Annotated in this window: 44 protein-coding genes (2 of these 44 only partly in view); 19 read left to right on the plus strand and 25 right to left on the minus strand. The window is 66.1% G+C overall.

All coding sequences use genetic code 11. The features are described from left to right. Together CA833_RS24355 and CA833_RS24360 are read right to left on the minus strand one after the other, a co-directional pair. A protein-coding gene (locus CA833_RS24355) for a molybdopterin cofactor-binding domain-containing protein (protein WP_142639005.1) crosses the window boundary here: on the minus strand, positions 1-932 show its start. Its footprint begins 1,336 nt before the window's first position; 932 of the gene's 2,268 nt are visible here — the first part of the coding sequence; the start codon lies at positions 930-932; its stop codon lies beyond the left edge, outside the window. After that, a complete protein-coding gene (locus tag CA833_RS24360) occupies positions 932-1,561 on the minus strand; it encodes a (2Fe-2S)-binding protein (protein WP_142639007.1) in 630 nt (209 codons plus the stop codon). The genes CA833_RS24355 and CA833_RS24360 overlap by 1 nt, the downstream gene beginning before the upstream one ends. A 442-nt stretch (positions 1,562-2,003) precedes the next feature. Here CA833_RS24360 and CA833_RS24365 point away from each other — a divergent pair, with 442 nt between their 5' ends. From CA833_RS24365 to CA833_RS24375, 3 genes are all read left to right on the plus strand, one after another. Continuing rightward, a complete protein-coding gene (locus CA833_RS24365) occupies positions 2,004-2,510 on the plus strand; it encodes a DUF2271 domain-containing protein (RefSeq protein ID WP_207080506.1) in 507 nt (168 codons plus the stop codon). A gap of 13 nt (positions 2,511-2,523) precedes the next feature. After that, a complete protein-coding gene (locus CA833_RS24370; RefSeq protein WP_242526485.1) occupies positions 2,524-3,459 on the plus strand; it encodes a DUF4198 domain-containing protein in 936 nt (311 codons plus the stop codon). Between the two features lie 397 nt (positions 3,460-3,856). Beyond that, the gene (locus CA833_RS24375; protein ID WP_142639011.1) at positions 3,857-4,777 is read left to right on the plus strand and encodes a LysR family transcriptional regulator; all 921 of its coding nucleotides are present in this window, start codon (positions 3,857-3,859) and stop codon (positions 4,775-4,777) included. Between the two features lie 16 nt (positions 4,778-4,793). Here CA833_RS24375 and CA833_RS24380 read toward each other — a convergent pair whose 3' ends face one another. From CA833_RS24380 to CA833_RS24405, 6 genes are all read right to left on the minus strand, one after another. Then, the gene (locus tag CA833_RS24380; RefSeq protein WP_207080507.1) at positions 4,794-8,249 is read right to left on the minus strand and encodes an SbcC/MukB-like Walker B domain-containing protein; all 3,456 of its coding nucleotides are present in this window, start codon (positions 8,247-8,249) and stop codon (positions 4,794-4,796) included. Further along, positions 8,246-8,944, minus strand: coding sequence for a DUF4194 domain-containing protein (locus tag CA833_RS24385; RefSeq protein ID WP_142639015.1), 699 nt, complete (start codon positions 8,942-8,944; stop codon positions 8,246-8,248). The genes CA833_RS24380 and CA833_RS24385 overlap by 4 nt, the downstream gene beginning before the upstream one ends. Then, positions 8,941-10,398: a Wadjet anti-phage system protein JetA family protein gene (locus CA833_RS24390; RefSeq protein WP_142639017.1), complete on the minus strand. Its 1,458-nt coding sequence runs from the start codon at positions 10,396-10,398 to the stop codon at positions 8,941-8,943. Before CA833_RS24390 ends, CA833_RS24385 begins: the two co-directional genes overlap by 4 nt. Positions 10,399-10,566: 168 nt before the next feature. After that, positions 10,567-11,139 carry a cysteine hydrolase family protein gene (locus tag CA833_RS24395; protein WP_142639019.1) on the minus strand — a complete coding sequence of 191 codons (573 nt, stop codon included), beginning with the start codon at positions 11,137-11,139 and terminating at the stop codon, positions 10,567-10,569. A gap of 13 nt (positions 11,140-11,152) precedes the next feature. Next, positions 11,153-12,352 (minus strand): adenylosuccinate synthetase, encoded by a 1,200-nt coding sequence (locus tag CA833_RS24400; protein WP_142639022.1) that lies wholly within the window; start codon positions 12,350-12,352, stop codon positions 11,153-11,155. A gap of 1 nt (position 12,353) precedes the next feature. Then, positions 12,354-13,253 (minus strand): hypothetical protein, encoded by a 900-nt coding sequence (locus tag CA833_RS24405; RefSeq protein ID WP_142639024.1) that lies wholly within the window; start codon positions 13,251-13,253, stop codon positions 12,354-12,356. A gap of 72 nt (positions 13,254-13,325) precedes the next feature. On the opposite strand from CA833_RS24405, the gene CA833_RS24410 reads away from it, so the two are divergent. Both CA833_RS24410 and CA833_RS24415 read left to right on the plus strand, forming a co-directional pair. Further along, positions 13,326-13,994, plus strand: a complete 669-nt coding sequence (locus CA833_RS24410; RefSeq protein WP_142639026.1) for an NUDIX hydrolase — start codon at positions 13,326-13,328, stop codon at positions 13,992-13,994. Between the two features lie 76 nt (positions 13,995-14,070). Continuing rightward, the gene (locus tag CA833_RS24415; RefSeq protein ID WP_142639028.1) at positions 14,071-14,982 is read left to right on the plus strand and encodes a 3'-5' exonuclease; all 912 of its coding nucleotides are present in this window, start codon (positions 14,071-14,073) and stop codon (positions 14,980-14,982) included. 18 nt (positions 14,983-15,000) lie between these two features. Here the strand turns inward: CA833_RS24415 and CA833_RS24420 are convergent, their stop codons facing one another. After that, complete coding sequence (locus CA833_RS24420) at positions 15,001-15,741, minus strand: DJ-1/PfpI family protein (RefSeq protein WP_207080508.1); 741 nt, start codon at positions 15,739-15,741, stop codon at positions 15,001-15,003. A gap of 9 nt (positions 15,742-15,750) precedes the next feature. Beyond that, a complete protein-coding gene (locus CA833_RS24425; RefSeq protein ID WP_242526486.1) occupies positions 15,751-18,192 on the minus strand; it encodes a zinc-dependent metalloprotease in 2,442 nt (813 codons plus the stop codon). A 190-nt stretch (positions 18,193-18,382) separates the two neighbouring features. On the opposite strand from CA833_RS24425, the gene CA833_RS24430 reads away from it, so the two are divergent. The 3 genes from CA833_RS24430 (at position 18,383) to CA833_RS24440 (ending at position 24,028) form a co-directional block, all read left to right on the plus strand. Further along, entirely contained in the window at positions 18,383-18,904 is a 522-nt protein-coding gene (locus tag CA833_RS24430) for an Lrp/AsnC family transcriptional regulator (RefSeq protein ID WP_242526487.1), read from the plus strand. A 412-nt stretch (positions 18,905-19,316) separates the two neighbouring features. Further along, the gene (locus CA833_RS24435; protein ID WP_207080509.1) at positions 19,317-22,253 is read left to right on the plus strand and encodes a TonB-dependent siderophore receptor; all 2,937 of its coding nucleotides are present in this window, start codon (positions 19,317-19,319) and stop codon (positions 22,251-22,253) included. Positions 22,254-22,324: 71 nt separating this feature from the next. Further along, positions 22,325-24,028 carry an amidohydrolase gene (locus CA833_RS24440; protein ID WP_207080510.1) on the plus strand — a complete coding sequence of 568 codons (1,704 nt, stop codon included), beginning with the start codon at positions 22,325-22,327 and terminating at the stop codon, positions 24,026-24,028. A 69-nt stretch (positions 24,029-24,097) separates the two neighbouring features. Here CA833_RS24440 and CA833_RS24445 read toward each other — a convergent pair whose 3' ends face one another. The 3 genes from CA833_RS24445 to pcaF are packed head-to-tail and all read right to left on the minus strand — an operon-like array spanning position 24,098 to position 27,512. Next, complete coding sequence (locus CA833_RS24445) at positions 24,098-24,775, minus strand: M24 family metallopeptidase (RefSeq protein ID WP_142639036.1); 678 nt, start codon at positions 24,773-24,775, stop codon at positions 24,098-24,100. A gap of 59 nt (positions 24,776-24,834) precedes the next feature. Further along, positions 24,835-26,286 (minus strand): NAD-dependent succinate-semialdehyde dehydrogenase, encoded by a 1,452-nt coding sequence (locus CA833_RS24450; RefSeq protein ID WP_207080511.1) that lies wholly within the window; start codon positions 26,284-26,286, stop codon positions 24,835-24,837. Between the two features lie 14 nt (positions 26,287-26,300). Next, positions 26,301-27,512: a 3-oxoadipyl-CoA thiolase gene (gene pcaF / locus CA833_RS24455; RefSeq protein WP_207080512.1), complete on the minus strand. Its 1,212-nt coding sequence runs from the start codon at positions 27,510-27,512 to the stop codon at positions 26,301-26,303. Between the two features lie 208 nt (positions 27,513-27,720). Here pcaF and CA833_RS24460 point away from each other — a divergent pair, with 208 nt between their 5' ends. From CA833_RS24460 to CA833_RS24480, 5 genes are all read left to right on the plus strand, one after another. Further along, positions 27,721-29,700 carry an alkyl/aryl-sulfatase gene (locus CA833_RS24460; RefSeq protein WP_207080513.1) on the plus strand — a complete coding sequence of 660 codons (1,980 nt, stop codon included), beginning with the start codon at positions 27,721-27,723 and terminating at the stop codon, positions 29,698-29,700. Positions 29,701-29,822: 122 nt separating this feature from the next. Beyond that, a complete protein-coding gene (locus tag CA833_RS24465) occupies positions 29,823-30,593 on the plus strand; it encodes an enoyl-CoA hydratase/isomerase family protein (RefSeq protein ID WP_207080514.1) in 771 nt (256 codons plus the stop codon). A gap of 32 nt (positions 30,594-30,625) precedes the next feature. Further along, positions 30,626-32,653, plus strand: a complete 2,028-nt coding sequence (locus CA833_RS24470) for a 3-hydroxyacyl-CoA dehydrogenase NAD-binding domain-containing protein (RefSeq protein ID WP_207080515.1) — start codon at positions 30,626-30,628, stop codon at positions 32,651-32,653. Continuing rightward, positions 32,650-33,798, plus strand: coding sequence for an iron-containing alcohol dehydrogenase (locus CA833_RS24475; protein ID WP_207080516.1), 1,149 nt, complete (start codon positions 32,650-32,652; stop codon positions 33,796-33,798). Before CA833_RS24470 ends, CA833_RS24475 begins: the two co-directional genes overlap by 4 nt. Continuing rightward, positions 33,795-34,226, plus strand: a complete 432-nt coding sequence (locus tag CA833_RS24480; RefSeq protein WP_207080517.1) for a thioesterase family protein — start codon at positions 33,795-33,797, stop codon at positions 34,224-34,226. Before CA833_RS24475 ends, CA833_RS24480 begins: the two co-directional genes overlap by 4 nt. Before the next feature lie 60 nt (positions 34,227-34,286). On the opposite strand, the gene CA833_RS24485 is transcribed toward CA833_RS24480, so the two are convergent. The 3 genes from CA833_RS24485 to CA833_RS24495 form a co-directional block, all read right to left on the minus strand. Further along, the gene (locus CA833_RS24485; RefSeq protein ID WP_207080518.1) at positions 34,287-35,615 is read right to left on the minus strand and encodes an MFS transporter; all 1,329 of its coding nucleotides are present in this window, start codon (positions 35,613-35,615) and stop codon (positions 34,287-34,289) included. Between the two features lie 42 nt (positions 35,616-35,657). Next, positions 35,658-36,416: an enoyl-CoA hydratase/isomerase family protein gene (locus CA833_RS24490; protein ID WP_207080519.1), complete on the minus strand. Its 759-nt coding sequence runs from the start codon at positions 36,414-36,416 to the stop codon at positions 35,658-35,660. Between the two features lie 102 nt (positions 36,417-36,518). Then, positions 36,519-38,069, minus strand: a complete 1,551-nt coding sequence (locus CA833_RS24495; protein WP_207080520.1) for an SDR family oxidoreductase — start codon at positions 38,067-38,069, stop codon at positions 36,519-36,521. 213 nt (positions 38,070-38,282) lie between these two features. On the opposite strand from CA833_RS24495, the gene CA833_RS24500 reads away from it, so the two are divergent. After that, positions 38,283-39,041 (plus strand): SDR family NAD(P)-dependent oxidoreductase, encoded by a 759-nt coding sequence (locus CA833_RS24500; protein ID WP_142639058.1) that lies wholly within the window; start codon positions 38,283-38,285, stop codon positions 39,039-39,041. A 101-nt stretch (positions 39,042-39,142) separates the two neighbouring features. On the opposite strand, the gene CA833_RS24505 is transcribed toward CA833_RS24500, so the two are convergent. After that, the gene (locus CA833_RS24505; protein ID WP_207080521.1) at positions 39,143-40,840 is read right to left on the minus strand and encodes an acyl-CoA dehydrogenase; all 1,698 of its coding nucleotides are present in this window, start codon (positions 40,838-40,840) and stop codon (positions 39,143-39,145) included. Continuing rightward, the gene (locus tag CA833_RS24510; RefSeq protein WP_207080522.1) at positions 40,837-42,999 is read right to left on the minus strand and encodes an acetate--CoA ligase family protein; all 2,163 of its coding nucleotides are present in this window, start codon (positions 42,997-42,999) and stop codon (positions 40,837-40,839) included. The genes CA833_RS24505 and CA833_RS24510 overlap by 4 nt, the downstream gene beginning before the upstream one ends. Positions 43,000-43,351: 352 nt before the next feature. On the opposite strand from CA833_RS24510, the gene CA833_RS24515 reads away from it, so the two are divergent. Together CA833_RS24515 and CA833_RS24520 are read left to right on the plus strand one after the other, a co-directional pair. Beyond that, on the plus strand, positions 43,352-45,517 hold the full coding sequence (locus CA833_RS24515; protein WP_242526488.1) for a TonB-dependent receptor: 2,166 nt from the start codon (positions 43,352-43,354) through the stop codon (positions 45,515-45,517). Positions 45,518-45,888: 371 nt separating this feature from the next. Next, a complete protein-coding gene (locus tag CA833_RS24520; RefSeq protein WP_142639065.1) occupies positions 45,889-46,470 on the plus strand; it encodes an outer membrane protein in 582 nt (193 codons plus the stop codon). Positions 46,471-46,567: 97 nt separating this feature from the next. On the opposite strand, the gene CA833_RS24525 is transcribed toward CA833_RS24520, so the two are convergent. The 6 genes from CA833_RS24525 to CA833_RS24550 form a co-directional block, all read right to left on the minus strand. Next, on the minus strand, positions 46,568-48,211 hold the full coding sequence (locus tag CA833_RS24525) for an NAD(P)/FAD-dependent oxidoreductase (protein WP_207080523.1): 1,644 nt from the start codon (positions 48,209-48,211) through the stop codon (positions 46,568-46,570). A 111-nt stretch (positions 48,212-48,322) separates the two neighbouring features. Continuing rightward, positions 48,323-49,441, minus strand: a complete 1,119-nt coding sequence (locus CA833_RS24530; RefSeq protein WP_207080524.1) for an acyl-CoA dehydrogenase family protein — start codon at positions 49,439-49,441, stop codon at positions 48,323-48,325. A gap of 7 nt (positions 49,442-49,448) precedes the next feature. Further along, a complete protein-coding gene (locus CA833_RS24535) occupies positions 49,449-50,624 on the minus strand; it encodes an acyl-CoA dehydrogenase family protein (RefSeq protein WP_207080525.1) in 1,176 nt (391 codons plus the stop codon). A 66-nt stretch (positions 50,625-50,690) separates the two neighbouring features. After that, positions 50,691-51,563, minus strand: a complete 873-nt coding sequence (locus CA833_RS24540; protein ID WP_242526489.1) for an SMP-30/gluconolactonase/LRE family protein — start codon at positions 51,561-51,563, stop codon at positions 50,691-50,693. Beyond that, the gene (locus tag CA833_RS24545) at positions 51,563-52,315 is read right to left on the minus strand and encodes a carboxymuconolactone decarboxylase family protein (RefSeq protein ID WP_207080527.1); all 753 of its coding nucleotides are present in this window, start codon (positions 52,313-52,315) and stop codon (positions 51,563-51,565) included. The genes CA833_RS24540 and CA833_RS24545 overlap by 1 nt, the downstream gene beginning before the upstream one ends. A 100-nt stretch (positions 52,316-52,415) precedes the next feature. Then, the gene (locus tag CA833_RS24550; RefSeq protein ID WP_312846182.1) at positions 52,416-53,198 is read right to left on the minus strand and encodes a helix-turn-helix domain-containing protein; all 783 of its coding nucleotides are present in this window, start codon (positions 53,196-53,198) and stop codon (positions 52,416-52,418) included. Between the two features lie 288 nt (positions 53,199-53,486). On the opposite strand from CA833_RS24550, the gene CA833_RS24555 reads away from it, so the two are divergent. From CA833_RS24555 to CA833_RS24565, 3 genes are all read left to right on the plus strand, one after another. Further along, the gene (locus CA833_RS24555) at positions 53,487-55,139 is read left to right on the plus strand and encodes a long-chain fatty acid--CoA ligase (RefSeq protein WP_207080528.1); all 1,653 of its coding nucleotides are present in this window, start codon (positions 53,487-53,489) and stop codon (positions 55,137-55,139) included. Positions 55,140-55,155: 16 nt separating this feature from the next. Then, positions 55,156-56,337: a beta-ketothiolase BktB gene (gene bktB / locus CA833_RS24560; protein WP_207080529.1), complete on the plus strand. Its 1,182-nt coding sequence runs from the start codon at positions 55,156-55,158 to the stop codon at positions 56,335-56,337. A gap of 113 nt (positions 56,338-56,450) precedes the next feature. Beyond that, the gene (locus CA833_RS24565; RefSeq protein WP_207080530.1) at positions 56,451-57,527 is read left to right on the plus strand and encodes an aromatic ring-hydroxylating dioxygenase subunit alpha; all 1,077 of its coding nucleotides are present in this window, start codon (positions 56,451-56,453) and stop codon (positions 57,525-57,527) included. Between the two features lie 12 nt (positions 57,528-57,539). Here the strand turns inward: CA833_RS24565 and CA833_RS24570 are convergent, their stop codons facing one another. After that, on the minus strand, positions 57,540-57,671 hold the end of the coding sequence (locus CA833_RS24570) for an ROK family protein (protein ID WP_207080531.1). 756 nt of this gene lie beyond the right edge of the window; 132 of the gene's 888 nt are visible here — the last part of the coding sequence; the start codon falls outside the window, past its right edge; it ends in the stop codon at positions 57,540-57,542.

Consider the following 57,671-nt stretch of genomic DNA (forward strand, 5'->3'; position numbering starts at 1 on the left):
CCCGGATCCTGCCACTCCACCCGCAGCGCCTCGGCCGCACGCTTGGCGTGCCACCAGCGCTCGGCAACGACGGCCACGGCCCCGCCGATACGGTGTACCGAATGGACCCCGCGCATGGCCGCGACTTCCTCCTCGTTGGCGATGCCCGCCACTGTCAGGCCCAGGCGCGGCGCATGCTGGACAGCTGCGTGGAGCATGCCCTCGACCTTGCAGTCGATCGCGTAGATCGCCTTGCCGGTGGCCTTGTCGTGCATATCGAGCCGCGCGACCGGCTTGCCGATCCAGCGGAACGTGGCCGGGTCCTTGAGCTTGACGATCGCGGGATCCGGCACCGCGAGGTCGAGCGCGCCGCCCGCCAGTTCGCCATAGGCCAGCGAACGCCCGGAACCGGCATGGAGCACCCGCCCGGGCTCGGTGGTGAGTTCGGCCGCGGCCACGCCCAGCCGGTGCGCCGCCGCCTCAAGCAGCATCATGCGCGCGCTGGCGCCGAGCCGCCGCATCGTCTCGTAAGTCAGGCGCACCGACATGCTGCCGCCGGTGATGCGCATGCCCCCGTCCATGACCTGGAACACCTTGCCCGCAGGCGCCGCCTCGACCACGAAGCGTGCCGGGTCCATGTCCAGTTCTTCGCCGACGATCTGCGCCATCGCGGTGAAAACGCCTTGCCCGCCTTCCATGAACGGGCTGAGGAATCGCACGGTGTTGTCGGGGCGGATTTCAAGGAACGCGGGGACGCGCACCGGAATCGGCGCAGGGGCTGCGGCCTGCGCGCGGGCAGTGCCCACAGGCAGGCCGAAACCGATCACCAGCGCGCCGCTCGCAGCACCGGCCGTGCCCAGCAGCACGCCCCGGCGCGAGATGTTGACCGGATCCTGCGCCACGAAGCGAGCCTCGCTATCGGTTACGGTATCGCTGTCGAGGAGAGTGGCCATCACGCGTCCTCCTGTCCATCCGCGGCGCCTTGCCCGGTCTCGCCTGCCTTGCCGCGCCGGGTCAGCAGATAGGCCGAGCCCGCGACAACCGCAGCGCCGCCTGCCACGGCGGCAGCCACTGTCGCGGTCGACGGCCCCTCACCGCCTTGCGCCCCGTCTGCAGGCACGGCGGCAGCGGTGTCGGAAAGCCCGGCAAGATCGGTCAGCGCCGCATGGATGGCGTTGTAGGTGCCGCAGCGGCACAAGTTCACCATTGCCGCGCGGACATCCTCCTGGCTGGGCCTTGCCTTTTCCTTGAGCAGCGCCAGGGCGGCCATGACCTGGCCAGACTGGCAATAGCCGCACTGCGGCACCTGGTGCCGGACCCAGGCATCCACCACGCGCTTGCCAAGGCCATCCTGTTCCACCGCCTCGATCGTGGTCACGGCCTTGCCCGCCACGCTTTCCAGCGGCGTCACGCAGGAGCGGGTGATGACCCCGTCAACCAGCACCGAACAGGCGCCGCACTGGGCCAACCCGCAGCCGTATTTTGTACCCGTCATGCCGAGTTCGTCGCGCAGCACCCAAAGCAACGGCATGTCCGCCTCCGCCTCAAGCTCATGCGCCTGTCCGTTGACCTGGAGTTGCATCGTGGTTCACCTGTCCGCCAATCGTGCGACCGCCAGCGAACATCATCCGCGCCGCGCCGGCGAAATAGACGTCACCCGTCGCCGATCGAAACGCGGATCTGGCCGATATTCGGGGCGATCCCTGTTGCACATTGTATCGCGCGCGTTCGCTGCCAAGGCAATGCCGCCGCGATGTTTTTCGCTGCCGGACCGGACCGTTCCGTTCAACAGAACGATGAGCCCATCTCACCACCGCGCGGTATGGCGCTGATACCATTTATTACGGGTCCACCCATGGTGCCTTTATTGCAAATGCTACGCAATCGCCGTAATCGACGGAACAGAGGGCCTGCACGGCCTTTCGCACCGGGGGAGCTCGAAAGGGGCGGCGCAGCGCATGGCGGCGCTTCGGGATGACGCTGTCCCGGTGATCATTGCATTCACGAAGGGAAGCGTAATTCCGATGCGTCACGCCAAGTTTGCATTGCTGACCGGCGCGCTTGTCGCCCCTGTCACCCCGCTCGCCAGCCCAGCGTCCGCCGCCAGTGTCACCGTCACCTTGCCGCGCGTGCCTGTCGCCGAATACAAGAAGCCCTATGTCGCAGGCTGGCTGGAGCCGGTGGGCGGCAATGGCCAGATCCGCTCGGTCTTTGTGTGGTACGAGGTAGCCAAGCGCGGCGGCAACGAGGCGGGCACCAAGTGGCTCACCGACCTGCGTTCGTGGTGGCGCAAGGGCGGACGCTCGATGCGCCTTCCCGCCGACGGCATCAGCGGCGCGACGCGCGGCCCCGGAACGTACACCATTCCGCTGCCCAAGGACCTCGCCCCCGGCAATTACGTATTCAACGTCGAGGCTGCGCGCGAACACGGCGGGCGCGAACTCGTCTCGGTGCCGATCACCGTACCCAAGAGCGGCGGCCGGGCCAGCGGCAAGACCGAACTGGGCGCCGTCACCGTCTCCACCCGCTGAGGAAGCCAGGACCATGATTTCGCCCCTTCGCCGCTGGCGCCGATCCGCCGCCCTGCTCGCAGGCCCCATGCTCGCCGCAATTGGCGCGCCTTCCGCGCAGGCGGACAGCCCGTTCATCCTGCCTTCGACCACCAGCCTCGCCGGAACCAGCGGCGTGGTAACCTTCGACGCCGCCGGATCGGACCACGTCTTCTCGATGGACCACCGACCGATCCAGCTCGCCTCGATCACCGCCACCCGTCCCGATGGCACGCCCGCCGAGCCCTACAACGCGGTCCAGGGGCGGTTCCGCTCAGTGTTTGACCTCAAGATCGACCAGGAAGGTACCTGGAAGATTTCGAGCGGCCAGACGCAGGTGAGCGGCACCTTCATGCTGGACGGCGTGGAGCGCCGCGTCGGCGGCCGCGGTGGTCCGCCGCGCCCGGCTGGCGCCCCTGAAGGAATGGCCGGCCCCGGCGGTCCGGGAGGCCCCGGTGGCCCAGGGGGCCCCGGCGGCGAACGCCGCCTGCCGCCGGTTGCGCTGCAGGACATCCCCGCCAACGCGACCGACATCCACCTGACAGAGAACATCTCCAAGACCGAAACCTTCGTCACGGCGGGCGCACCGACGGACACGGTGTTCAAGCCCACCGGCACCGGACTGGAATTCGTCCCGATCACCCACCCCAACTCGGTGGCGGCGGGCGAAGTGGCGCAGTTCCGCTTCCTGATCGACGGCAAGCCGGCGGCCGGGGTCAAGGTCACCGTCATCGCCGGCGGTGTGCGCTACCGTGAAGAGACGGGTGAAACCGAACTCACCACCGGCGCCGACGGCGTCGTGACGATCAACTGGCCAAGCGCCGGGCTGTACTGGATCAGCGCCGAGGCCCAGGACAAGCGCCCGAGCGACAAGCGCGCGGAGGCCCGCAAGATGTCCTATGCCGCCACGCTGGAAGTGATGACGCCGTAAATCCGGCCGACATCCGCCGCCCGGAAGGCGAGAACGGCCGGCAGACGAGGTCCCGATCGAGACCTCGTCTGCCGGCCTTCTTCGTGCGTGCCCCTTGCGCAGACATCATGGCGTTGCCCGCGCAACGCACGTGACGAAGCCGCAGCAAACCGGCTATAGCGCTCAGGCCTTTGGAAAAGACATCATTGTGACCGGACGGGAAACAATACCTTGAAAAACATCAGGCAAGACGCCGTCTAGCACACCGCCGCGAGACGTAAAATCCCTTGAAAATCTCATAATCCACGGGCAATCTTACAGGAATTTGCGCATTACCATGTTTCCCTGGGGAAATATTCTGTATCTCCAAGGGATACAATCAAGGCAATGGCAACAACCGCACAGGGAATGACGCCGGATGGATCTCGAGGACTTGCGCAGCTTCGCGATGGTGGTCCGTCACGGTGGATTTTCGGCGGCGGAGCGCGTCACCGGCGACGCGCGCGGCAAGCTGTCGAAACGGGTGGCGAAGCTGGAACGCGATCTTGGCGCACGCCTGCTCGAACGCTCCACCCGCAGCGTGCGCGTCACCGATGTCGGGCTCGAAGTCTACCGCCAGTGCGAGATCATCGAGGAAGGGCTCGCCGCCACGCGCGCAGTGGCCCAGCGCTCGCGCGAGGATGTCAGCGGGCTACTGCGCATCGCCTGCCCGCCCGGACTGTCCCGCTTCCTCGGGGCCGAGGGCCTGGCCTCGTTCCTCACCCGCTATCCGCAAGTGCGGGTCGACATGCACCTCACCAGCCGCCGGGTGGACATCATCGGCGAAGGCTATGACATCGCCTTGCGGGTCGAACTGGAAAAGGAAACCGACCTGTCGCTGACGATGCGCCAGCTAGGCCGCGGCCAGCGCATCCTGGTGGCAAGCCCGCGCTTCCTCGCCGATCTCACCGCACCGGTCTCGATCAACATGCTGGCAAAGATGCCCACCCTCTCCGTCGGCGAACATGCCGAGCAGCACCGCTGGGAGCTGGTCGACGACGAGGGCGAGCAGCGGCGCATCCTCCATCATCCGCGCCTTTGCAGCAACGATTCCAGCATCGTGCGTGACGCCGCGCTCGAAGGCCTTGGCGTCGCCCTGCTGCACGAACGCGCCTGCCGGCAGGACGTTGCTGCCGGCCGCCTCGAACGGGTCCTGCCGCAATGGCACACTGCCGCCGCCGTGCTGCACATGGTCTTCGCCACGCGCCTCGGCATGTCGGCGGCGCTGCGCGCCTTCATCGACCATTATGCCGATCAGCCGTTCTTCACGCTGGAAGCCCCGCCGCTCGCAACCCGTTGAAGGGTGCGGCCTCGGATCACGTCACGACTTGCGGCTCCGCATTTCGAACGTCACCCGTTTCGGCCCGGTCCTCCTCGAAGCGCTGCTTGAACAGGTCGAACGGCTCGTTTGCCGGGTTGGCCTCCCGGAACTTGGTACGCCCCTCGTCCTTGAGATAGTCGGCGTAAAGCATCGTCGTGGTGCCGACGCGGCGTACGGAAAGCACCGTGTCCATCTGCTCCATGAACACGCCCAGCTTCTCGATCGGCGCGCAGGCGAAGACCTGGAGGTTGAACTCGCGCAGCAGCGCCAGGCATGAATTGACGTTACCGCCGTCGAGCGCGTTGAACGCCTCGTCGAACAGGATGATGCCAAGGCCAAGGTTGTCGCGATTGTCCTCGGTGGAATGGCACACGCTCGACATCGCGCAGGCCATGGCGATGTAGAACGGCACCTGCTTCTCGCCGCCCGAACCACTGCCCTGCCGCTTGGCATAGTCCGAAGTCACGCGCTGGCCGTCGAGCGTCGTCGTCACCAGTTCGAATTGCAGATAGTTGCGATAGTCGCTGATCTGCTCGACGTTCTCGCCCTCGTCGATCATGCGCTTGATGCGCTCGACGCCCTTCATCAGGCTGGGTTCGAGAGCCGACGTGGCGCCGCCCTCCTCGAACAGCGCGCCGACGTCGATGCTGTTGAGCTGCACCCGCCGCGCGATCTCGACGATCTCGGCATAGAAGCGGTCCGGCTTCACCTCGATGCGGTAGAGTTCGCCGTGGAACGGCCGCAGTTGCAGGCTGCGGTTGAGCGTGCGAATCTGCCGCTTGGCGCCCTCGATCCGGTCGTGCAGCTTGACCAGCATGTCGGTCTTCAGCGAGGTCTCGATCGAGGTCCGCGCTTCCTGCGCCTGATCGCGGTATTCGCTCAGCGTATTGTTGACGATGGAAGCCTGCTGGCCTTCCAGCCATGCCAGCTGCGCCTCGGGCCCGGCCTCGCGGTCGAACTGTCCGGCGATCCCGGCATCGTGGGCATAGGCATAGGCCTTTTGCGGCGCCTGTCCCAGCAGCTGGTTGACCCGCGTGCGGGCCTTGGCGGCCTGATCTTGCGCGGCGTTACGCAGGGCGGGCAGCACCTTGCCATGTTCGGCCAGCAGGAAATCGAAGTCCCTCAGCGCGGCTTCCCGCTCGGCGGCGGCAAGGACATCGCGTTCGGCAAACATCGCTTCGGCCTTGGCGAACTCGTCCCGCGCGACCGCGAGCTTTTCGGCGGCGCTGCCGACGAGGTGGCCGGAGACGCGCTGCGCCTTCTCATCGTTCTTCAGTTCCTCCTCGTATTCGGCAAGGTCCGCCCTGAGGCCGACCAGCCGCTCGCGGATCTCGACCGGGCGCTCGCCTTCGAGGGTGCGGATATTGTCGCGGATCTGGGCGACGCTTTCAGCCGTGCTCTGGCGGGCGCGTTCGAGGTCGTCGAGGCTGCGGCTTCCGGCGACATCGAGGAAACGCTGGATGTCCTCGACCAGCGCCTTCAGCGCACCTGCCTGCGCTTCGCTGCTGGCGAGCGAGCGCTCCTGCCCGGCGACCAGTTCTTCCAGCACCGGGATGTTCTTGCGGCTGGCTTCCTTGCCCAGCCGATGGACCTGCGCGGGGCGGCGGTTCTCGATCGAGCCGCCCGAGGCGAAGAGGCAATCCGGGGTGACGGCGCGGTCGTGCCGCAACAGGTCCTGCTCGGTCTCGACCCGGCGCACGGTGTTGAGGCGGCGGTTGATGAAGGCCCGCGCGTGGGGATTGTCCGTCTCGATCACGTCGGCAAGGCTGCCCGCCGTGGCGCTTTGCGTGCCCTCGCCCGTCTTCGTCGTGTTGACGATCTGGGTGCCGGGATAGTCGCGGCGCTGGCGGCGCAGCAGGGCGATGGCTTCCTGCGCCTGACGCGGCTCGACCACCAGCGCATCGCGCGCGGCGCCCAGTAGCGTTTCGGCCGCATCAACCCAGCGCTCGTTGGTCACCTCAACCAGTTCGGCAATCGGCCTTGCGGCAATGCCGTGCGCTTCAAGATAGTCGATCAGCCGCGCCGTGGGGCCCTCGACCAGCGCACCCCCGCGGGCGAGGGTCTGCAACTGCTCGCGGTTCTCGCGGAGCTGGCCGCGCAGCGTGGCGCCGGTCCGGAGATGGCCCTCGCGCGCGTCCTGCGCTTTGGCCACATAGCGCGCCAGCGGATCGACAAGGCGGGTAACGATCTGGTCGATATCGCGCGCGGCAAGCCCGGCCTCGCCCGCAACCCGGCTGCGCAGCGCCTCCAGCGCTTCCTTCGCGCGCAGATATTCGCCCTCGCCGTACGTCAGCACCAGCCGGTCGGCGAGGCCCGCCGCGCCGCCGATGGCGGCGAAATAGGCCTGATAGTCCTTGTCCGCCTCGGCATGGGCGCGCTGGGCGATGGGCAGGTTGAGGTCGCGGAACTCGCGGATCGCCTGTTCGCGCGTGTCGTTTTCCAGCGCGCGCGAGATCTCGCGGATTTCCTCGGTCACACGGGCAATGGCCTCGCGCGTGCGGGTCAGGCGGCGGTCGGCCAGCGCCTGTTCCTCCAGCTTGCTCTCGTGCTGGATAGTGACGAGGCGCAAGTGCTCTTCCAGCCGGTCACGCTCGGCCTTGCCGGCCACCCAGCGCAGCCGGGTTTCCTCGGAAGTCTTGTCGGCCAATTCACGGTAGGCGGCAATCGCCTCGCCGACCTGCTGCTTCTGGACTTCGAGGTCCTCGATCTTCTTGAGCAGCCCGCGCCACGTCGAGACCGACTTGCGCAGCGCCTCCACATCGAGCCCGGCGGGATCGAGCAGGAATTCGCGCACGAATTCGGTGGCCGACTTCATCTCGCGGATGCGCAAGCCGTTCTTCAGCGTCTTGAGGAACTTTTCCGGGTCCGCGTGATGCCCCTTGCCGCCCAGTACCGTGAGCACACGGCGGGTGAAGTGGGTGGGCCGGTGGCCAAGGTTCTCGAAGCCGGGAACCTTGCGCAGCCGCGCCGTTAGTTCGCCCCAGGGCAGGACGTAGGGCGCACCGTCCACGTCCTCCAGAAAGTCGCTGTCGCGCAGCGACTGGTCGGGGGCGATGAAGGCGCCGAGCACTTCCTCGTTCTGCTCGCCATCGACCGCGCTCATGCCGATGCCCACGGTCCAGCACTTGCCGTCGTGCTCGCGCTCGAACACCAGCGAGACGTAGCTGATGCAGTTGGAGCGCAGCGTCTCGCCCGCCACGCGGCCCAGGCAGTAGTCGAAGACCGAGCGGTTCTCGCCCACCTTGCGCGTCTGCCCGGCCGTGACATTGGCGCTGGCGTTGAGCTGGAAGTAGTTGCGGTTGTTGCCGGTCAGCACGACCTGGATCGCGTCGAGGATCGACGACTTGCCCGCGCCGTTGGGGCCGATCAGCGAGGTGCTGCCCCTCAGGTCGATCGACAGGCGTTCGAAGGTGTACCAGTTGATCAGGTTGATGCGGCTGAGCTTGATCATTCCGCAATCTCCTGTTCGCGCGCTTCAATCGGGGCTGCTTCTTCCGCATGGCTCCCGGGCAATTGCCCTTGCGCCTCGGCGGCGAGCCTTGCCTGCGTCGCGGCGATCCATTCCTCGATGCGGGTCTGCCAGGCATCGCCGGTCACGCTGCGGATCGAGGGACGGATGGTGATGCCGACGCCGTTTTCCAGCGCGATCTCGTCGCCCAGATCGATGAAGCGGCGGCGGCGGAACGCGTCTAGGATCTTGCGCACGCGCGCCCATGGCGGACGCGGCCGGGCGACCCACTGGTCATAGCGCTCCATCACTTCCATCGAGGTCGTCTCGATGTGGCCGAATTCCTCCTGGCTCATCGTCAGCACGCCCTGTTCGAACGTGGCGCGCAAAGCCAGCAGCACGATCGTCTCGTCGACCGAAAGCACGGTGCGCGAAAGGCTCTCCTGCGGGCGCAGCTCGATCATCATCTCATCGGCCCGGATCACCAGATCGCGCCCGAGCGCATCGAACAGCCCGCGAAAATAGGCCGCGTGGCGCACGACGAGGTCGTAGGTGCCAGCGGCATTGTAATCGTCGCGGAACAGGCATTGCTGGGCGAGCAGGCGATCCGCCGCGCGCACCATCATCTCCTTGGAGACATCGCGGTTCTGCGGGCGTTCCAGCAGCTCTTCAAGGTCGTACAGCGTGGCGGCGGTCATTGTTCTGCACTCGGGTAATCGGGGGAAATGCGTTCGATGCGGAAGGCGGAAAAGGCCGACCAGTCAGTCTCGACGACGCGGCCCGGATCGTGGACCACGCGGAAGCGCCGCAGCAGTTCCTTGTTGCCAAACATGTCGAGCTGGCGGGCGCCTTGCAGCAGCAACGCCTGCTCGGGGCTGTCGATACGGAACTGGCCCGCATCCAGCCCCTCGCGCGCGCCCAGATTGCGCTCGATGTAATCAGCGATCTTCTGCGGCGTGACCGCCAGTTGCAGCAGATAGACCTTCTGCGACTGGTCGTAGGCAATAAGCGCAGGATCGACCTCGGCCCGGCGCACCGGGCTGGGCGCCGCGATCGGCCGCCGCATCGTCGGCGAGGCAAGGCTTTCCGGCCCCCAGTGCCGTACCGGATCGGTGAGTTCGGACGGAACCTCGACAGGCTCCTCCCAGTCGCAGGGCACGGCGGCCACATCGCGCAGCAGGTGCGTGACCCGAAGCAGGCTCGAACCATCGACCTCGTTCATGTAGCTGACGGTGCGGGCAATCCGCTGTTCGAGGCGGCTGCGGAAGGCGTCGATATCGTCGAGCCGTTCCTCCGCCGCATCGAAGATCCGCTTCACTTGCGCCAGATGCTGCCGGACCTTCGACAGCGCCGCCTCGTGGCTTCCCGCCAGCCCCTGCGCCACGTAGCCCTGCGCAAAGGCCGTCACCACGGCAGGATCATGCTCGTAGTCGGATATCATCTGGATGATCCGGTTACGGTGGCGGAACGGATTGTTGGTGGTCTTGATGACCCGGTAATCCGAGATCAGCACGTCCTCCACGAAGTGGAAGAAACTGGCCAGGATGCGCGTGGGCTGCGGGTCGGAAACAATGCGCTGCTCGTGCGCGCGCAAATTGCCGATGATCGCCGAAAGGTGCTGCTGGAACCGCCGCGCACGCAAGGCCGCGTCCGCCAGCGAGGATGCCTTGTCGAGCGGATTGTCGCCCAGCCGCTCGATCACGCTTTCGAGCGCGGCGATGGTCCCGCCGAAGTGGACCGCCTCGCCCTCCTCGATCGCGCTCAGCGTTTCGAGCAGCATCGAGACCGAGGCGTCGAGATCGACCATCTGCACATAGCCGCGCGAATGCTCGACCAGCCAGCCTGCCTGCTTCAGCCGGAGGTAGACGTTGTGCGGATTCTGGCTGGCATCGGCATTGGCGGCATCGGACGAAAAGTCCTCGGCAATGTCGGAAAGCCGGTCGATCTGGGTGGCGATGAAGGCGACAAGATCATCCTTGCGGACCTGGTCGGCGTAGTTCTCGCCGAAGAACGCGCGGTAGACCCAGAGGATCAGGCGCGCATAGTCACGCCGCGCGGGCGAGGACAGCACCCCGAAAAGGCTGGGCGGCAGGTGCCCGAACAGCGCATCCCGCTTTTCCTGCCCATTTTCTCCAGTACCGCCGCTCTGCATCGAAATCCCATGATCGCCTCCGCGAGAATCAGCGGGTCGGCGCAAGGGGGCGGCACATAGGAGCGCGCGGCAGCCACGGCAACTGCATGGAGCAGACTGTAAACAGGGCGATCAACAGGGATGCGGCGACCCGTTCCGCACGCAACGCCACCCGGCGGATGTCCGCTCCTACACCACCGCCACCTCGGGGTTTTGCGCAAACACGGCATCGACACCGCTGACGATCCCGCGCGTCAGCGCCCTTGGCACTGCAACTGCAAACCCGCGCGTGACCAGCCCCTCTACCGCCCAGCGCACGCAAAAGTCGGCGGCGACACCGACGACCGTGACGCTGTCGATCCCCGATGCCACCAAGGTCCCGAAAAACAGGTCCCGCTCTATGCGCGTGCCCTGTTCCGTCACCAGTTCCAGGCCGGGCTCCGCCCACATGTCGAACACCCCCTTGTCGAGCGTATAGACAGGAATGCCCGCATCCACGGCGGCAATGTCGAGCACGCTCTGCCAGCCCGGCGTCGCCTTGTCGCAGTGGATCGGAAACTGCCGGGCCTCGCTGGAGGCGGCATAAGTCACCGGATCATGCGTGTCGAAGGTCAGCAGCACGCCGGCCGTTTCCGCAGGCGTCAGCGCGGCAAGCCATTGCTGCATGGGCGCTACGATGGCCTCGGCATCCGGCACCGGCAGCGCGCCAGAGGCTTCGACAAAATCGCGCTGCATGTCGACGACGATTACGAAACTGCGCATGGCGGATGGTCCTTCATCGGTATTGGGCTGTGAAATCATTGTTAGGCGAGGCGAACTGCACGGCAAGCGGCAAGCCCGCCGCCGCCACCAGTTTTGCCGCAAGTGCATCGGCATCCCCAGTGACAACCGTGCCCTGCTCAAGCCAGGCGAGACACCCGCCCCGCGCCTGATCAAGGCAGGTCAGGGCCAGCGAAGCGGTGATCGCCAGTTCCCCGCCCAGGCCGCGACCCAGCCCGAGATCGGCGGCAATGCGTTCGCCCAGCCGTTCGGGGCAGAGCAAGCCGAACCGCAGCGTCTCCTGCCAGGGGTTGGCATGGTTGGTGGCATCCTCCACCACGAACCACCCATCGATGGCACGTTCATCCTCCATCGGCCCGCGCCCGTGCCGGGTCAGATAGCAACGCGTGGCGTAAGTCACCTCGAGCGCGGAAATCCCCGCCTCGCCGGCAATCGCGGCGATATTGGCCAGCCCCGTGCTGGAGCGGGTAACAAAGGGGAACCCCTCGGCTCCCTGATCGAGCAGCAGCCCCTGCGCCGCCTCGAAGATCACCGTCCCCTGCCTGCCGAGCACGGCATCACCGGAGAGTTCCACGCGTGAGCGGAAGGCGGCGCATTGGTCCAGGAAACGCTCCAGCACGCCATCCGCCGATGCATGTTCCAGCGGGCCGCCATGCGGATCGAGGCCCAGTTCGGCTGCCCGAGCGCCCAACCATGCACTCCGGATCGCGTGCAATTTGCCGCGCAGATCCGCGCTCCACAGATCGGCGACAGTGAGTGCAAAGGCCGTCTGCTGGCAGCGCCCCACCGTCTCCCCGAACCCGAGGCCGCAGCTGCCGTGCCGCCTCTTGCCGCGCGCCAGTTCGGCCGCCTGGTTGACCATCATGTCCCAGGGCGTCGTCACCCAGCCGCGCGGATCGGCGGTGATAAGGGGTGCGAGGCCCTTGGCGCCCAGCGCCGCGCACTCCTCGGCGAGCAGGATCGGGTGCGACACCATGAAGCGAGAGAAATGCGTGGCCGCGCCGCGAAATGCCGCCGAGCCGATATGGTGGAACACGTGCCGCTGCCCGCCGGTCTCGACCGTGTGCCCGGCCTGCGCACCGCCATTGCTGCGCACCACGACCACCTCCGGGCCAAGCGAGGCAGCGAGCCAGTCGACCGTGCGCCCCTTGCCCTCGTCACCGTAGCTGGCGCCGATCACCGCCTGCGCGCGCATGTCACTCGCTCCCCCATCCGCGGCCGCCAAGCCCGCCTTCGGCAAACCGCCGCAGCGGCTCCGGCAGCAGCGCGGCCAAGCCTCCGGCAGCGCGGCGAGGACGACCACTCGCCGCCTCGATGGTGGCGACAATGGTTTCCGCCAGCCGCGTGGGGTCCTTTAAGTGGATCACCCGCTCCGGCAGGATCGCTTCCCAGGACGCCCTGACCTTGGCCATGTTACGCGCCGCGTAGCTGCCGTCGACGATGATGTGAAACACCTCGTATCCAGCGCTCGCCAACCGCACCGCCTCGCGCCCGGAAATGCCGCGCCTTGCATCAAGACCCAGGACCCGTACCAATTGGTCACGCTCGATCCCGTCAAGCACCGGCTCGTCACCCACCGTGAACAGGAAACCCTTGCGACCGCGTCTTTGCTGCGCGTCATGCACCGTCTTCAATCCGGCAAAGGCATGGGCAAGGCAATAACTCTCGCCGTCGTTGCCACCCCCGCCGCCTTCCAGCCAGAGCTGGCGGAGCTGCTCGACGATGCGCAAGTCAGCCTCGAACTGGGTGACCTGCAGTGGCGCCCGGTCGCAATAGGCATCGCCGATCGCCATGGCCATGACGTGCGGATCACTTACCGGGCGGCGGTCCATCAGCGCGGTGAACGTTTCATTGAGACCGCGCACGACCAGTTCCTCGGCGAGCATGCCCATCGATCCGGTGACGTCGACGCCGATGATGATCGGCGTCGCTTCCGGGTTTTGCCCGCTGTCGCGCGATTCCCGCAAGGTCACGCGGGCGGGATCGTAAGCCTTGTCCATGCCCAGCGCGCCGAACAGTTCGCGGCGGCTCCGCCCGTGGATCGATCCGGCAGCATAGGCATCCCAATCCCGCGCGCTCCAGTTGCCATGTCCCATCGCTTGGTCTCCATCTTCCGACTCAATAAACGTCATTTTGCATTTTAATTTATAAGATGCAATATGCAGTTTATGAACAATCAATCTGATCGACCGATCCTGACTGTCGACGTCGTGCCCCTGACACTCGCAAATGGCCGTCTCTGCGTGCTGCGCGCAGTGCGTCCCGAGGCCCCGTTCGCGGGCCGCGCGGCGCTGATCGGCGGTTACGTCCACACCGACGAGGACCGCCATCTCGGCGATAGCGCCCGCCGCGTGCTGGCCGCCAAGGCCGGGCTCAGCGCACTCTACGTGGAGCAGCTATCCACCTTTTCCGGTCCCAATCGCGATCCGCGCGGCTGGTCTGCCAGCGTCGCCTATTTCTCGCTTTCGCCGCTCGCCGCGCTGCAACCGGCGCTGGAGGTCCCCGGCCTCGAACTGGTGCCTGCGAACGAGGCGGGCGGCATGCCGTTCGACCATGACACGATCCTCGCCGCCGCGCTGGCGCGGCTGCGCGGCAAGGGCGCCTATTCCGACCTGCCCGCGCGTTTTCTGGAGGCGGAGTTCACCCTCGCCGAGTTGCACACGGTCTACGAGATCGCGCTTGGCGAAGCGCTCAACATCGATGCCTTCCGCCGCAAGGTGATGGAGCGTGGTTTCATCGAGGAAAGCGGCGCCAAACGCCGCGAGCCCGGCGCCAATAGGCCCTCCCTGCTCTATCGGCTGAAAGCGGGTCACGCGGTGTTCGACCGCCGGATGTAACCGCTACCGCCCCCCGACGCGCCCTGCGCTGCTGCCACCTTTTCCTGACCGGCGCGGGCCGCTATCGATTGTTCCAATGCCTGCTTCCCCCCAAGCCGCAGCCCCCCGCGCGGCATCCGCCCACGATCTTGCCCGCGCGGCCGACTTTCTCGCCACCTGCGAGGACTACCGCGTGCTGCGCAAGCTGCGCCCGATTGCGCGCTTCCACGTGCCGCGCCCCGGCAGCGAGGGCCGCATCGGCGTTGCCCTCGACGTCGAGACGACCGGGCTCGACCATGAGGCGGACCGCATCATCGAACTCGCCGTCCAGCGTTTCCGCTACGATGAGGCCGGACGCATCGTACAAGTCGGACAGCCCCGCGTCTGGCGCGAGGACCCCGAGCGCGTGCTCGATCCGCGCATCACCAAGCTGACCGGGCTCACCAATGCCATGCTCGACGGACAGGCGATCGACGAAGCGGCTGCCATTGACATCCTGGCCTCGGCAGACCTCATCGTTGCCCACAATGCCGCATTCGACCGGCCCTTTGTCGACAGGCGTCTGCCTGCCATCGCCGACAAGGCCTGGGCCTGTTCGATGGCCGAACCCGACTGGCTGGAACTCGGTTTCGACGGGCGGGCACTGGCGTACCTCGTCTCGCAATGCGGCTGGTTCTACGAAGGCCACCGGGCCGAGAACGACATCCTCGCGCTGATCTACCTGCTGGCCCACGGCCTGCCGGACGGCCGCACGGTGATGGCGGAACTCATCGCCCGCTCCGAGCAGCCGGGCTGTCGCGTCAATGCAGTGGATGCCCCATTCGGCGCCAAGGACCTGCTCAAGGCCCGCGGCTACCGCTGGAATGCTATCATGCGCTTCTGGTCGAAGGAAATTCCCGAAGCCGAGCGCGAGACCGAGGAACTATGGCTGAAGACCGAGGTCTACACCGGCCACGGCAGCCCGGCGCTGCACCCGGTCACCGCTTGCGACCGCTACAAGGGCTTTTGACCGGGGGGGGGGAGCTCATCACCGGGCAGGTTCATACTGCATCTGCCGGGCCGTCTTGCGCGCAAGGTCCGGCCCCGCAAAACGGGCGACAAGATGCAGGCTCATGTCGATCCCGGCGGAGATCCCCGCCGAGGTGACGATGGCGCCCTGATCGACAAAGCTCACGCCCTCGGCCACCCGGACGGCGGGGAACATCCGCCGCATTTCCGGGATGTCTTCCCAGTGGGTCGTCGCCTCCCGCCCATCAAGAAGTCCGATCCTCGCGAGAATGAAAGCCCCGGTGCAGACCGAGGCGGTCAGGGCCGCCTGGCCAGCAGTCCGGCGCAGCCAGTCCAGCGTGACGGGATTGGCCAGCGGTTCGTCGACGATCCCGCCAGGCACAATCACCACGTCGCATCGCGGCGCATCGTGGAAGGCATGATCCGGCATGACCTTCAGCCCGTGACGCGCGGACACCGGCGCCGCCGTCTGCGCGATGGTGACGACTGAGAAAGGCCCGTGCTCCTGCCCTGGCCGGCTCGGAGCAATCCGCGCTGCGACCGAAAAGACCTCGTAAGGCCCCGCGAAATCGAGCACCTCCACGTCCCGGAACAGCAAAATGCCCACGGTCAGGGGGCGTTCTGTCCTGTTGATCGAGGGCGAGGGTACTGGCTTGGTCATCTCGGCCAGCGTAGCGTGGATGGGCGGGAATGTCTGCCCGCTCCCGAACACCGGCAAGGCCGGAAGCCGCCGGTCCTGTCCGCGACCGGCAGCTTCCACGGCCAGCGATCAGATTGGCATGCCGGGCGGGATCGCCGGAGCCGCGCCGGGGGCGATGGCGCGGGCAAGCGCGTCCTTGTCCTCGAGCATCTGCGCCGTTCCCCGTGCCCAGCGAGCATCCTCGCCGCTGCCGCTCACTTTCGCGAGGCCGCGCGCTTGCTCGTGAAGCTTGTCAGTGAGAATCGCGGCAATGTCGCCGGGCATGTCCTTGTCGTGCGCGGCCCGGGCGATCGAAACCAGCGTACGATAGGCGATCCGCCGCCCGACCGCCGAGCTGCGCCCGTCGAGCGTGGCCGCAATCAGCTTGTCGACCAGTTCATCAACGCCCAGCAGCGATGCTTCGTCCTGGTGCTGGAGATAGACGCGGGTCAGCCGCGCCGGCGCGAGCAGCGAATCCAGCGTGACTTGCGCGGCGACGTCGGCCGCCACCAGCGGATCGAACGCGGAAGCCCCGGCCGTATCGAGCACTTCGGTATCGAACTGCGCATCCCCGCGCCCGTTGACGCCGTAGGACAGCAGGGGCAGCAGCCGCGCCGGTACGGTCAGTTCCTTTTCGGATAGCGTCGCCAGCAGCGCCGAAAGCGCGGCTTCCTGCTTGTCCGCCGCCGCAGGCGTGGGTAACGCGCTGCCGTCTCCGGCCACCGCATATGTATAGTTCACGCCGCCCACCAGCTTGCCGACAGCGTCGATCTCGTAGCGATGGAGCAGCCACATCGGGACGAATTTGCGCCGCAAGTCGGACAGCGCCTCGCCCGGACGCAGGACCGCCGGGCCGAAATTGTTCATGGCGATGCGGCGCACTTCCATGATGTGCTGGAGGTCCGGGGCTTCGTCCGCGCCATCCGTCCACATGCTGTCGCCCGGCACCCCGAGGTCGGCGCTCCGCCCGTCGATATCGGTCATATAGCGCATCCCGGCCTGCTGGATCGCCAGCGCCTTGGCGGCTGCTGCCTTGTCGTGGTCCTGCCCCGGCAGCGGCTGGCCATAGAGCCAGTCGACGGTGAACTTGTCCCAGCTGCCGATCCCGCTGGCATAGGCATCGCCAAGGTCGATCCTGCCGTCAACGACGTTCATCCGGGCAATCGGATAGTCCATCACCGAGGTACGATCCTGGGTCGAGCCTTCGAAATTGTGCACGAAGCCGATGGCATGGCCCACTTCGTGTGCACCGAGTTGGCTGATGCGGGCGAGAGCGATCCGCACCGGATCGTTCGGCCCGCCGGTATTCTCCTGCGCGGTGCCGACAAGGCTTTCGTAGAGGATGACGTCCTGCCGCACGCGCAGCGCGCCCAGCACCACGTTGCCCTTGATGATCTCGCCGGTGCGCGGGTCAATCACGCCGCCGCCATAGGACCAGCTGCGGGTCAGGCGGTCACCCCAGTTGACGACATTGTAGCGCACGTCCTGCGGATCGGCATCGGGCGGCAGGATCCTGACCTGGAAGGCATCGATGTAGCCTGCCGCATCGAAGGCCTGGTTCCACCACGCCACCCCTTCGGCCAGCGCGGTCCGGATCGGCTCGGGGGCCGCTCGGTCGATATAAAAGACGATCGGCTTGCGCACCCTGGAACGCGGCGCGGCGGGATCGAGCTTGTCGAGGCGAAAGTGGTTCGCGAGCTGATACTGCACATCCTCGCCAAGCGGGGTGCCGAAATCGTAAACCTGGGTACCGTGCGAGCCGGAACGGATGTCAAACCGGCGCACGGTGAAGCCGGCATCCGGCAGCCTCACCAGCGAGTGATGCACGACAAAGCTGACCTTGCGGCCGTCCGGGGCAATATTGTCCACTTCCTTGCCGGGACTGTCGTTGGAATAGGTCTGCACCGCCTCCAGTTCAATATTGTCGGGAAACACCTTGACGGCGGAAGGGTCTGCGGCGCTCAGGCTCTCGTCCAGCTTCCAGCCCTTGGCGTCCTGGCCCAGCGCGCGCGTGATGTTCATCGTGTCATGGGTGAGGAACGGCGCGATGTCGATCGTCACCGCGCCGTCGGCATCGGCGGCGACAACATCAACCATGCCCACCGTGCTGAAGGGAAAGCTCTCGCGTGCGCCCTTTTCGATTTCGGCAGCACCACTCGCGCGGAAACGCGGGTTCTCGTAAGTGATTGCCATCTTCCTGCCGAAGCGCCGGAAGGCGAGCAACTGCGTATCTCCCAACATGCCATGGTCAAGCCGGACCGGGGCAGAACCGAGGCCTACCTTGAGCGCCGTGGCATACAGGAAACGCCCGCTCACGCCGTCCTTGTCGGGCGCAGGCAGCTTGAGCAGGATGCGCCCGCTTTCCTTGTCGACGCTGACCGGCAGCAAGGCGCCATCGCTCGAAGCCACCGTCACCGGAGCCGCCATGGCGGCAAGGGGCAGCGCGGCCCCGCCCAGCAACAACCCCAGCGGGAAGGCAAGCATCGCGGCGCGCGAACGGCGCGAAGAATGACGCAAGGTGCGACACGGCATGTAATATCTCCCTGAAATTCACGGCGAAAATCCCGACCTTGCGCCATCCGGACCCTGTACGACAATCTTTCGTGCCGCTGCGATCAAGCTATCACAACAAAGCATGCGTAACCCATCAAAGTGCGGCAATTTTCACACGGGTATTGATCGATTCATGTGCAGATCGATCAAAAGCAGGGGAAAGTCGAAGATGATAGAGATCGAAAGGACCGACTATCGCATCTTGCAGGAGCTGTCCCACGACGGCCGCATGTCGGACGTGGCACTGGGCGAACGCGTGCACCTTTCCAGCACCGCCGTGGCCCGCCGCCGCAAGCTCCTCGAGGAACGCGGCGTCATCAAGGGCTACAACGCGCAGCTCGACATGGGCACGCTCGACCTCAATATGGTCGTCATCATCATGATCGAACTGACTTCCCAGGCCGAACATGTGCTCAACGAATTCGAGCAGGCCGTCGTTGCCTGCCCATCGATGTCCTATTGCAGTTTCATTTCGGGGGAAACGGACTTCCTGATGTTCGTACACGTCCGCTCGTTCGAGGATTATGACAAGGTCTACCGCCGCGAACTCTCCACCCTGCCCCATGTCGCCAAGATCCGTAGCAGCTTCGTCATGCGCAAGGTGCTGGAGCGGACACTACCGCCGGTGCTGTTCGGCTCCGGCGCAGGTGCGGCGAATCTACAGCGCCATCGGTCGATCGAGACGGTTTGAAACCCCAAGGCCCTGCCCGCGCTGCGCGCCGAAATCCTGCGCGCGACGGCATGATCGTGATGGATTCCGGCGCTGCGGCTGCGCAATTCGGCAAAATGAGCAAGGATGCTTCAGCGTAGTTATGTTATACATTTTGCCGGCAACATGAAATGTTCGATCACCGCTAGACGTTTTTTAAATGATAATATAACCAAACCTATATAAGCGACTAAACAAGTCTGTAGCACATAATGGCCAGAAGCGCCCTCCAGCGTCTTCGGGTCGCGTAAACATATAACAGAACAGAAATGGCGCCCTGCCCACAACGGACAAGGCGCTCGTGGCGAAGCCTGCTCATGAAATGGGGCGGCTGCGCGACGGGGAGAAGGTGTGCCCGGAAGCGTCGTGAAGACTGCCTATGAGGGGGCCCATTATGTTTTCCAGCACGACCGCCTATCCTGCGAACCGTTCCGGGGCGCGGTTCCATCGGGCTCGCTCGCTTGCCCATGTCCGTCTGACACTGCTTGCCGGCGCCGCATCGCTGGCGCTAGGCGCCGCCGCGGCCCACGCCCAGGACACCGCCACGACCACCGCCACGACCACCGGCGGCGATGAAGCCGCCGTGCCCGCAGGCGATATCGTCATCACCGGTAGCCGCATCGTGCGCGACGGCTACAGCGCCCCGACCCCGGTGACAGTACTGGGATCGCAGGAAATCAACGCCCAGAAACCGGCCAACATCTCCGACTTCGTCAACCAGCTTCCCGCCATCACCGCCGGCAGCACTTCAGCCAACAGTTCAGGCAGCCTTTCCAACGGCAACGCGGGCATCGCCTCGGTCAACTTGCGCGGCCTCGGCGCGGGCCGCACGCTGGTGCTGCTTGACGGCCAGCGCTCGGTCGCCTCGAGCGTGAACGGCACGGTCGACGTCAACACCATCCCGCAGGACCTGGTCGAGCGCGTCGAAGTGGTGACCGGCGGCGCTTCGGCGCAATATGGCTCGGATGCGGTCGGCGGCGTCATCAACTTCATTCTCAACAAGAAGTTCACCGGGCTCAAGGTCACCGCCGACGAGGGCCTGTCGACCTACGGCGATGGTTTCAACTACCGGCTTGGCGCCACCGCCGGCCTGTCGCTGCTCGACGACCGGCTGCACATCCTGCTCAACGGCAGCTATTTCAAGCAGAATCCGGTCACCTCGATCAAGCGCAGCTGGAACGACAGCGCCTATTTCCAGATCACCAACCCGAACTACACCGCCACCAACGGCGAGCCCGAACGCCTCGTCGGTTCGGGCTTTGCCCCCTATACCTACACGGCTGGCGGCCTGATCACCTCCGGCGCGCTCAAGGGCACCTATTTCCTGGGCGAGGGGCAGACCGGGCAACTCGACTACGGCACCTACAGTTCCACCTCCAGCCCCTACATGATCGGCGGCGATACCGACGTAACGCTGGCCGGACATGTCGGCACCAATTCGCTGCTTCCCGATGAAAGCCGGATCTCGGTGTTCAACCGTACCTCGTTCGACGTGACGAATTCGATCGAGATCTTCGGCCAGGTGTCCTACAATCGCTACCACGGCATCAGCTACTATCAGCAGACCCCCAGCACCGGCGTCTCGATCAAGTCGGACAACGCCTATCTGCTGACCCAATATCCTGAGGTCGCCGCGGCGATGGCGGCGAACAACCTGTCGTCGATCACCATCGGCACCAGCAATGCCGGCTTCCCGGTGCCGGGCAGCAACAATACCCGCGAGGTCTACCGTTATGTCGGCGGCGCCGACGGCACCTTCAACGCGCTCAACCGCGACTGGACCTTCAATGCCTATTTCCAGCACGGCATCACCAAGTCCCACGAAGAGCTGATCAACACCTGGAACACCGCCCGCATGGCGCTGGCGCAGGACGCGGTGCTCTACAACGGCCAGATCGTCTGCCGCTCGACCATCACCGATCCCGGCAACGGCTGCGTGCCGATCGACCGGCTCGGAACCGACGGTCCCTCGGCCGAGGCACTCGCCTATATCTACGGCGACGCACAGCCGCAGCGCGACCAGACGATCAAGCAGGATGTCGGCGCAGTCAGCTTCAACACCCAGCTGTTCGACATGCCCGCAGGCCCTGTGGCAGTGGCCTTCGGCGGCGAATGGCGCAGGGAATCGATCAACGGCTCGGTGGAATCGCAGTTCAACTCGGGATGGCTCTACGGCAACTATCTCGTCAACAAGGGATCCTACAACGTCAAGGAAGGCTTCGTCGAACTCTCGGTCCCGGTCTTCACCGGCTTCGACATCGACGCCGCCGGCCGCTATACCGACTATTCGACCTCGGGCGGCGTGACCACCTACAAGATCGGCGCGACCTGGCAGCCGATCCCCGACATCAAGCTGCGCGGCACCTACAGCCACGATATCCGCGCGCCCAACCTGCAGGAACTCTTCGCCGCCGGCACCGCGCGCACCAATACCGTGATCCTGCCCGACAATGCGCCGCTGACCGGCTCGCAGCAGTTCATCGAGAACACTGTCGGCAATCCCAACCTCAAGCCCGAAAAGGCCAATACCTGGACCGCAGGCGTGGTTGTCTCGCCCCGCTTCCTGCCAGGCTTCACCGCCTCGTTCGACTATTACGACATCAAGATCACCGACGCGATCGGCTCGGTCACGTCGCAGAACACGGTCGACAACTGCTACGAGCTTGGCCTGGCCGACTACTGCGCCAACATCGTCTATTCGGGCGGCGCCCTCAGCACGATCACCATCCAGCCGTTCAACTTCGCCAGCCAGCGGGAAAAGGGCTTCGACGTTGCCGCCAGCTATCGCACCGCAATGTCCGCCATCTCCGAGAAGATCCCCGGAAACTTCAGCATTTCCGCCAATCTCACCCACTACATCTCGAACGTGGTCGACAATGGCGTCTTCCCGATCGACTATGCCGGTGTCAACGGCGGCAGCCTCTCGGGCAGCTACTCCTCACCCAGCTGGGTCTATCGCATCAGCGCTTTCTACGACATCGATCCGGTGACACTCAACTTCGTCACCCGCGGCTTCAGCGACGGGGTCTACGGCAACGACTATATCGAGTGCACCTCGAACTGCCCGGCCTCGACCACGCAGTACCGCACGATCAACAACAACCACATCAACGGCGCGATCTACTTCGACACCTCGGCCAGCGTGAAGCTGCGCAGCGCCGGGCGCGAGGCCACGCTCTCGGTGGTAGTCAACAACCTGCTGAACCGCGCGCCCGAACTGATCGGCAACGGCCCGAGCGGCAACAACGTACCCGCCTACGCCCAGACCAATCGCTCGCTCTACGACGTGATCGGACGGACCTACCGCCTCTCGATCTCCGTCTCGCTGTGATCCCCCCTGGCGGGGACTTCGGTCCCCGCCGTCCCCTTCGCGCTTTCCCCACTTATGCAAGGTTCGACGACATGATCCAGTTCACGCGCAAACCCCGCCATCTCGCCGCCCTGGCTTTCACCGCCGCAACGCTGACAAGCTTGGTTCCCGGCGCCGCCGCGGCCCAGAGCGCCGATGCCGCTGCGCTCAAGCAGGAAGCCGCCGCCGATGTCGATGCCCATGCCAAGATGATCCAGCAGGGTGTGGATTCGCTGTTCAGCTTTGCCGAGCCCGGCTTCCAGGAATTCAGGAGCTCCGCCTATCTCGCCGATATCCTCGAGAAGAACGGCTTCAAGGTGACCCGAGGTGTCGCCGGCATTCCCACCGCCTTCACCGCCACGTGGGGCAGCGGCACCGGCGGACCGACGATCGCGCTCGGCAGTGACATCGACGACTTGCTGGGCGTCTCGCAATATCCCGGCCTGCCTTACGCCAAGCCGATCGTAGAAGGCGCCCCGGGCCACGGCGAAGGCCACAATTCGGGCATGCCGATGATGATCGCGGCAGCCATCGCCGCCAAGAACGTGATGATCAAGCACCACATCCCCGGTCGCATCATGGTCTGGCCTGGCATTGCCGAGGAGAACCTCGCCTCCAAGGCCTACTTCGTGCGTGCCGGGCTGTTCAAGGACGTCGATGCCAACATCTTCGCCCATGTCGGCACCTCGTTCGGCACGGCCTATGGCGAGATGGGTTTGAACGGCATGGTCTCGGTGGAATACACCTTCAAGGGCCGGACCGCGCATTCCGCCGGCGATCCCTGGGACGGCCGCAGCGCGCTCGACGGGGTAGAACTCATGGACGTGGCCTGGAATTTCCGCCGCGAACATCTGCCGGTGACCCAGCGCTCGCACTACGTCATCACCGAAGGCGGCGGCCAGCCCAACGTCGTGCCGGGCGAGGCCAAGGTCTGGTACTTCTTCCGCGATCGCACCTTCGACGCCGTCCGCTCGCTCTATGATACCGGCAATACCATCGCCGATGCGGCTGCGATGGCAACCGGCACTTCGGTGACGCACCGGATCCTCGGTTATGCCGCGCCCAACTTCGGCAACAAGCCGATGGCCGAGGCGGCGCAGGCCAATATCGAAGCCGTCGGCATGCCCAAGTGGACGGCAGACGACCAGGCCTTCGCCAAGGCCGCGCAGGTCAACTTCGAACGCAAGGTGGAGCCGCTGCACGACAGCGTCGATCCGCTCTCCACCCCCGAAAACCGCCCGCGTTCGATCGGCGGCGGCTCGGACGACATCGGCGACATCATGTGGACGGTGCCCACGATCACCGTGCGCTACCCCTCGAACATTCCCAACATGATCGGCCACAACCTCACCTCGGCGGTGGCGATGGCGACGCCGATCGCCCACAAGGGCGCAGTCGCGGGCGCCAAGGCGGTGGCGATGACGGTAATCGACCTGATGACCCGGCCACAGCTGCTGGCGGACGCCAAGGCCTATTTCAAGGACGTCCAGAACAAGGACCAGCACTACGATCCAGTGATCACCGCCAGTGATACCCCCGCCATCTGGCTCAACGCCGAAGTGATGAAGCGCATGCGCCCCGAGATGGAAAAATACTACTACAAGCAGGACAAGTACCCGAGCTACCTCGACCAGCTCGGCATCAAGTACCCCCAACTCGGCACGCCGCCCAAGACCTCGCAGGCCCCCGCGGACGTGACGGATGCCGCCACTCGCCCCGATGCCGGTGCACCGGCTCCGTCCCGCGTCGGCGGTTGACGATCCCGCCGGCCTGAACGAACCCACCCTGCCGCTGGTCGGAGCGAGTGCTTCGTCCAGCGGCCGTTTTCAGGCAAGCAGGTCCTCGTAGAACGCGCCGAAAGGACGCTCCGGGTGGCGGATCTGCATTTCGAGGATCCACAGCCCCTTGCCGGGCACGGCATCAAAATCACCGAGGTTGCCCCCCTTGTGGACCGAGTGCGGATAGTCGCTCACCCGGTGCCCCTTGATATCGATATTGAGCACCCAGCCCATCGCACGGGCTTCTTCTTCCGCGCGTTCGTAGAGCGCGCGGCCTGATACCGCGCCATGGTTCCAGATCGCCCGAACACGATCGAACAGCACGCGCACAGCCTCGGCACAGGCCTGCATCTCGGCGTCGCTTCCCACCGTGTAGGTCGCCCCGACGTCACCTTCATGCCCGAGGAATACCGGTCCCATGTCGATGAAAAAGATGTCGTTTTCGCCAAGCACCGCATCACCCTCGCTGCGGTCGCTGAATATCTTGAGCGTATTGGCCCCAAAACGGACGAGCAGCGGATGCCAGGTGCGCTCCATGCCCATTTCGGCGAGGATCGCCTCACCCGCCACGCGTACGTCGGCCTCGGTCATGCCCGGACGGACAAGCGCGGCGATGCGATCGAGCGCCTGCCACGACAGCCTCTGCGCCTCCGCGATCGCACTGCGCGAATAGGCGGGACCGACCGCTTCGCGCGGCTGGAACGAGAGGGGGGCGTGGGTGGTCATGACACGTATCTCCGCTAGGCCGGCCCCGCGTCTGGCGGCACGTCCCGCTTCCGTCAAGTTCAAGCCGGCTTGATACCCATGCAGAGGTATTTCACCTCCATGTAGTCATCGAGGCCGTAGTGCGAACCCTCACGCCCGAGGCCGGACTGCTTGACCCCGCCGAACGGCGCCACTTCGGTGGAGATCAGCCCGGTGTTGATGCCCACCATGCCTGCCTCCAGCGCTTCGGCCACCCGCCAGACGCGGCTGAGGTCGCGGGCGTAGAAGTAGCTCGCCAGGCCGAACTCGGTATCGTTGGCCATGCGGATGGCATCGGCTTCGTCGGTGAAGCGGATCACGCCCGCCAGCGGCCCGAAAGTCTCCTCGCGCGCCAGCTTCATGTCCGGCTTCACGCCCGCCACCACGGTGGGGTTGAAGAACGAGCCGCCGCGTTCGTTGCGCTGGCCGCCCGCCAGTACCTTGGCCCCTCCGGCGATGGCGTCCTGAAGGTGCTCCTCCACCTTCTCGACCGCCTTCTCGTCGATCAGCGGGCCGACTTCGGTGCCCGCGTCCATGCCGTAGCCGACTTTCATGGCCGAGACGCGCTTGGCCAGCTTCTCGACGAATGCGTCGTAGACGCCGTCCTGCACGTAGAAGCGGTTGGTGCACACGCAGGTCTGGCCGCCGTTGCGGAACTTGGAGATCATCGCGCCATCGATCGCGGCATCGACATCGGCATCGTCGAACACCAGGAATGGCGCATTCCCACCCAGCTCCATCGAGGTCTTCTTGATCGTCTCGGCGCATTCGCGCAGCAGGTCGCGGCCGATCTCGGTGGAGCCGGTGAAGGTCAGCTTGGCGACCTTGGGGCTCTGCGTCAGCGCCGAGCCGATCTGCCCGGCGCTGCCGGTCACGACATTGACGACGCCCGCCGGAATGCCCGCCAGTTCGCACAGATGCGCGATGGCGAGCGCCGAATAGGGCGTGGCCGAAGCGGGCTTGATGACGATCGTGCAGCCCGCCGCCAGCGCGGGGCCGAGCTTGCGGGTGATCATCGCATTGGGGAAGTTCCAGGGCGTGATCGCGGCGACGACACCGACGCCCTGCTTGATGACGACGATGCGGCGGTCGGCGGCATGGCCGGGAATGGTGTCGCCATAGGCGCGCTTGGCCTCTTCGGCGAACCATTCGATGAAGCTGGCGCCATAGGCGATCTCGCCGCGCCCTTCGGCCAGCGGCTTGCCCTGTTCGCGGGTGAGCAGTTCGCCGAGGTCGTCCTGATGCTGGATCATCAGGTCGAACAGCCTGCGCATCAGTTTCGAGCGTTCGCCCGCGGTCCTGGCGCGCCATGCGGGAAGCGCGCGCTCGGCAGCCTCGATGGCGCGGCCCGTCTCGTCCGCACCCATCTTCGGCACCGTGCCCAGCACCGCGCCGCTGCCGGGGTCGGTCACTTCGAACGTCGCCCCGCTATCGGCATCGCACCACTGGCCGTCGATGTAGCACTGCTGACGGAGGAATTGGGTGAAAGCCATGGCCCTAATTCTCCTCAGACCCGCTCGACCGCGAGGGCCAGTCCCATGCCCACGCCGATGCACAGCGTCGCCAACCCCCGGCGTCCGCCCGTGCGCTCAAGCTGATGCACCAGCGTCAGCGCCAGCCGCGCGCCCGACATGCCGAGCGGATGGCCCAACGCGATCGCCCCGCCATTGCCGTTCACATGCGGCGCATCGTCGGGGAGCCCCAGTTCGCGCAGCACCGCCAGCGCCTGACTGGCAAACGCCTCGTTGAGTTCGATGGCATCGAAATCGCCGATGCCCAGCTCCAGCCGCGTCATCAGCTTGCGCGTTGCCGGAACCGGCCCGATCCCCATCACGCGCGGCTCGACCCCGGCCGACGCCATGCCGAGGATCCGCGCGCGCGGCGTCAATCCATGCACTTTCACCGCCTCCTCGCTGGCGATAATCAGCGCTGCCGCCCCGTCGTTGATGCCGGAGGCATTGCCCGCCGTGACCGTGCCGCCCGGTTCGAACAGCGGCTTCAGCCGCGCCAGAGTCTCCAGCGTGGTGCCGCGCCGCAAATGTTCGTCCACCGAAACCTCGACCATATCGCCGCTCCGGCGGCCCGGCACCGGAGTGACGACGATCTCTTCAGCAAAGAAGCCCGCTTCCTGCGCCGCCGCTGCGCGTTCCTGACTGCGCAGGGCGAAACGGTCCTGATCCTCGCGCGCAATGCCGTGGTCCTTCGCCACGTTCTCCCCCGTGCGCGGCATCGTCTCGGTGCCATAGGCGGCATCGAGCGCCGGATTGACGAAGCGCCAGCCCATCGTCGTATCCTCGATCTTCTGACTCCGTCCGAAAGCGCTGTCCGCCTTGCCCATGACGAAAGGCGCGCGCGTCATGCTCTCGACGCCGCCCGCAAAGGCCAGTTCCATCTCGCCCAAGGCCACCACCCGCGCGGCGGCGCCCACCGCTTCGAGGCCCGATGCGCAAAGGCGGTTGAGCGTGACGCCGGGCACCGTGTGCGGCAAACCTGCCAGCAGCAGGCTCATGCGCGCGACATTGCGGTTGTCCTCGCCCGACTGGTTGGCGCAGCCGTAGAACACTTCCTCCACCGCCGCCGGATCGAGCGAGGGGTTACGCGCCAGCAGCGCGCGCAGCGGCACCGCGCCCAGATCGTCGGCACGGATCGCCGCCAGCCCGCCGCCGTAGCGGCCGATGGGAGTGCGCACCGCGTCGCAAATGTAGGCAGGTCTGGTCATCGGCTATCCTCGGCTGGTTTTCCCCCGCCTAGCAACGCGACGCGCCAACGATGCCCTTAACCGGATAAGCGCGAAGGAATATCACAAGCGGGAAAGACGCCGCTCGCGCCCGGGCATATTTGCCTCGCATGGCCGCATCCCGACAGTGCATCCGGCATATCGAAGGCGCAGTCGTGAGGGCTCGTCACGGTCGCAAGAGAGGATATCCATGGCCCATCGCACTCGCTTCCAGGCGGCAATCACCGCCGTCTCGCTTCTCGCCCTTGCTTCCGGTGGCGGCCTGAGCGCGCAGGACGGCGATTCCGCACAGAAGCCTGCCTCCGCCGCGACCTTGCGCTACTTCGAGGAAACCACCGCCAGCCTGCCGTGGAACGACAAGGAGGACTTCGACCTTGCCACGCGCGGCTTCATCGCCGGCATTCCGGGCGGCGAGATCGCCAAGCCGGACGGCAAGCGCATCCGCGACCTCAAGGAACTGGACATCTTCAAGGGCCCGCGCCCGGACACGGTGAACCCCAGCCTCTGGCGCAATGCCCAGCTGCTCTCGCAATCCGGGCTCTTCAAGGTGACCGACCGGGTCTATCAGGTGCGGGGAATCGAACTGGCAAACCTGACCGTGGTGCTCGGCAAGACCGGCTATCTGGTGATCGACACACTGACCACGGTGGAGAGCGCCAAGGCGGCAATGGACCTTGTGCGGGCAAAGCTGGGTAACAAGCCGGTGGTCGGTGTGATCTACACCCATTCGCACATCGACCATTTCGGCGGCGCGGCAGGCGTCATCAGCCCCGAGGAAGCCTCCGCGCGGAAGGTGCCGATCATTGCGCCTGGCGGCTTCCTGAAGGAAGCGATCTCGGAAAACGTGATCGCCGGGCCCGCCATGAGTCGCCGCGCGATCTACGCCTTCGGCCATCTCATCGGCACCGGCCCCAAGGCCGACATCAGCGACGGTATCGGCCCGGCCTTCAACCGTCTGGGCAATGCCACCGGCTCCGTCCACATGCTGCCCCCCACGCATGAGGTGACGAAGACCGGCGAGACCATGACCATCGACGGCATCGATCTGGAATTCCAGTACATGCCCGATACCGAGGCCCCGGCGGAGATGGCGATCTACATGCCGCAACTGCGCGTGTTGGACATGGCCGAGAACGCCAATTCCTCGCTCCACAACATCCTCACCCTGCGCGGCGCGCAAGTGCGCGATGCCAAGGCCTGGGCGGACGACCTCACCCGCTCCATCGCGCTCTACGGCAACCGCACCGATACGCTGATAACCTCGCACTTCTGGCCGCACTGGGGCAATGCGAAGATCCTCGACTACCTCGGTGCGCACCGCGACATGTACAAGTACCTGCACGACCAGTCGGTGCGGATGATGAACGAAGGACTGAACGGCGCCGAGATCGCGGAGAACCTCAAGCTGCCCGCGCCGCTGGCCAACCGCTGGTTCAATCAGGGCTATTACGGCACCCTCAGCCATGATGCCAAGGCGGTCTACCAGCGCTATCTCGGCTGGTACGACGGCAATCCGGCGACCCTGAACCCGCTGCCGCCGGAGGCGGCGGGCGCGAAGTATGTCGAGGCGATGGGCGGGCCGGAAGCCGTGCTTGCCAAGGGACGCGCGGCCATTGCGGCGGGCGATTATCGCTGGGCTTCGGAACTGCTCTCCCGCCTCGTCTTCGCGCAGCCGGACAACCATGCGGCAAAGCTGGCGCTGGCCGACAGTCTGGAGCAGCAGGGCTATCAGGCCACCAGCTCGATGTGGCGCAACGCCTTCCTCACCGGCGCCAAGGAACTGCGCGAAGGGGTGAAGACCGGCGGCTTCGATTCAGTGGCGGGGGCAATTCCCGCCATGCCGCTGTCCGACATTCTCGACCTGCTGGCCGTGCGCCTTGTTCCCGAGCGGGCGCTGGCGGCACCGATGACGTTCGACCTCGTGCTGGATGGCAGCGCGCCGGCCGAACATGTCGAGATCCGCAACGGCGTGCTGGTGCATCAGCCGGTCGGGGCGGGCGTTCCCAAGGCTGCGGAACTGAAGCTCACGCGAGCGCAACTGGTGGCCGGGATCACGAAAAAGCCGCAGGACACCGCCCTGCCGCCGGAAACCGCCACGCGCCTGAACGCCCTGCTAGCCTTGATCGAGGCCCCGCGCGGGACGTTCGGGCTGGTCACGCCGAATCCCTGAGTCCGTTTCAAAATCCACCGAAAGGGCATTTTCCAAACAAACCCTCCATCATATCCGTGAATATGGCCCGGCCGATGCGCCGGGCCTCCCTGCCCCGGCGAGCGCAGGCTTAAGCCTGCTGCATGTCCATCTCTCTGACCCGTGACGGCGCCGTCGCCGTCGTCGCTTTCGACCGGCCTGCCGCGAAAAACGCCTTCACTCTGGCGATGCGCGCCGAGTTCGTCGCCGCCTTTGCCGAACTGGAAGCCGATCCCGGCATTCGCGCCGTGGTGCTGACCGGCACCGGCGGCAATTTCTGTTCCGGCGCGGATATCGGCGAGATGGGCGAGACGCCGCCCGATGCTTTCCTTGCCCGCATGCGCCAGCTTCACGCCATGGCGCGCGCCGTCGCCCGCTTTCCCGCCCCGGTCATCGCCGCCGTCGATGGCGTCTGCATCGGCGCCGCCTGGGGTTTCGCCATGGCGAGCGACATCGTGCTCGCCAGCGACCGCGTACGCTTTGCCGCCACCTTCCGCCGCATCGGCTACGCCCCCGATGCCGGGCTCGCCTGGCAGTTCCTGCACGCCATCAACCCGATGCGCGCGAAGGAAATCGTCTATTCGGGCCGCGAGGTTCATGCCGAGGAAGCCCGCGAGCTTGGCCTCGCCATGGAAGTCATCGCGCCCGAAGCGCTGCTGCCCCGCGCCATGGAGCTTGCCCACATGGTCGCGGATGGCCCCGCCACCGCGCTCCACCTGGCCAAGCGCCAGTTCGCTGCTGCCCCGGCCATGAGCCTCGACGCCTTCCTCGACTTCGAAGCGACGATGCAGCCGCTGCTCGGCCAGACCGCCGACCACCGCGCCGCCGTTTCCGCCTTCCGCGAGAAGCGCAAGCCCACCTTCAACGCCGGCTGAACGCCGCGCGTCCCTTTTGCATGGAGTAAACGATGATCCGCAGCGAACAGACCGGTCCGATCCTTCGGATCACGATCGACAACCCGCCGGTCAACGCCCTTGGCGCCGATGTACGCGCCGGGCTGGCGCAGGCCATCGCCGCCGCAGCCGAGGACGGAAGCGTCAGTGCCGTGATCGTCACCGGCAGCGGCAAGCTGTTCAGCGCCGGGGCCGATATTTCCGAATTCGGCAAGCCCCTCGCCGATCCGCAGCTTCCCGATGTTCTTGCCGCGATCGAAGCCTGCCCCAAGCCGGTGATCGCCGCGATCAACGGCACCGCGCTGGGCGGCGGACTGGAGATTGCGCTCGCCTGCCACTACCGCGTGGCGCTCGCCTCCGCAAAGCTGGGCCTGCCCGAAGTGAAGCTGGGCATCCTGCCCGGCGCGGGCGGCACCCAGCGCCTGCCGCGCCTTGTCGGCGTGGAGGCCGCGCTGAAGATGATCGTTTCGGGCGATCCCGTCTCCGCCAGCGCCGCAGCGGCCAGCGGTCTGGTAGACACGGTAGTCGAAAGCGCCGAAGACCTGTTCGATGCCGCCGCCGCCTTTGCGGGCTCGCCCGCCCGCCCGACCTGCGCGCGCGCGGTTTCCGGCGATGCGACCAGCGCCGATGCCTTCGTCGCCGCCAATCCCCGCCTGTTCAGGGGCCTCACCGCCCCGCTCGCCTGCGTCGAAGCCGTCAAGGCCGCAGCCACCCAGCCACTGGCCGAGGGCCTCGCCACCGAGCGCCGCCTGTTCCTCGAACTCGTCTCGGGCGAACAGTCGAAAGCCCTGCGCCATGCCTTCTTCGCGGAACGCAGCGCAGCCCGGATCGAAGACCTGCCCAAGGACATTGCCAAGCGCCCGATAAACCGCGTCGGCGTGATCGGCGCGGGCACCATGGGCGGCGGCATCGCCATGAACTTCCTCTCGGCAGGCCTGCCGGTCACCATGGTCGAGACCAGCGCGGAAGCGCTTGAGCGCGGCGCCGCGCTGATCCGCAAGAACTACGAGGCCACCGCCGCCAAGGGCCGCCTGACCGGCGCCCAGGTCGAAGCCGCCATGGCCCTGCTGACCCCCACGCTGGAATTCGGCGCGCTGGGCGAATGCGATCTGGTGATCGAGGCCGTCTATGAGAACATGGAGGTGAAGAAGCAGGTTTTCGGACGGCTCGACGCAGTGGCACGCCCCGGCGCGATCCTTGCCTCGAACACCTCGTACCTCGACGTCGATGCAATCGCCGCCTGCACCTCGCGGCCCGAGGGTGTGCTGGGCATGCACTTCTTCTCGCCCGCCAATGTCATGAAGCTGGTCGAGGTCGTGCGCGGTGCCAAGACCGCGCCGGACGTGCTCGCCACGATCATGGCGCTGGGTCAGAAGATCGGCAAGGTGCCGGTGGTCGCCGGCGTGTGCTACGGCTTCATCGGCAACCGCATGCTGATCCCCCGGCAGGACAATGCGCTGGCCCTCGTCATGGAGGGCGCGAGCCCCGAGCAGGTGGACAAGGTCCACACCGATTTCGGGATGCCGATGGGGCCGTTTCAGATGACCGACCTTGCCGGTGTCGATATCGGCTGGCATCGCGATCCCGAGCGCATCGACGATCTCAAGGACGCGCTCTGCGCGCAGGGCCGCTGGGGCCAGAAGACCGGCGCCGGTTTCTACGACTACGATGCCGCCCGCAAGCGCAGTTCCTCCCCGGTGGTCGCCGCGCTGATCGAGGAATTCCGCAAGCGTGAAGGCGTGACCCCGCGCGCCATTTCCGACGAGGAAATCGTCGTCCGCACGCTCTACACCATGGTCAACGAAGGCGCGAAGATCCTGGAGGAAGGCATCGCCCAGCGCTCCTCCGACATCGACGTGGTCTGGCTCTACGGCTATGGCTGGCCGCGCTGGACCGGCGGCCCGATGTTCTGGGCCGAACGCGAAGGCTTTGCAAAGATCGTCGCCGGACTGGAGCGCTACGCCAAGAGCATGCCCGAAGGCTTCTCCATCTCGCCGTTGCTGCGCGAACAGGCGGCCGCCACCGAAGAGCCCGTGGCGTGAGCAGCGCTTTCGCCTTTTCCTATGGCCCGCGCCTCGTCAGCGGCGCGGGCAGCGCGGACCGGATTGCGGACCTGCTGCCGGCAGGCCCGGTGCTGTTCGTCACCGACCGGCAGATCGTCAGCCTCGGCCTTGCCGAAGGCGCGCTGGCGGCGCTGCGTGCCTCTGGCCGGCAGGTGACAGTGGCAAGCGAGGTCGAAGCCGACCCCTCGCGCGCCACGTTGGAGGCGGTGGTCGCGCTTGGCCGTGAAAGCCGTGCGGCCAGCGTCGTCGGTTTCGGCGGCGGCAGTCCGATGGATGTTGCCAAGCTTGCCGCCTACCTGCTCGGCTCGGGCGACGATCTCGACGCGATCTGGGGCGTAGGCAATGCCCGGGCCAAGGGCCTGCCGCTGGTGCTGGTGCCGACCACGGCGGGCACCGGATCGGAAGCCACGCCGGTCTCGATCATCACCCTGCCGGGAGACGAGAAGCGCGGGGTTTCCTCGCAAGCTCTCATCGCGGGGCACGCCGTGCTGGACCCGGCGCTGACGCTAGGCCTGCCACGCGCCGTCACCGCCGCCACCGGCATGGACGCGATGGTGCACGCGATCGAAGCCTATACCTCGATCCATCTCAAGAACCCGCTGTCCGACCTGCTGGCGAGGGAAGCGCTGCGGTTGCTGGCGGCCAACCTGCTGCTCGCCTGCGAGGAACCCGGCAATGTCGCCGCGCGCGAGGCGATGCTGCTGGGCGCGCATCTGGCCGGCGTCGCCTTTTCCAATGCGCCGGTGGCTGGGGTTCATGCCCTGGCCTATCCGCTGGGCGGGCGCTTCCATGTGCCGCACGGCCTTTCCAACGTGCTGATGCTGCCGCATGTGCTTGCCTTCAACATGAGCGCGGCGATGCCGCTCTATGCCGAGCTTGGCCCACTGGTCGATCCCGCACTGGAAGGGCTTGGACAGCAGGCTCAGGCACAAGGTCTGCTCGAAGCCTTGCGCACGATGGCGGCGCGCGCCGGGATGCCCGCGCGGCTTTCCGCCGTGGGGGTAAGTTCGGCCGATCTCGACCAGCTTGCCGCCGACGCCATGCTGCAGGAACGCCTGCTGAAGAACAACCCCCGCACGATCACGCAGAGTGACGCGCGCCAACTCTATGAGGCTGCACTGTGAGCCGTGAACCCCTGCGTCCGCGCGGCGCCTATCGCCATTTTACCCCGATCAGCACCCGCTGGCACGACAACGACGTCTACGGCCACGTCAACAACGTGGTCTATTATTCGTGGTTCGACACGGCCGTGAACGCCTGGCTGATCGAGGTCGGCCTGCTCGATATCGAGAACGGCAACCCCATCGGCCTCGTGGTCGAAACCGGGTGCCGTTATGCCGCCTCGGTCGAATTTCCACAGAAGGTGGAGATCGGCCTGAAAGTGGCGCGGCTCGGCTCCAGCAGCGTGACCTATCATCTCGGCGTCTTCGTGGAAGGGGCTGGGGAAGCGGCAGCGGAAGGGCAGTTCACCCACGTCTATGTCGGCAGGGACAGCCGCCGCCCGACGCCGCTGCCCGAACCCTGGCGAGCGATCCTGAATTCCATCGCCTGAGATACAAAAAGGGGCGGCGCGGTAATCCCGCGTCGCCCCTTTTTTGCGTCCTGTTGGGTTTTACCCCTCCGCCCGCTCCGGCGCGCGGCGCAGGGCCAGCCAGAGCAGCAGCGCGCCCAGCGGCCCGAACACCACCGCCATCGTCGTCAGCGCCAGATTGAGGCCCTTGGCGCCGTAGACATGATCGGTCATCAGCCCCACCAGCACCGAGCCGAAGGCCCCGCCCGTGAGGTTCACCAGCGCCATGTAGAGCCCGGTATAAAGCCCGCGCAGCGTCGGCGGCACCACGGCCACGATCAGCACGAAGATCGAGGCCACCGACATCGAACTGACAAAAAGGTTGGCATAGGACATGAACACCGCCAGCCCGGCCGTCGGCACGATGGGCCCGATGATGGTCGTCACGCTCAGCACCGCCATCGAGGTGAAGGTCAGCCAATAGGCCGCCTTGCCGCCGAAGCGCCGGCGCAGCCAGGCGTGATAGGGATGAACGGCCAGACAGCCGGCAATGCCCGCCAGCAGGAACGCCGGGCCGTAACTCGTCGCCACCATCGCCGGCGTCATCGCGTAGGAGCGCATCAACATGGCCGGATACCAGTTGAGCAGCCCGTAATTGTTCATCGACCACGAAACGATGCCCAGCGCCAGCAAGGCGATCAGCGTGCGGTTCTCCCGAGCGAACGCCAGGGCCTCGCCCTTGGCGGGGGCGGCTGCAGCACGCGCGGCGGCGCTGTCGTCGCGCACCGTGCCCTGCACCAAGAGCGCCACCAGCAGGCCCGGCACTGCCAGCAGCAGGAACACCACGCGCCACGGCTCGGCGGTATCGATGAAGGGCAGATCGTAAGGACCGCCAGCGCTGAATTTCGCCAGCAGGTGCGCGCCCAGCATCATTGCCATGCCGCCGCCCACGTAGAGCCCGGTGGTGAACAGCCCGATCGGCTTCTGCACCTTGTCACGCGGGAAACGGCTGGAAATGATGCCGATCGCTGCCGGATTGAGCCCCGCCTCGCCCACCCCCACGAACATGCGGGCGAGGAACAGCGTCAGGAACCCGGTGGCCAGACCGCTCGCCGCCGTCGCCACCGACCAGACGAGGATGCAGGCCGCCAGAATGGTCACCCGCCGCCCCTTGTCCAGCATGCGGCCGATGAACACACCGCCGAACACGTAGAGCACGGCGAAGGCCATGCCCGTGATCGCGCCCAGTTCGGCATCGCTCAGGTCAAGGTCGCCCTTGATCGCCTCGACCAGAAAGCTGAGGATCACCCGGTCGACATAGCCCAGCACCGATACCGAAAAGAGGATCGCGACCACGTACCAGTCGTAAGCGCCCGCCTCTCTTGCAGGCTTGGGAATTGGGGCCGCCCCCGTCTGCGCCGTGCTCGCCATTCTCTTCTCCCGACCCATTCTTTGTTGTCGCTATAGTATGGCTCAGCGGCCCTGGAACACCGGAACGCGCTTTTCCCTGAAAGCGGCGATGGCTTCTTTCGAATCCTCGGTCTTCGACAGCGCATTGGTGTTGTTCTGCTCGTAGCGATAGCCGTCGCGCAGGGTCATGTTCTCGATCGTGCGCATCGAATCCTTTGCGAGACGGGTCGCCATCGGGCTCTTGGAAGCGATGGTACGGGCCATGTCCATGACCCAGGGCATCAGTTCCTCGGGAGGAAGACAGGCTTCGATCACGCCCCTGCGGTAGAGTTCCGCAGCCGGCGCGCGCCAGCCGGTCAGCATCATGCGGCGCACCATGGAATGCGGCAGGATGCGCGAGGCATGCTTGCCGCCGCCCATCAGGCCCACGTCCACTTCGGGCAGGCCGAAGACGGCGGTTTCCGAAGCGACGATGATGTCGCAGCTCGCGGCAAGGCCAAGGCCGCCGCCCAGTGCCGGGCCGTTCACGGCGGCGATCACCGGCTTGTTGCATTCGATGATGGCATAGCTCGATTCCCGCACCGCGCGGTTGCGCTTCCAGGTTGCGCCGGGGGCGGAAACGTCGGGCCGGTTCTTGAGATCGGCCCCGGCCGAGAAGCACTTGCCCGCCCCCGTCAGCACGGCAACGCGCACATCATCGCGGTCGCTGATCTCGTCGAAGGCATCGGCAAGGCCGTGGATCATGTCCATCGACTGCGCATTGACGGGCGGGTTGTCCATCGTGACCACGGCCACGTAGTCGGCGATATCCAGCTTGATCATCTTCGGCATCCTTCCTGATTGCGGCCATCTAACCGCGCTCCCGCCGCCGCCGTCGCGCACCGGCGCCGTCGGCGCGGGAGAATCCCATATGCGATGCGAGATTCAGTCCACCTCGGCCGCATCACCCGCATCGCCAAAGGCCGACCAGCCGCCGTCCACCGGCACGATGCTGCCTGTCATGTAGGCCGCACGCGGAGAGGCAAGGAAGGCCACGGCATCGGCAATCTCCGCCGGACGGCCAAGACGCCCGAGCGGAATCCGCCGCCGCACCGCGCGCAGGGACCGCTTGCCCTCCGCCTCCAGCGCCATGACGCCGGGCGTAGCGATATAGCCGGGCGCAACCGCATTCACCCGCACCCCATGCTGCGCCCATTCGCAGGCAAGCGCGCGCGTCAACGCCTCCACCCCCGCCTTGGCCGCGCAATAGCTGTTACGCCGGGGCAGACCGCCCCGCGCGGCAATCGACGAGAGATTGACGATCGCCCCGCCGCCGCCCCGCAACATGACCCGTGCCGCAGCCGTCGCCAATTGCAGCGGAGCGACAAGGTTGATCGCCAAGCCTCGTTCGAACGCACCGAGTTGCTGCTCGACGGTCGGCGCGAAATCGTCGGCGATCGCGGCGTTGTTGACGAAGACATCGATGCGGCCCTGTTGCGCAGCGATCCGTTCCATGACCTGCGTGACCGCCGCCTCGTCCGTTACATCCAGCCGCAGCCCCTGCCGGTCTGCGGGAAGCGCTTCGAGAGCCTCGGCATCGCGATCGAGCACCACCACACGCGCGCCGTCTGCGACAAAACGATCCGCCGTCGCCGCGCCGATCCCGCGCGCGCCGCCGGAAATCACGACGACCGGAGCCTGCTGCACCTCCGGCACCGGCGCGGCCGCGAGAGCCGCAGGCGCAGTGCCGCCATAAGCGCTGTAGCCGCCATCGACCGCCACGCTGGCACCGGTGACATAGCCGTTGCCCGCTGCCCAAAGCACCACCTGCGCAATGTCCTCCGGCCGCGCCATCCGCCCGAGCGGCACGCGCGCGGCAACCGAGGCTGGATCGACCCGTCCTTCAGCCACCAGCGCCTCGACGATCTCGGTCGCGACATAGCCGGGCAGCACCGCATTCACGCGCACGCCCTGCCCCGCCCACTCGCAGGCAAGCGCCCGCGTGAAGCCCAGAATGCCCGCCTTCGACATCGCATAGGGCGTGCGCCCCGGGATCGCCTGCAAGGCCGCGCCCGAGGACAGATTGACGATCACGCCGCCGCCATTGGCCAGCATCGCCCACCCGGCCTCGCGCGCGGCAAGATAGCTGCCGGTCAGGTTGACGCGCAGGATTTGCGCTGCCGTGGCGCTATCCAGTTCCAGCGCCAGAGTGCCCGCCGGATCGACGATCCCGGCATTGTTCACCAGCACATCGATCCGGCCATGCCGCGCGATGACTTGAGCGATCCCCGTGACGATGGAGGCTTCCTCTGCCATGTCCATGACCAGTGCGCTATGTGGACCGCCCAGTTCCGCCGCTGACGCGCGCACCGCCGCCTCGTCGCGGTCGGCCAGCACGACGACGGCGCCCTCCCGCGCAAACAGCCGTGCGGAGGCAAGGCCGATGCCTCTGGCCGCGCCCGTCACCAGAACTACCTTCGGTCCGTTCTGCGTCACTATCTCTCTCCCGGCAGTGCATTTTCCCGGCGAGCGAAGCATTCGCCGCGCCGCCTCTCAACCAGCCGGAAGCGAGCCCCATACCTATCACCTATGGGATAAGCCCCCGCGCCGCCCGTCCCCGGCTTGGGCCCGCGCGCAAGGCCGCCTTATGCCGCCCACCGAGCACATTTGGCCAAACACATTTGGCCAAGCACATTACGGGAGAACATCATGTCGCAACGACTGTCCGGGCGCGTCGCGCTCGTCACCGGCGCCTCGCGCGGGCTGGGCCGGGCCATCGCCGAGCTTTTCGCAGCCGAAGGTGCCGCCGTCGCCGTGCTCGATCTGAAGGAGCACTGGGCACAGACGGTCGTGGACGGCATCACCGCGCAGGGCGGCAAGGCGCTCGCCATCGGTTGCGACGTATCCGACCGGGAAGCCGTGCAGGCCGCCGTCGCGCGCACTGTCGATACCTTCGGCGGCCTCGATGTGACCGTCAGCAGCGCGATGTGGAACAAGTACGAGCCCATCGCCGATATCACCCCTGAAACGCTGGCGCGCATGTCCGGTGTAGGGTTCGACGGCATCGTCTGGATGACGCAGGCGGCGGCCCCGCACATGGCCCGGCGCGGCGGCGGATCGATGATCAACATCGCCTCGGTCTCCGCGCTCAAGGGCATGGTCAACGCACTGCTCTATTGCGGCATCAAGGCAGGCGTCGGCGGCCTGACCCGCGCGGCGGCAGTGGAACTGGGCGGGCAAGGCATCCGCGTCAACGCGATCTCCCCCGCGACTGTCGCCACCGAGGGCGTGAAAGCCATGCTTGACGAAGAGGCGCTGGCCCAGCGCAAGGCCCGCATCCCGCTCGGCCGTCTGGGCGAGACCGACGATATCGCCCAGACCGCGCTGTGGCTGGCCTCGGAAGGATCGGCCTTCGTTTCCGGCCAGATGATTACGGTCGACGGCGGCCTTGCCAACGCGATCCTTTGAACGACAAAGGGCTTCGACAGGCTCAGCCTGAGCGGAATTGAGAGCAGGCCTCTCCTTTCCGCTCAGGCTGAGCCTGTCGAAGCCCCCGCGTGCGGGGCGCTTCACATCCAGCCCGGATCGACTTCCAGAACCTCCGTCCCAGCCGCGCAGCACGCCAGCCACGCATTCACACGCGGCAATTCACACGCGGCGTAATAGCGCAGCGCCGCCGCCGTGCCTTGCTCCAGCCGCTCTCCCTTGCCCCGCGCGCTGAGCGCAAGGTCGAGCCAGATCCAGCCCACCACCGCATGGCCGAAGGCAAAGAGGAACGGGGTCGCCACTTCCAGCGCCGCATCGGCCTCGCGCAGCATTTCCAGCCCCGCCTCGACGTCAGCCCACACGGCCTTCAGCGCATCGGCCTGATCGGCAAAGCCATCCGAAGCCGCCGCCAAGGTCCCCGTGATCCGCGCCTTGAGAACGGCCAGTCCCTCGCCCTGCCTCAGCAGCTTGCGCCCCAGCAGATCGATGGCCTGAATGTCGGTCGTGCCTTCGTGGATCGGGTTGAGCCGGTTGTCGCGGTACACCTGCTCGACATCGAAGTCGCGGGTATAGCCATATCCGCCGTGAACCTGGATCGCCATGGCATTGGCCTCCAAGCCCATCTCGGACGAGAAGGTCTTCACCACCGGCGTCAGCAACGCGAGCAGCGCCGCGCTTTCGGCATCTCCGGCGTCCACCAGCCGCGCCGCATAAAAACAGAGCGCCAAGGCGCCCTCGCCCAGCGCCTTCTGCGCCAGCAACATCCGTCGCACCGCCGGATGGGCCATGATCGGCACCGAGGCGCCTTCCGCGCCCCGACCCTGCAAGCGCTCCTGCGCATAGCCGAGCGCATGGCCATAGCCCCGGCAGGCCAGCGCCGCCGCGCCCAGGCCCACGGAAATGCGCGCCTCGTTCATCATCATGAACATCTGGCGCAGGCCCTGTCCTTCCTCACCCACCAGCCAACCGGTGGCCCCGCCATTCTCGCCGAATACAAGCAGGCAATTGGGGATCGCGCGGTAGCCCATCTTGTGGTTGAGTCCGGCCACGGCAATGTCGTTGCGCAGACCGTCCGGCAACACGCGCGGCACGATGAACAGCGAGAGGCCTGCCGTTCCCTCCGGCAGACTGCCATCGGCCAAGGCCACTTTGGCCAGAACCAGATGGACGATGTTCTCGCCCACATCGTGCTCGCCGCCCGAAATCCACATCTTGGAGCCGGTCAGGCGATAGCGGCGGCCGAGGGGGTCCTCTCCCTCCCGCTCCGCGCGGGTGCGCACGGCGCCGAGGTCCGATCCCGCCTGCGGTTCGGACAGGCACATCGTCCCCAGCCAGCGCCCGGCGATCTGCGGGCGGGCAAAGGCATCGACTTGCGCGGGGCTGCCGAACTCGGCGATCAGGCGCGCATTGGCGGCCGTCAGCATCGCATAGGACGAGGTGGCAATATTGGCCGCCGCGAACCACGCGAAGCTGGCAGAGGTTACCGTGAAGGGCAGGCCGTGCCCGCCGAGATCCTCCGGGAAGCCAGCCCCGAACAGGCCAAGCCCGCCATATTCCTCGATCGCCGCCTTCACTTCCGGGTGGACGGTGACGCCCTCCGGCCCGATCTGTGGCTCCTGCGTGTCGCCCGCCTTGAAGTGGGTGAGATAGCGTTCGCGGGCCAGCGTCTCGGAAAGGTCAAGCACGGCATCGACGGTCGCCCGCTCGGCAATCTCGCCCACCGCCAGCCAGTCATGCAGGCAAAAGTCCAGAAATTCACGGTCGAGAAGGCGGGTGCTCACGACAGCAGGACCAGCGCATCGAGCGGCACCACCCCCTCGCCCGCAGGCATGACCTTGAGCGGGTTGATATCCACCCCGGCCAGCCGATCCTCGTTGGCCGCTGCAAAGCGCGAGAGGGCAGCCAGCGTCTCGGCCAGCGCCTCGATATCCGCAGGAGGCGCGCCGCGCACGCCTTGCAGCACCTTGCCCGCCGTCGTCTCGGCGATCATCCGGCGCGCTTCGGCGGTATCGAACGGCACAGCGCGGAAGGTCACGTCCTTGAGCACTTCCACCAGCACCCCGCCAAGGCCGAACATCACCACCGGCCCCAGCGTCGCATCCACGCTGATACCCGCGATCGTTTCCACGCCGCCGCCGATCATCGGGGCGACGAGAACACCCTCGATCACCGCATCGGGCATGGCGCTCCCCGCGCGTTCGAGCACGGTTGCAGCGGCTTCGCGCACGGCGGCGGCATCCTTCAGGTTGACGATCACGCCGCCCACCTCGGTCTTGTGCGCAATCTGGGGCGAGCAGATCTTGACCACGACCGGATAGCCGATGGCATCCGCCGCCGCGGCCGCTTCGTCCGGCGTCGTGACAAGGCGCTCGTCGGGGAAAGGCATTCCGGCTTCGGCAAGGACTTGCTTGGCCGTGCGCTCGCTCAGCGCACCAGTCGCGGTGATCGGCACGGGCAGCGGAACCGGCACGGATCGCGGTGCGCCAGCCTGCGCAAAGCTTTCGGTGAAACGCATCATGGCGCCCAGCGCGCGGGTCAACGCAACACTGTCCTCGAAGACGAGAAAACCGCGTTCCTCGTAAGCGCGCACGACCTCGCGCGGCGCGCTCATGGTGACGGCGCGGATCAGGCCCTCTCCTCCGGTTCCGGCGGCTTCCAGCGCTTCGGCAAGGCGGGCGGAGTAGCTGGGCAGCGCGGGCGTCGTGCCCAGAATGGCCACGAACAGATCATAGCCGCCCTGCTCCAGCACGAGTTGGATATAGCGCGTCATCAGCGGCAGGTCTGTCATCGCCTGCGCCGTCGCGTCGATAGGATTGACCGGTGAGGCATAAGGCAGCAGCGCCTTCAGTTCGGCCTGCGCCGCCTGCGGCATCGGCGTGACCGCCAGCCCTGCCTCATCGCCATCGTCGGCCATCTGGATGCCGAGCCCGCCCGACATCGAGAAGATGCCCAGCCGGTTTCCGCGCGGCAGACCGGCACGGGCGATGGCATAGGCAATGTCGATCTGCTCCGCCGTGCTGCGCGCGCGGTGGACGCCGTATTGGCGGCAGATCGCATCGAACACGCCGTCCGATCCGGCCAGTGCCGCCGTATGGCTGCCCACCGCATGCGCGCCCACTTCGGAGCGGCCCACTTTCAGCAGGACGACGGCGATCCCGCGCCTGCGTGCAAGGTCCAGCGCCTCGAAGAACACCGCGCGGTTCCGCACGCCTTCGGCATAGGCCATGACCACTTTCACGCCCTCACGGTCGATCACCCAGCGCAGGGCCTCGGCCATGTCGACGTCGCACTCGTTGCCGGTGGTGATCCAGTGGCGAATGCCAAGCCCGCGATTGCGGGCAAGCTGGGCGACATGCGAGCCATAGGCCCCGCTCTGGGAGACGATGGCGACCGGTCCGGGTTCGAGGAACCCGTCGTCCAGCATCACCGAAAACGTGCCGTAATAACCGATGGAACTATCCGCCGCGCCAAGACAGTTCGGCCCGAGCAGACGCAGCCCGCCCGCTCGGGCGATGGCGACAATGCGCGCCTGCTCCTCACGGCCTTCCTCTCCCATCTCGGCGAAACCGGCAGCGAAAATGATTGCCGCCTTCACGCCCGCCGCAACGCAGTCCTCTACCGCCTGCCGCGTGGAGGCGGCAGGGACGGCCAGCAGGGCAAGGTCCGGCACTTCGGGCAGCGCGGCGATGGAGGGCCATGCCTGCTCGCCCTGCACCGTTTCGCGCCTGGGGTTCACCGGATAGACCCGGCCCTGATAACCGCTGCCCTTCAGGTAGCGCAGCGGACGCCCGCCGATCCGCGCGGCATCGTCCGAGGCGCCGACCAGCGCGATCGAGCACGGCGCGAACAGTGCGTCGAGACCGGCGGTCGCTGCTGCGCCCTCAAGGTTTCCCGCAGGCCGGGTGTCATCGCAGATCGTCACGTCGCCTCTCTCACTCATTCCTGTTTTCCGAGCGAAAAGGCCTGCCACGGGCGCTACCGCATCGTTACCGGGGAGACGAAATGAGCCCCTGTTTCATATCCGTGATTTGCAAGCGGCGAACGTCCCTCCATCCCATCCGTGATAGCGCAGCGTTGCCGCCCCCGCCGCGCGCTATCAGCCTTGTGATATTCCCCTGCAGCACCCTGCCCGCGATTGAACGAAAGCCCCGCAGCGAGGACGTCGGTGTCCCGTCACGAGGCACTTGGCGCAGCAACACCGGCTTGCGCCAGCCGCCGAGAACGAAGAAGGCGCCAGACGCCTGGGGCCAATAACAAGGGCGCAAGACGCCGGGGTTTGTGGGAGAAGAAGAGTGAAGACGTCCTCGATCATCAAGTGCGGCCTCCTGGCGACCAGCGCCGGGTTTGCACTGTGCCAGGCTTCCGCCGCGCTTGCGCAGGAGGCGAGCGATGCGCCTGCGGCCAGCGCCCCCACCCTCGACGAGATCGTCGTCACCGCCACCAAGCGCGGACAGGCCTCCAACGTGCAGGACGTGCCGTTTGCCGTCACCGCTTTCGGCGCCCAGCAGCTAGAGGACCAGCACTTCACCACAGTGCAGAGCCTGAGCTACAACATGCCAAACGTGCAATTGAACGCCGTGGGCACGACGCCGGGCTATGCCAACTTCTCGATCCGCGGCCTCGGCATCAACAGCTCGATCCCCTCGATCGACCCGACCGTGGGCGTGTTCATGGACGGCGTCTACCTCGGCGTCAGCGCCGGCGTGGTGTTCGGCAACTTCGACATCGAGGGCCTCGAAGTGCTGCGCGGACCGCAGGGCCTGCTGTTCGGCCGTAACGTCACCGGCGGCGCGATGGTGATCCGCACCACTACGCCCAAGGACACGTTCTCGGCAGACCTGCGCGCCTCGGTGTCCTCGGGCCCCGAATACAAGATCAGCGGCGTCGTCACCGGGCCGATCGTCCAGGACAAGATCTCGGCCAAGCTGGCCGTCTACTACGACAAGGACACCGGCTATTACGTCAACGATTACAACAACAACCACGATCTCGGCAAGAACCGCACGCTGATCGTGCGCCCGGCCCTGCGCTTCACCCCGATCGACGGGTTCGAATCCGTGTTCCGCTACGAATACGGCAAGTACGACGGCGACGGTGCAGTGGCGAGCAACCACGGGCTCTATCCCCGCAACAGCTTCCACGTGAACATCGACGAAGAAGGCTTTGCCCACAACTACTGGCACATGGCCTCGAACGAGACCAACATCGACACCGCCTTCGGTGACGGCAAGATCACCAACATCATGGCCTACCGCGAATACAACGCACGGGTCTTCAACGACATCGACGCCTCGCCATCCTACGCCTTCCACTCGGGCAACACCACGCATCAGAAGCAGATGAGCGAGGAACTGCGCTGGGCCGGCACCTTCGGCAAGGTGGACGTGACCACCGGCCTTTATTACTTCACCCAGCGCATCGACTACAAGGAAGTGCGCAAGCTTTCGAACGGTGCCCGCACGCTGTCGGGCGGCGGCATCCAGAACCAGGATACCTACGGCATCTTCGGTTCGGCCGACTGGCACTTCACCGACACGCTGACGCTGAACCTCGGCGCGCGCTACACCACCGAGACCAAGGACGTGAAGGTCGCCAACCTCACCGCCACCGGCTGCGACTACGATGCGCAGACCTGCAACTACACCTTCAACGACAAGCACACCTGGAAGGGGCTGACCCCGCGCATCGGCATGCAGTGGCAGCCCGACAGCCAGACGCAGGTCTACGGCTTCTGGACGCGCGGCTTCCGCTCAGGCGGCTACAACTTCCGCAACGTCTATACCCAGGTCGATCCCGGCCCGTTCAACGACGAAGTGCAGAACTCTTGGGAAGTCGGCGTCAAGAAGGACCTCTTCGGCATCGCCCGCATCAACCTGGCCGCCTTCTGGAACACCATCGACGACGTCCAGCGCGAGATCCAGATCCCGGTCGTCGGCGTCGGCACGGCGCAGGTCATCACCAATTCGGCCAATGCCCGCATCCGCGGCCTGGAAGGCGAATTCACGCTGAAGCCGGGCGCCGGGTTCACCCTGAGCGCGCAGGCCGGCTACACCGAGGGCAAGTACACCGACGTGTTCTACGACCTCAACAACGACGGCGTGATCGACGCCAAGGACTATGGCCTCAAGCTGCCGCGCCTCGCCCCGTGGAGCTATGGCGGCACGGTTGCATGGAGCGGCGACTTCGGCGATCTGGGCGTGGATGCCCGCGTCAGCGCCAACTACCGCGATGCCGACTGGTACAACGATGCCAACACCGGCCTGATGCGCGCCGCGACCATGGTCGATGCCAACCTGACGTTCAAATATTCGAACTACAGCCTCTCGTTCTACGGCACCAACCTCCTCAACGAGGCCACTTTCGGGGCTGAGGCGCCGCTGGCGTTCTTCTCCGGATCGACCTTCTCGCCGCTCAACAAGGGCCGTGTCTACGGCGTCGAAGTCGCCGCGAAGTTCTGACGCGCCTCAGGGGCGGGTCGCCAGCGATCCGCCCCGGCGCACGGGGGCCGGCGGGCCTCTCCACCCGTACCAACTGCCCGCCGGCTCTTCTTTTCAAGGGACATGCCTGAAGCGCGGCCTTCCCCGCTTCCCCCGCCCGGCATGCCGGCACCGCCACGCGGCGCTCCGGACCGACGCGACAAACCACAAGCAAAAAGCGTCTGATCCCGCACGGGCACCACGTCCCCGAGCATCCCCAAGGGCCCATTTCCCCAGCATCCATTGTCTCCCCTGCGGAGACAGTCTGTCGACAATTTTCGGAATTATCCCGGCGCGATTGGAGGACCATATCGCCGCTGTCCCAGGAGGACAGCAATACAGGGATAACAAAAATGAAGACGTTCATCGCAGGGATTCTGGCCGCCGCATCGGTGTTTTCGGTAACGCCTGCTTTCGCGGATGCGTTCCAGGGCCCCTATGTCGGTGTGCAGGCCGGCTGGAACCATGACCGCGTACATGGCGCCGATACCGACATCGGTGACCTCGATGTTCGCGACAATCGCGATTCCTTCATCGGCGGCGCCTTCGCCGGCTACAACTACAAGATCACGCCGAACGTCGTGATCGGTGCCGAAGGCGGCTTCGACCTTGGCGCCAGCGACCGCGTGCGCGGTGCCGGCGGTGTGGTTGACCCCAACTACTCGTTCGACCTCTCGGCCCGTGCCGGCTACCTCGTTGACCAGAAGACCATGCTCTACGTGCGCGGCGGCTACGAGAACCTGCGTGCCCGCGTCTCGGACGGGGTCGTGCAGGGCCACGACACCTTCGATGGCTGGAGCGTGGGTGGCGGCGTCGAACGCGCGATCCTCGACAACGTCACCGCGCGGATCGAATATCGCTACTCGGACCTCGGCAGCAACGGCAATGGCTTCGACCGTCACCAGGCCCTGGTCGGCGTAGCCTACCACTTCTGAGGATTGAACAGGCAAAAGGCCGAAGCGCGACGATCGCGCTTCGGCCTTTCCTCTATCCCGGTGAGAGCGGGAGCGCCCCGCAGACCGACCGGCCCGGTCAGCCGACCGTTTCGCCTACGCCCGCCTTCTCGAATACCATGCCGCGCCAGTTGTCGTCGGCTGCGTCCTGGCAGGCTTCGCGGTAAGCCTTGAAGCCGCCGGTATACATCGTCAGCCCCCGCGCCTTGCCCGCCACGTTGGCGCCGGTGTACCAGGTCTTCGCCTTGCTCACGAGCGTGTTGAGCGAGAGTTCGTGGACCAGGTCCATCCACTCCTGCTCGGCCTCGCCGGTGGGTTCCATGGCGGTCAGGCCGGTTGCGCGCATATGTTCGATGGCACCGGCCAGCCAGTTCACGTTCTGCTCGTTGATGGTGAAGATGTTCGCGAGCGCCGAAGGGCCGTTGGGGCCGCAGATCATGAACAGGTTGGGGAAGTCCTTCATCATCAGGCCGAGGTAGGAATGGGCGCCGTCCTTCCACTCCTGATTGATGGTCTTGCCGCCGCGGCCCACGACGTCGAAGGCCATCAGCGCGCCGGTCAGGCCGTCGTAGCCGGTGGCGAGGATCAGCATGTCCAGTTCGATCTCGCGCGTGGCGGTGCGCACGCCCTTCTCGGTCAGCCCGACGATCGGCTCCTTGAAGCAGTCGACGAGGTTCACGTGCGGCTCGTTGTAGGTCTCGTAGTAGTTGGTATCGAGGCAGGCACGGCGCGCAAAGATCGGATAGCCGCGCGGTTTCAGCGTCTCGGCGGTCTCGGGATCGTTCACGACTTCGCTGATCTTGCCGCGCACGAATTCGGCGACCTGCTCGTTGGCCTCCTCGTTCTGCATGAGATCGGCAAACGAGCCGAGGAAGGTGTGGCCGCCGTTCTGCCAGGCCGATTCCATGATCGCCACGCGCTGTTCGGGCGGCAGGCTGAAATAGGGGCGCGTGGTCGCCGGGCGCACGCCGCCGAGCGGGCTGTTACGCGCCCCTGCGCGCATCGCGGCAAGGTTGCGCTTAATCTCGGCGGTGTATTCGGCGCTGTGCTTGTGGTTGCGCATCGGCATCGTGAAGCTGGGCGTGCGCTGGAACACCGTCAGTTCCTGCGCTTCCTTCGCCACCACCGGGATGATCTGGATACCGGTGGAGCCGACGCCGACCACGCCCACGCGCTTGCCTTCGTAGCTGACCGGCTCCTTGGGCCAACGGCCGGAGTAGTAAAGCTCGCCCTTGAAGCTGTCGAAGTCCTCGAAATCCGGCTTCTTGGGCACCGAGAGCGGGCCCGTCGCCATCACCGCATAGGTCGCCTCGAACGTCTTTCCGGTGCTGGTGCGGAATGACCAGACCTGCCGCGCCTCGTCATAGGCGGCGCGTTCGACGCGGGTCTCGAACAGGTAGTCCTTGCGCAGTTCGTGGCGGTCGGCGACGAAGTTGATGTACTCGAGGATTTCCGGCTGGGCGGCGAACTGTTCCGACCACGACCATTCGGCATCGACTTCGGGCGAGAACGTGTAGCAGTAGTCGATGGTCAGCAGGTCGCAGCGCGCGCCCGGATAGCGGTTCCAGTACCAGACCCCGCCGACGTTATCGCCGGCCTCGATGCCCAGCACCGAAAGCCCCATCTCGCGCAGCTTGTAGACGGCGTAGAGGCCGCCGATGCCCGCGCCCACGACGATCGCATCGTAAGTGGCGTCGACGTTTCCATTCGTATTTTCAACCATTTCGCCCATCTCTCCTGGGAAACCCCGATCCGCCAATCATGCCGTAGCACCTTGCCGGAGGCCGAAGGTTTGGGGCCCGGCGGACCCAAAATCACATCCGTGCAGTGCGCCTCACGCCGCCGCGACGAAGCGCGCGAGGTGATGTTCGGCAGAGCCGTAGGCACTTTCGAGCATCATCTGCCGCTTGAGGTGGTGGCTGATGATCAGCTCGTCCGAGAAACCGACGCCGCCGTGCAGCTGCACCGCTTGTCGTCCCACATAGAGCCCGCATTGCCCCACCCGCGCCTTGGCTGCGGAGACGACGCGGCGGCGTTTCGGCGCCGGCAGGCCAAGGCTCAGCGTCGCGCGGTAGGACAGCGAGCGCGCCTCTTCGAGCGCGATGGCCATATCGACCGCGCGGTGCTGCAGGGATTGGAAACTGCCGATCGCCACGCCGAACTGCTTGCGCGTGCGCAAGTATTCCAGCGTACCGGCGAGCGCCGCGTCCATCGACCCCACCGCTTCGGCAAGATGCGCGCAGATCGCCCTATCGACCGCGAGTTCCACGTCCGCCAGCGCGCCGTCCGTCTCGCCGATCAGCACCGCGGTGACGCCGCTGAATGTCAGGCGGGCATGGCGATGCTGGTCGATAGCGCGGAAACGCTGCACGGACAGCCCCGGCGCATCGGCACGCACGAGGAACAGGCTGACGCCTTCAGCATCCGAAATCCCGCCGCCGGTCCGGGCCGTGACCACGAACCAGTCGGCATCGGCGCCATCCTCGACATGCAGCTTCTCCCCGGTGAGCGTCCATTCGCCGCCGCTGCTGCGCTGTGCCGAAAGGCCAACCCACGCAAGGTCGTAGCCGCCATCGGGTTCCAGCAGCCCGGCTGCGACCTTGGCGGTGCCTTCTCCAATCGCGCCGAGCACTTCCGCAGCCGCATCCCCGCCATCGCCGAGCAGCGCAGGCACCAGCACCGCGCTGGCGACATAAGGCACCGGGATCAGATGGCGCCCCATGCCTTCCATCACCGCCATCACATCGACCGGCGATCCGCCAAGCCCGCCGTGCTCCTCGGCAATCGGCAGCATCAGCCAGCCGAGTTCGGCCATCTGCGCCCAGGTCTGCGCGGTGAGCCCGTCAAAGTTCTCCAGCAGTTTGAGCCGGTCGCTCGACGGCCAGAGGTCCTTGCCGAGACGGTCGGCACTATCGGCCAGCATGCGCTGTTCATCGGAAAATTCGAAGTTCATGACAGCCTCACAGACCCAGCGCACGGCGGGCGATGATGTTGTGCTGGATCTCGCTCGACCCGCCGTAGATCGAGGTGACCCGCGAATAGAGAGCGCCCTGCATCGCATAGGGCATGTCGACAGGGCCTTGCCCTTCCAACGCGCGGAAATGCGCCGCTTCGGGACCCAGCGCCTCGATCCACAGCGCGGTGCCGCGCTGGTAGAGGTCGGACCAGCGCAGCTTCACCATCGACCCGCGCGGACCGGAATCCGCGCCCGAGGCAAGGTCGGCAAGCAGGCGCAGCACCATGGTTTCCAGCGCCATCGCCTCGATCTCGAGCTGGGCAAGCTGGGCGGCGAAAGCGGGCGTCTCGATCAACGGCATGCCGCGAACCTTGCGTGCGGATGCGGCCTCGCGCACGCCGTCGAGCACCTGCGGCAGGTGGATCGCGGTAGCCGAACAGACCATCCGCTCGCGGTCGAGCAACACCTTGCCGTATTCCCAGCCGCGCCCTTCCTCGCCGACGAGGTTGCCCACCGGCACCCGCACATCGTCAAGGAAGACTTCGTTGGTGGTGTACTTCTCGTCCATCGTCTCGATCTTGCGGATCGCGATGCCGGGGGTGTTCATATCGACCAGCAGCAGCGAGATGCCCTGCTGCCGCTTGGGTTCCTGCGACGTGCGGGCCAGCACGAACATGTGGCTGGCGACTTGCGCATAGCTGGTCCACATCTTCTGCCCGTTGAGGACGTAGTGGTCGCCATCACGCACGGCGGTGGTGCGCAGCGAGGCGAGGTCGGACCCAGCGCCCGGCTCGGAATAGCCCTGACACCACCAGTCGTCGGCATTGATGATGCCGGGCAGGTAGCGATCCTTCAGTTCCTGCGAACCGTAAGTGAAGATGATCGGGCCGATCAGTTCGAGGCCCTGATGGAACTGGATCGGCGCTCCCGCACGCGCGGATTCGCTTTCGAAGATGTAGTTCTGCGCAGGAGACCAGCCCGGCCCGCCATATTCGACCGGCCAGGTCGGCGCGCCCCATCCTTTAGCGGCAAGCGCCTTCTGGTAGGCGATCAGTTCCTGCGGTTCGAGCCGCAGCCCCGCGCGCACGCGGGTAAGCCATTCGGCGGGCACGTTCTCGGCGAAAAAGGCGCGTACCTCTTCGCGGAAGGCCAGTTCGGCGGATGTGAATTCGAGGTCCATGAACAGGTCACTGCCTGCTTCCCCCGCCTCCTTGCCAGTACGAGGGGGCCCCGCGCCCCGCTAATTTCAAGTGTGATAGATCGCCTCGGCAATTCCCCTCGCGCCAAGCCCGGTGATCGCCAGCATCCGGCCCGCGTCCGGGTGAGCGCTCTTCAGCTTGTGGCCCGAATCGGCGATGGTGGTCACGTAAAGCGTGGCCAGATCGGGGCCGCCGAACGCCGGACAGGCCGGATAGGGCACGGGCAGATCGATGGTTCGGAGAAGGTCTCCCTCCGGCGAGATGCAGCCGATCTGCTGTGTCGTGACCAGCGCGACCCACAGCCGTCCTTCACTATCGACCGTCGCCCCGTCCGGTGCCGCACCGATCATGCTGCAATCGAAAAATGCCTCCCTCGGCCCGAGCGCGCCTGTTTCGGGGGCATAGGCATAACGGCGGATCACGCCCTCCAGCGTATCCGACAGGTAGAGCCAGCACCCGCAGGGTGAAAAGCAGAGCGAATTGGCCAGCTTCATCCCCGTTTCGACCCTAGTCGCGGTGCCACCATGTTCGAGGCGCCAGACGCCCGCCAGCGCCTCTGCTTGCCCGCCATGCTGCATGGTGCCGGACAGGAACCGCCCCTGCCGATCGGCCTTGCCGTCGTTGAAGCGGATGGCGCCCTCCCCGATATCCGGCGCGGCAATCGGCTGCGCCTGGCCGTCATCCGCGATCAGCGCGAAGTGATCGGCAAAGGCCGCGACCAGAACCTTGCCGCCCATTGCCAGGCCGATCGAACCGACCGGCTGCGAGTATGTCCATTCGCGCTGGACAACGCCAAGCCCATCGGCGGCCATGACCCGGTTGAGGCGAATGTCGACCCACCAGAGCCAGCCGCGCCGCGCATCCCAGACCGGACTTTCGCCAAGATCATTGCGGCAGTCGGTGAAAAAGGCGATGTCCATCACGCTTGCTCCCGCTCCGCCGCCGCCCGGACGATGGCCGGGACACCTTCGGAGCAGGCGTGCAGGCCAAGATGGGCAACCAGTTGGAAGACCTGCGCGATCTCCTCGGGACTGGCCCCGGCATCCAGAGCCTCGCGCACTTCCGCACGCACTGCCTGCCGTGCAAGATGCGTGGGCGAGGAAGCCAGCGCCAGGCGGATCAGTGCCCGCTCCGCCCGAGTCAGCACCGAAGTCCGGTCGGCGGTTTCGAGAACCCCGGCCAGAGCCTCGGTCCATTCGGGCGAAACGGCGCCCATCGCCTCCAGCCATCGCGGCGATGCACCGCGCAAGGCTTCATGACGGCGCAGCGCCATAGCCCCCTTCGCCGATGTCGTCAGGGCCTGCCCGCGCCGGGCCAGTTCCTCGCCCAGCAGGTCCATGCCCATGGCCACGCTGTCCAGCCCCTGAAGCGTCGCGATACAGAGCACTTCGATCAGTTCCGCCGGTGTACATCCCGCCTCGAGGGCAATGCGGATGTGGATTTCCAGCCCGGCTTGAAACAGATGCGTGGTGGAACCATCGACCGCAACGTAGATCAACTCACGCATCCGCGCCGAGAGCGGCCCGGTGCGCGCGGGCGTGGAGGAATAGGCGAGGTAGGCGTCCAACCACTCCGGCGCGTGGTCCAGCAGGCCGTCGTTGAATTCGGCCCAGTACCCGCGCGCTTCGATATAGCGGCGCTTGAACGCCTGCTTTTCCGCTTCCGACTTCATCGTCTATCCTCTCTGCAAGGACAGGATGAAATCGGTCGGCGGGAACGCCTGTCGATAACCGAACGCGCCCCCGCCTGAAAATCACCAGCGTGATCGAAACCTATTCGGCGGCCTCGGCGTAGTGCTGTTCCTCACGGATCGCCTTGAACTCGGCGATGCACTCCTTCATCGTCTCGATGATGTCGTACTGGGCCTTCGAGATCCGCTCCGCCAGCCCGCCGACTCCGACCGCGAGCGGGATGCCGTGGATCTTCTCGCCCAGCGTCATCGAGATCGAGGAGACTTCCGGCGTCGGCTTGTTGGCCATGTAGGCATAGCCGGTGTGCCGCGCCCAGCGGATCTCGCGCATCAGGTCGGCCAGATCGAAACGCTGACGCTCCGCCAGCTGGTAATAGTTGGTGTAGCGACAGATCTTGTCGATCTCGCGGTCCTTCATCTCGCTCATCAGCGCGAGCCCTCCGGCGGAATCGACCAGCAGGCGCATCGTGCCCACCGGCGGCGGCACCTTGAACTCATGCTCGGGCGCCTTGAGGATGATGTACTGGACAAAGAGGTCGTTCTGGGTGCTGAGCCCGACCGTCTCGTCGGTTCGGCGCTGCAGTTCGTCCACCAGCCAGCGGTAGCTCTCGTCCGAATAGACGTAGCCCGGCAGCCAGTTTCCGAGCGCACCCACGCGCATCGTCGGCAGGTAGGTCCGCGTCATGCGGTTGTAGTTGAGGTAGCCCATCACGACCATGCTCTTGAGCAGGTTGGTCGCGCTCGACTGGGGGTAGTCGAGCGTCGTGTAGACTTCATGCAGGCGCATGGGCCTGCGCTCCTCGGCAAAGAGTTCGAGCACCTCAAGGGTCCGTGACGCCGATTTGACCGTTCGCCGGATCATCATCGCCTCTCCATTTTTCGGCCGGCTCTTGCGACCTTGTTTTATGCATTCGTTTGTAGACCTGGATCATCGCAAAACGGAATGCCCGTCAAGCCGTATCACATATGTGATATGTGCAGGACTCCCATCTGCCGGCGATGCGCGCCGGGAAGCGGATCGGGCGGTCATATTTCGCCTGTGATATTGGCCGCATGCTTCCGGCTCGCGATTGCCGGAAGGCCGCCGCGCTCTACCTCCCAATCCCTCAGGTCCGCACAGGACCGACCATGCGGGAACAGGAGTTTAAGGCGGATGATGGGCCAGATGATGGGGCTGATGCAGTATCTGCCGCTGACCATCGGCAGCGTGATCGACCATGCCGAACGGAACCACGGCGCCACCGAGGTGGTTTCACGGCGGCCGGACGGCGAACTGGAACGCACGACCTGGGCCTGCGTGGCCTATCGAGCGCGGCGCCTTGCAAGCGCGCTCGATGCGCTGGGCGTAGCGGCGGGCGAACGGGTCGCCAGCCTTGCCTGGAACCGCACGCCGCACCTTGAGCTCTATTACTGCGTTCCCGCCAGCGGACGCGTGCTGCACACCCTCAACCCGCGTCTGTTCGAGGAGCAGATCCGTTACGTCCTCGCCGATGGCGGCGCGCGGGTGCTGTTTGTCGACCCCGACCTGCTGGGCCTTGCCGAAGGCGTGCTGGCGATCCACGACGCGCCCGTCACCGTGGTGGTGCTCTGCACGCGGGAGGCCATGCCGCCCTCCTCGCTCCCCGGCCTGATCGCCTACGAAGACCTGCTGGCAGCCTCCCGCCCGCTCGCTGCATGGCCGAACCTCGACGAACGCGCTGCCGCCAGCTTATGCTACACTTCAGGCACCACCGGCGCGCCCAAGGGCGTGCTCTATAGCCACCGTTCCACCGTGCTCCACGCGCTCTCGCTGCTGACGGCGGATTCGATGGCGCTGTCCGCCCGCGACAACGCGCTGCTGCTGCCGCCGATGTTCCACGTCAATTCCTGGGGCGTGCCCTATGGCGCGGCGATGTGCGGAGCGAAACTGGTGCTGCCGGGATCGCAGCTCGACGGCGCCTCACTCCATGCCCTGCTGCGCGACGAGGCGATCACGTTCTCTCTCGGCGTGCCGACCGTGTGGTTCTCGGTACTCGACCACATCGACCGCACGACGACAGCAGAAGATCGCGCAGACCTCAGGCTGGAGCGCGTGTTCATGGGCGGCGCCGCCACGCCGCGCGCACTCGTCCAGCGGTTTCGCGATACCCTCGGCGTCGAGACGATGCAGGCCTGGGGCATGACCGAAACCAGCCCGGTCGTTGCCGTCACCCGCCCGATGGGCCGCCACCATGGCCAACCGTGGGACGAGGAACTCGAACTGCGCGCCAAGGCCGGGCGCTGCCTCTTCGGCTGCGAAGTCGGAGTGGCGGACGGAGACGGCAATGTCACCGGCCCCGGCGCCGATGCCGTGGGCGCGCTGGTCGTGCGCGGTCACTGGGTCGCCAGCGGCTATTTCGGCAAGGAGCCGGGCTCCGCGCTCGACGCACAGGGCTGGTTCGACAGCGGCGACATCGCCCGCATCGATGCCGACGGTTTCATCCAGATCACCGACCGCGCCAAGGACGTCATCAAGTCCGGCGGCGAGTGGATCTCCTCCATCGATCTGGAGAATGCCGCCGTCGCTCACCCCGCCGTCAAGGAAGCCGCCGTGATCGGCGTGCCGCACCCGCGCTGGCAGGAACGGCCGCTGTTGCTGCTGGTATGCCATCCGGATGAGGACGTGGGCCGCGAAGAGATGCTGCGCCACCTTGAGAGCCATGTCGCGCGCTGGTGGCTGCCCGACGACATCGTGATCGTCGACGAACTGCCGCACACCGGCTCGGGCAAAGTCGTCAAGGCCGATCTGCGCCAGCAGTACCGCCACCACCTCGATCCTGCACACTGACTTTAAGGCCCCGATCATGACCACCATCTATGCCGTCGCCGCGGCCCGCACCGCCATCGGCGCCTTCGGAGGCGCGCTCAAGGACCAGACGCCCGGCGATCTCGGCGCCCATGTCGCCCGTGCCGCCGTGGCCCGCGCCGGGATTGCCCCCGAGGCTGTCGGCCATGTCGTGTTCGGCCATGTCATCACCACCCACCCGCGCGATCACTTCGTGGCCCGCATCGCGGCGCTCGGCGCCGACCTGCCGGTGGAAACGCCGGCGCTCACCGTCAACCGCCTCTGCGGCTCTGGCCTTCAGGCGATCCTCTCGGCGGCGCAGGCGATCATGCTGGGCGACTGCGCGGTAGCGCTGGGCGGCGGCACCGAAGTGATGAGCCGCGCGCCGTTCTACCTCCCCGACATGCGCTGGGGCCGCAAGATGGGCGACGGTGCCGTCATCGACGGGCTCAACGGCGCGCTCACCGATCCTTTCCACGAGATACTGATGGGCGTAACGGCAGAGAACGTCGCGCAGCGCCACGGCATTACCCGCGAAATGCAGGACGCGCTCGCCCTCACCAGCCAGACCCGTGCCGCCCGCGCCATTGCCGAAGGCCGCTTCCGCGACCAGATCGCTCCGTTCGAATTGACGACCCGCTCCGGCACCCGGCTGTTCGAGGAGGACGAATATGTGCGCCGCGATGCCACGCTGGCCGATTTCGAGAAGCTGCGCCCGGTGTTCCGCAAGGCCGAAGGCACCGTGACGGCAGGCAATGCCTCGGGCATCAACGACGGTGCCGCGGCGGTCGTGCTGGCCAGCGAAGAGGCGGTGCGCCAACATGGCCTGACACCGCTCGCCCGGCTCGTGTCCTACGGTCATGCAGGCGTGGACCCGGCCTATATGGGCATCGGTCCGGTCCCCGCGACCCGTGCCGCGCTCGCCCGCGCCGGCTTAAGCGTGGCCGACCTCGACGTGATCGAGGCGAACGAAGCATTCGCAGCACAGGCCTGCGCCGTCGCCGCAGAACTCGGGCTCGATCCGGACAAGGTGAACCCCAACGGCAGCGGCATCGCTCTGGGCCATCCGGTGGGCGCGACGGGGGCGATCATCGTCACCAAGCTAATCCACGAACTGCACCGCAGCGGCGGTCGCTACGGCCTCACCACCATGTGCATCGGCGGCGGTCAGGGGATCGCGGCAATCTGGGAGAAAGTGTAGAGACTGCACACCCCATCTAATTTTTGCAACAAGACGTCAAAATCATTGCGTTTGATAGGTCATGGTAAATCGTCGATGGGTGGGCGCAACACTCCCCCTAGCGGACGAATACCATGGCCACTGCCGCCCAGATCGACACTTCCAAGCCCCCACTCCCTCGCCCTCCAATTCCTTATGGCTGCACCTTCGACGCCGATGACTGGTACGTGCTGGCCAGGCACTGGTATCCGGTGGCGCTGGTTCGCGAAGTCGGCACCGCCCCGGTCGGCACCAAGCTGCTCGACCAGCCGATCCTCGTCTACCGCGCGGGTGAGGACATCGTCGTCGCCACCGACGTCTGCCCGCATCGCGGCGTGCCGCTCAGCATGGGCACCCAGCAGGGCGACGGCGTGGTCTGCCCTTACCACGGCCTCAAGTTCGGCAGTGGCGGCAAGTGCGTCCACGTGCCCGCCCACCCGGCGCGCGACATTCCCGCCCGCCTGCACTTGCGCACGTTCCCGAGCGTCGAGCGCTACGGCCTCGTATGGACCTGCCTCGATGCCGAAAGCGACGTGCCGCCGCCGGGCGCCATCCCCGACATGCCGCACTGGGACGAAGCCGAATTCCAGCAGATCACCTGCCCGTGGATCGACATCAAGGGCTTCGCGGGCCGCCAGCTCGAAGGCTTCCTCGACGTTGCCCACTTCGCCTTCGTCCACCACGAGACTTTCGCCGATCCCGACAATGCCGAAGTGCCCTCCTACACCACCAGGCGCACCGAATACGGCTTCGAGGCGGAATACTGGAGCAGCGTCGGCAATTATCCCATCGGCCTGACCCAGCGCGGGGTACCGGGCTTCCGCTGGCTGCGCCACTTCCGCTGCCACCTGCCTTTCACCGCGACGCTGGAGATCCATTTCCCGGGCAAGGACCGCCTCGTCATCATGAACGCGGCTTCGCCGGTCTCTGCCCGCACCACCCGGCTCTTTGCGCCGATCGCCCGCAATTTCGACACCGACCTACCGGTGCAGGACGTCTACGACTTCAACCGCAAGGTCTTCGAGGAAGACAAGGCGATCGTCGAGGCGCAGATGCCCGAATGGCTGCCGCTCGATCCCACCGACGAAGCGCATATCCCCGCCGACATGAGCTCGATGACCTATCGCCGCGCGCTCAAGGCCATCGGCCTCAAGCGCTTCTTCGGGTATTGACGCGGCGCTGCGTCAGGCCTTGCTCGATTGCCGCCACGCTTCTTCGGCGATCAGATAGGAACCGACAAGGCCCGGTGGCTCCGGCGAACGAGGCAGGAGGAGTGCCTCGTCCGCCTTCGCCGCGTCCCACTGGACGCAGTAGCC

Origin of the sequence: Novosphingobium sp. KA1 (genome assembly GCF_017309955.1) — a bacterium.
Classification (GTDB): domain Bacteria; phylum Pseudomonadota; class Alphaproteobacteria; order Sphingomonadales; family Sphingomonadaceae; genus Novosphingobium.

Excerpts from the sequence above, each read along its gene's own strand:
- CA833_RS24530 (WP_207080524.1), bottom strand. The coding sequence starts at position 49,441 with ATGAACTTCGAATTTTCCGATGAACAGCGCATGCTGGCCGATAGTGCC.
- CA833_RS24535 (WP_207080525.1), bottom strand. The coding sequence starts at position 50,624 with ATGGACCTCGAATTCACATCCGCCGAACTGGCCTTCCGCGAAGAGGTA.
- CA833_RS24500 (WP_142639058.1), top strand. The coding sequence starts at position 38,283 with ATGTCGCAACGACTGTCCGGGCGCGTCGCGCTCGTCACCGGCGCCTCG.
- CA833_RS24470 (WP_207080515.1), top strand. The coding sequence starts at position 30,626 with ATGATCCGCAGCGAACAGACCGGTCCGATCCTTCGGATCACGATCGAC.
- CA833_RS24540 (WP_242526489.1), bottom strand. The coding sequence starts at position 51,563 with ATGGACATCGCCTTTTTCACCGACTGCCGCAATGATCTTGGCGAAAGT.
- CA833_RS24435 (WP_207080509.1), top strand. The coding sequence starts at position 19,317 with ATGTTTTCCAGCACGACCGCCTATCCTGCGAACCGTTCCGGGGCGCGG.
- CA833_RS24565 (WP_207080530.1), top strand. The coding sequence starts at position 56,451 with ATGGCCACTGCCGCCCAGATCGACACTTCCAAGCCCCCACTCCCTCGC.
- CA833_RS24445 (WP_142639036.1), bottom strand. The coding sequence starts at position 24,775 with ATGACCACCCACGCCCCCCTCTCGTTCCAGCCGCGCGAAGCGGTCGGT.
- CA833_RS24440 (WP_207080510.1), top strand. The coding sequence starts at position 22,325 with ATGATCCAGTTCACGCGCAAACCCCGCCATCTCGCCGCCCTGGCTTTC.
- CA833_RS24490 (WP_207080519.1), bottom strand. The coding sequence starts at position 36,416 with ATGATCAAGCTGGATATCGCCGACTACGTGGCCGTGGTCACGATGGAC.
- pcaF (WP_207080512.1), bottom strand. The coding sequence starts at position 27,512 with ATGACCAGACCTGCCTACATTTGCGACGCGGTGCGCACTCCCATCGGC.
- CA833_RS24365 (WP_207080506.1), top strand. The coding sequence starts at position 2,004 with ATGCGTCACGCCAAGTTTGCATTGCTGACCGGCGCGCTTGTCGCCCCT.
- CA833_RS24545 (WP_207080527.1), bottom strand. The coding sequence starts at position 52,315 with ATGAAGTCGGAAGCGGAAAAGCAGGCGTTCAAGCGCCGCTATATCGAA.
- CA833_RS24465 (WP_207080514.1), top strand. The coding sequence starts at position 29,823 with ATGTCCATCTCTCTGACCCGTGACGGCGCCGTCGCCGTCGTCGCTTTC.
- CA833_RS24395 (WP_142639019.1), bottom strand. The coding sequence starts at position 11,139 with ATGCGCAGTTTCGTAATCGTCGTCGACATGCAGCGCGATTTTGTCGAA.
- CA833_RS24525 (WP_207080523.1), bottom strand. The coding sequence starts at position 48,211 with ATGGTTGAAAATACGAATGGAAACGTCGACGCCACTTACGATGCGATC.
- CA833_RS24430 (WP_242526487.1), top strand. The coding sequence starts at position 18,383 with ATGATAGAGATCGAAAGGACCGACTATCGCATCTTGCAGGAGCTGTCC.
- CA833_RS24410 (WP_142639026.1), top strand. The coding sequence starts at position 13,326 with ATGAACAATCAATCTGATCGACCGATCCTGACTGTCGACGTCGTGCCC.
- CA833_RS24370 (WP_242526485.1), top strand. The coding sequence starts at position 2,524 with ATGATTTCGCCCCTTCGCCGCTGGCGCCGATCCGCCGCCCTGCTCGCA.
- CA833_RS24380 (WP_207080507.1), bottom strand. The coding sequence starts at position 8,249 with ATGATCAAGCTCAGCCGCATCAACCTGATCAACTGGTACACCTTCGAA.
- CA833_RS24390 (WP_142639017.1), bottom strand. The coding sequence starts at position 10,398 with ATGCAGAGCGGCGGTACTGGAGAAAATGGGCAGGAAAAGCGGGATGCG.
- CA833_RS24520 (WP_142639065.1), top strand. The coding sequence starts at position 45,889 with ATGAAGACGTTCATCGCAGGGATTCTGGCCGCCGCATCGGTGTTTTCG.
- CA833_RS24550 (WP_312846182.1), bottom strand. The coding sequence starts at position 53,198 with ATGATGATCCGGCGAACGGTCAAATCGGCGTCACGGACCCTTGAGGTG.
- CA833_RS24460 (WP_207080513.1), top strand. The coding sequence starts at position 27,721 with ATGGCCCATCGCACTCGCTTCCAGGCGGCAATCACCGCCGTCTCGCTT.
- CA833_RS24450 (WP_207080511.1), bottom strand. The coding sequence starts at position 26,286 with ATGGCTTTCACCCAATTCCTCCGTCAGCAGTGCTACATCGACGGCCAG.
- CA833_RS24425 (WP_242526486.1), bottom strand. The coding sequence starts at position 18,192 with ATGCCGTGTCGCACCTTGCGTCATTCTTCGCGCCGTTCGCGCGCCGCG.
- CA833_RS24385 (WP_142639015.1), bottom strand. The coding sequence starts at position 8,944 with ATGACCGCCGCCACGCTGTACGACCTTGAAGAGCTGCTGGAACGCCCG.
- CA833_RS24485 (WP_207080518.1), bottom strand. The coding sequence starts at position 35,615 with ATGGCGAGCACGGCGCAGACGGGGGCGGCCCCAATTCCCAAGCCTGCA.
- CA833_RS24400 (WP_142639022.1), bottom strand. The coding sequence starts at position 12,352 with ATGCGCGCGCAGGCGGTGATCGGCGCCAGCTACGGTGACGAGGGCAAG.
- CA833_RS24415 (WP_142639028.1), top strand. The coding sequence starts at position 14,071 with ATGCCTGCTTCCCCCCAAGCCGCAGCCCCCCGCGCGGCATCCGCCCAC.
- CA833_RS24555 (WP_207080528.1), top strand. The coding sequence starts at position 53,487 with ATGATGGGCCAGATGATGGGGCTGATGCAGTATCTGCCGCTGACCATC.
- CA833_RS24405 (WP_142639024.1), bottom strand. The coding sequence starts at position 13,253 with ATGGGACATGGCAACTGGAGCGCGCGGGATTGGGATGCCTATGCTGCC.
- CA833_RS24510 (WP_207080522.1), bottom strand. The coding sequence starts at position 42,999 with ATGAGTGAGAGAGGCGACGTGACGATCTGCGATGACACCCGGCCTGCG.
- bktB (WP_207080529.1), top strand. The coding sequence starts at position 55,156 with ATGACCACCATCTATGCCGTCGCCGCGGCCCGCACCGCCATCGGCGCC.
- CA833_RS24375 (WP_142639011.1), top strand. The coding sequence starts at position 3,857 with ATGGATCTCGAGGACTTGCGCAGCTTCGCGATGGTGGTCCGTCACGGT.
- CA833_RS24360 (WP_142639007.1), bottom strand. The coding sequence starts at position 1,561 with ATGCAACTCCAGGTCAACGGACAGGCGCATGAGCTTGAGGCGGAGGCG.